Origin of the sequence: Streptosporangium subroseum, from assembly GCF_900188345.1 — a bacterium.
GTDB lineage: Bacteria > Actinomycetota > Actinomycetes > Streptosporangiales > Streptosporangiaceae > Streptosporangium > Streptosporangium subroseum.
This window is the reverse complement of sequence record NZ_FZOD01000072.1, coordinates 1-48409: the sequence shown is the minus strand read 5'-3', so window position 1 is coordinate 48409 and position 48409 is coordinate 1. Positions and strand designations below refer to the sequence as shown.

Here is a 48409-nt window from a genome sequence, read left to right as displayed (position 1 = left end):
GATGACCGTTCCGGTGGTGACCGGCCTCCGTTCAACCGCGACGATCGTTCCAGCGGTGGGCAGAGGCCCCCGTACAACCGCGATCGTCCCAGCGGCGGTGACCGTCCTCCGTTCAACCGCGACAACCGCGGTGGAGACCGGCCCCCGTTCAATCGTGATGACCGTCCCAGCGGTGGCCAGAGGTCTTCTGGGCCGCGTTACGGTGACCGTGATCAGTCCCGTAGCCAGTACGGCGGCACCGGTGGTGACCGGCCGGCGTTCAATCGTGATGACCGTCCCGGTGGCGGGCAGAGGCCCCCGTTCAATCGCGACAATCGTGGCGGTGACCGGCCGGCGTTCAACCGTGACGATCGTTCCAGCGGTGGCCAGAGGCCCCCGTTCAACCGTGATGACCGCGGCGGGCGTCCTTTCGGCGGACGTGACGGTGGATTCCGCGGTGAGGGCGATGGCTCTCGCACCCGCTACAGCCGGGACGAACGGCCCAGCAGCCGTGATGAGGCCCCGAGCCGAGAGCGTGAGGAGCTGCCTCCTCTCGCCCCGGACATCACCGCGGAGGAGCTCGACAAGGAGATCCGTGACGAGCTGCGTTCCCTTCCGCTCGACCTTGCCGACCTGATCTCCCGTCACCTTGTGGCGGCCGAGCGGGCCCTTGGCGACGGCAATGCGGAAGAGGCGTACGAGCACACCAAGGTAGCCCGTCGCTTCGCGGCCAGGATCGGCGTGATCCGCGAGGCCGTCGGCATCGCCGCCTACCATTCGGGACACTTCGCCGAGGCACTCAGCGATCTGCGCGCCGCCCGCCGTATGACGGGTTCCGACTCGTTCCTGCCGGTCATGGCGGACTGCGAGCGCGGTCTCGGCCGTCCCGAGCGTGCCCTCGATCTGGTCCGCTCCAAGGAGGCCGAGCACCTCGACCGCCTGGGCAAGATCGAGCTCGCCATCGTGGAGTCCGGTGCTCGCCGGGATCTTGGGCAGAAGGACGCCGCGGTCATCACCCTCCAGCGACTGCCCGAGCTGCGTGACACCCGTCCGCAGCCCTGGTCGGCCCGTCTCGCCTTCGCCTACGCCGATGCTCTGTTGGAAGCGGGTCACGAAGGTCCTGCCACCGAGTGGTTCGGTCGTGCGACGGCCTTCGATGAGGATGGCGAGACCGACGCGGCCGAGCGTTATGCGGAGCTGACCGGCACCGTGATCGAGGACCTCGAAGAAGACGAGGACGACGAGGACGGCGAGAGCGACGAGGCCGTCGACGACGAGCTCCCCGGCGAGGATGACGCCGATGAGGGTGTGGATATCGATGACGAGACGCACCTCGACGCCGACATCGACGACGTTGCCGTTCTCGACGCGCAGATCGAGGACGATGACGAGCTCGATGACGATGACTTCGACGAAGACGAGCCCGTCGTCGACAGCACCCCGGAAGACCAGGCTCTCCCCGTCGAGCAGAAGGCCGAGGAGAAGCCCGAAAGGGCCGAGGCCGGTGTCGGCCCAGCCTTCATCGAGCCCGACTTCGGCGACATCCTCAGTGATCCTGCCAATATCGACGACGATCTCGACGACGACGATGATGACGACGAGGACGAGGACGACGACCGGAGCAAGGTCGAGAAGAAGTAGTCACGCGTCCGTCTTGGGTGAATGAACCGTTCACCCAAGACGGGCAGCCGGGCCTTCTACGGCTGGACTCGATCCAGCCAGTGCAGGATTCCGGCCACGTTGGACGGAGCGCCGCTGAGCAGCTCAAACTGCTCGGCGGTGGCCTCGTCGGCTTTCAGTGCCGCGTAACGTTCTTGCGTGCGCTCCCTGACCATGGCTACCGCGTGGTCCAGGTCCATTCCCTGAGAGCGGGCCTGACGGGTCAGGTCGACCCAGATGCGTAGCTCCTCCGCGGAGCGCCCCAGGATCTCCTCCACGTCCGTGACCGGTCCGTAGTGGCTGAAGAGCAGTCGCTGCGGGCCCAGCGCCTCGAACAGGGCGATCGAGTCCAGTGCGGTCTGCAGGTCGAAGTCCGGCGGCGGCGTGGCGGGGCGTAGATCGCCCGTCTGCGGCAGGTAGACCCCGGCGGCGTCGCCGACATAGAGGTCGCCGGTGCCCGAGTCGATCAGTCCCACGTGATGCTTGGCGTGCCCGGGGGAGTAGTAGCTGCTCAGCGTGCGCCCGTTGCCGAGATCGATGGCTCCGGTGTCGCCCAGCGCGCGGATTCGCGCGGGTTCGGTGGGGGAGAGTTCGCCGAACAGGGTGTCCAGCTTGTCGCCCCAGACCATCCGGGCGCTGGACATCAACCGGGACGGGTCGGCGAGGTGCCGGGCGCCCTTCTCGTGGACCACGATCTCCGCCTCCGGGTAGAACCCGGCGATGTCGCCGACCCCGCCCGCGTGGTCCAGATGGATATGCGTCACAACGACTGTGGCGAGGTCACCCGCACCGACGCCCAGGGCGGTCAGGGCGTCGCGCACCACGGGGGCGGAAGTGGAGGTACCGGTCTCCACCAGGCAGGGGCGGTCTCCGAGAATCAGATAACCCGCCGTGATACCGGAGTATCCGGCCATCCTTGTGTCGATCTCATAGACGTCTCCGCCGAGAGCGGTGATGTTGTCCACAGGCCACCTCAGAACTGGAACCGGCGTCCCCAGAACGGCATTCGGCCATTCCGGCACAGCTCACATCGTAGAGAGTCATCCTCGATTGGCAGAGATCGAAGGAGGATTCGATGGATCGCAACGAGGTCACCCTGGTGGGCCGTCTGCCCGAAGCGGCGCACCTCAGGTTGCTGCAGAGCGGAAGCACGCTCGGCACCTGGCGATTGATCGTCCGGCGGCAGCCCCGTGGCCGCGGCGGCCGGGTGGACACCATTCCCTGCGTGTCGTTCGAGCCCGAGGTCACTGCGGCCGTGACCGACTGGTTGCCGGATGACATGATCGAAGTGGCAGGTTCGCTGCGTCGCCGCTGGTGGGGGAGCGAGGGCTCCAAAGCGTCCGGCTATGAGGTCGAGGTGAGTTCGGTGAGACGTCTCGAACGCCAGGTCACCCCGGTCCCGACCGGCGATGAGGCCGGCCCGGTTCCAACGCCGGCCCCGCCCAGGCGGGTGAGCTCGCTTCTGCGCACCGGGAGCGCCCTGGCCGAGGGCGACGGAGCGTCCACGCTCGTCGGTTCGGAGCCGGGCCGTTGCGGCCGGGGATGACGGGCCGGAGTCCGTCCCGCGATGTCTGCGAGCCACGGCCCTTGGGTGACGAATGTCCATGGCCGCTCAGTCGATTCCCGGGTGTTCGGCTGGAGAGTTCACCTGGTTTTGAGGATCCACACGTTCAGGCGGTTCCCGAGCATCCGGATTGAGAGTTCACGGGGCGTGAGGGGCCAGGCGGTCGGCGGCCCCTCACGTCATGAGGGATCAGTCCAGAGTGAGCGTACGCAGGACCAGTCCGGTGCGAGGTTTGGGGCCGAAGGAGGTGGATTTGCGTGGCACCCGTTCCCCGTGAGCCGCGACCAGGAGCACGTCGTCGACCGCCAGGGGGTTCATCAGCACCGCCGTTCCCCCGGACTCCTGCGCCAGCCGTGCCGCGGTCTTCGGGTCATGGTGCACGATCCGCACCGCCTGCTCGTCGTCGCGCATCCCCCAGACCTTGGGAAGCAGGAACTCCGCGAGGATCGAGGTGTTCAGCGCGCGCCACCCCTCCGAGCGCTCGGACGGCATGGCGTGCTCGACCTGGGCCGGATCCGGGTGGGTGAGCAGGTGCGCGGAGTCCCCGGCGGACAGCAGGTAGGCCGGTCCCGGGGCCTCCTCCAGCGCGATCAGCCCCTCGGCGAGATCCGTGTGATCGTGCACCTGCCATGAGCCCCTGGCCCTGGCCAGTGCCTCTTCGAGCGGCAGCCCGGGGATGACCCGGTGGATGGCCTTGAGGTCCGGCGGGTAGGAACTGGAGTCCACCAGGAGCGCGAGACCGAAATCCCACGGCCCTGGTTCCACGGGGCGGTCAGGCGTAATCTCGGTGCTGTCGCCGCCGGTCGCGGCGTGATGTTCACGTTGAAGGGCGAGGTAGGTGGCGTAACGGTGGTGGCCGTCCGCGATGAGGGCCTGACGGGGACGGAGGTCGGCATCGAGGGAGGCGAGTTCGCCGGAGTCGGTGATGGCCCACAGCCGGTGCCTGATCCCGTCGCGGGTCTCCGTTTCCATCAGCGGAGGACGGGAGCCGGCGACCTGATCGACGAGGCGGGTGGCGGTGCCGTCCGTGCCGTCGTAGAGCAGGAAGATGGGTTCCAGGTTGGCCTCGGTCGTGCGCATGAGGGCCAGTCGGTCGGCGACCGGCCCCGGCATCACGTTCTCGTGCGGCAGGATGATGCGCAGTTCGGGACCGGCCAGGCCGACGTCGCCGATGAGACCGCGTTGCAGGACCCCCGGGCCGGACTGTTCGTAGACATAAACCGCGGGTGTTTCGTCGGCGGCGAGAACCCCGGAGGAGAGCCAGTGATCAAGGGTTTTCCGCGCTTCGGCGTACCGGTGACGGTCGGCGCCGGGAAGGATCAGACGCACCACGTTGTTGGGATGAGCATCGAGCAGAGCTCGCACATCGGCTTCTCCGATGAGGTCGTAAGGCGGGGAAGTCACCTCGGCCAGATCGTTGACCGTGAACCGTACGCCGTGAAACGGGCGTAGCACCAGCCCATCGGGCACCGGCAGTTCAGGATTCGCCATAGGGGGCATGCTGCCATAAAGGCCTGAAACGTCTAGGGGCCGCCCCGAAGGTGCGGTGGCGCCTGGTCCGTCAGGGAATCGGTCAGATCTGTCGTCTGTCGATGAAGGAGGCCTCACATAATGGTCCAAGGACGTGGTGGTCCGTCTGATTCCCCCAGCCCTGAGACGGGCGCTCCGGTCGGGGACGTATACGAATGGTTCCAACGAGGGATGAAACTCCTGGCGGAGGGTAGCCCGGCGGCGGCTGCCGCGCTGCTGGAGCGTGCGGTCGAGGCCGAGCCGGAATCACGGAGCATCCGTGAGGCGCTGGCCCGTGCCCAGTTCAACTCGCGGCAGTACGCCGACGCCGCCGACAGCTTTCGCCGGATCATCGACGCCAATCCGACCGAGGATTATGCCTATTTCGGGCTCGGCCTCGCCCTGTGGCGGACCGGAGACATGAAGGGGGCCCAGGAGCCCCTGGCCATCGCCGTCGCCATGCGGCCCGACCACCGACACTACGTGTCGGCACTGAGAAGTGTCCGCGCCACGTTACGCGCCCGGCGGATGTGATCCGGGTGGGTGATGGAATGGGTCAGTGGACATACATGCGCTGATCTACCCGTATGACACCCTTCTCCTCGATCTAGATGGGGTGGTGTATCTCGGGCGCAACGCCGTACCAGGAGCTCCAGAGGCACTGCGCCGGGCGGCGGAGAGCGGTGTACGGCTTGCCTACGTCACCAACAACGCCTCACGTACCCCCGGCGCCATCGCCCAGCACCTGAGCGCGCTCGGCGCCCCGGCGACCCCCGATGACGTGGTCACCTCGGCCCAGGCGGCCGCACGGCTGGTGGCCGAGCGGGTCGAGCCGGGGGCGGCGGTGCTGGTGGTCGGCGGGATGGGGCTGCGCAGCGCTCTGCGTGCCCACGGCCTGCGCCCGGTCAGCACCGCGATGGACGCGCCTGTCGCGGTGGTCCAGGGCATCGCGTCCGATCTTTCGTACGGCCTGCTGGCCGAGGGCACGCTCGCCGTGCGGCAGGGCGCCCTCTTCGTGGCTGCGAACGCGGATCTGACCATGCCGACGGGTCGGGGCGAACTGCCCGGCAACGGCGCCATGACCAAGGTCATCGCCGCGGCGACCGGTGTGGAGCCGATCGTCGCGGGAAAGCCCGAGCCGCCCCTGCACCGCGAGTCGATCCTGCGGACCGGGTCGAAACGGCCGCTGGTGATCGGCGATCGGCTCGACACCGACATCGAAGGGGCGACCAACGCGGGAGTGGACAGCCTGCTGGTGCTGACCGGAGTGGCGAGCCCGCTGGACGTGCTGACCGCCGCTCCCCGGCACCGGCCCACCTACGTCGCTGATGATCTTTCGGCTCTGCGGCTGCCGTACCCGCAGGTGCGGCGTGGCGAGGGCGGATGGACCTGCGAGGGGTGGACGGCTCGCTGGGAAGAGGGCCGTCTCCGCCTTGACGGTGGGGGGAAGCCACTCGACGGGCTCCGGGCGGCCGCCGCCGCGACCTGGGAGGCCGCCGGCGACGGGCAGGCGGAGGAGGACGCGGTGAAGGCGGTGCTTGACTCCTCGCTTTCAGAGCGGGCGTTCCTTTAGGTAACGGGCACCTCAAGCGCGCGTTTCACCGTTCACGGACGAAAACGTGGTCGGCAGAGGCAGTGAAAAAGCGAGAAAGACGTGGTCGGCGAGGGGCGTGCACATGTCCCGCGCCGACCGCGTGGAGCTTCTAAAGGAGCTTGCGGAGGCGGAGAAGATCGCCGAAGCTGGCGTCGACCTTGATCCGGCCGCCGAACACGGCCCTCCCCATGTCGAGTTCGCCGTTGACCAGAGAGATGAGGTCGTCGCTGCCGATGGTCAGCTTCACATCGGCCGATTTGCCATCAGACGAAGGCAAATCGTCGAATGGGCCGAGACCGCCGTGGTGGATGCGGCCGTAGAAGGTGACGCCGAGATCGCTGATGTGGCAGCTGATACTGCGTTCGACCACGTGCCTGGCGCGGCTCTCCTGATCAACCTCGTCGTACTGCTCGCCGAGCTTGCGTAGTGCCGCCCGGCACTCGTCGACGGTCGCCATCGCGTGGCACTCCCTTCCGTTCAGGACCGGTCCGAATCCCCTGCATCTACGGACGGTAGCGTTTCACATGGGTAGGACACGTAATCCGGCACGCGGGGGTGCACCGGAAAGGGGGCGTCTGCCATGGCGTTTGAAGCATTGCGGGGGTATGTGCGAGAGGTTACCGGCCTTACGGAGATGACAACGAACAGGGCACATGCGATAGTTCGCGATTTGCTCACCTCTGGAGAAGCGGGTCTGTCCCAGATACCCGACCAGGTCGACAAGCTGGCCAGAGAGCTTGTCGCGGTGAGCAAGGCGAATCGGAGGGAGATCGAGGAGATCATCAAGGCCGAGGTGAGCAGCCTGTTCGACATGCTCGATCTGGCTCGTGCCGAGGAGGTCGACCGCCTGCGGAGCCGCGTGGCGGAGTTGGAGGCCAGGCTTGCCACCGTCGAGGCGACGAGCGACGCGGGTTCCGATACGGTCAGGGAATCTACGGGCAAGGCGGCTCGCGCGCCGCGTGCCCGTGGGACGGCCAAGACAGTGAAGAGCACCTCCGGAGGGGGCGCATGACAGACCTGCCGGAAGAGACAGGCGACGAGCGGGCGGACGCCGCGCTGGGCGGGCTCGCCCAGCTCGGGACTCTGCCCGTGTCGGCGCACGTGGGCGTGTTCGAGGAGGTGTTCACCGGGCTGGAGCAGGCGCTCGCCTCGGTGGACGACACCCCGGACCGGCACCGGTGAGCCGGCGGATCCGTCTCGACAGCGAGCTCGTGCGCCGGAGGCTGGCCCGATCCAGGGAACAGGCCGCCCAGCTCATCGAGGCCGGACGGGTCAGCGTCGGCGGTCAGCTGGCGGCGAAGCCCGCGACCCAGGTGGACACGGCCTCGGCGATCGTCGTCTCCGAAGCCGCCGAAGGGCCCGACTACGTGTCGCGGGGAGCGCACAAGCTCCTCGGCGCGCTGAAGGCCTTCGGGCCACGGGGCCTCACCGTCGCGGGGCGTCGCTGCCTGGACGCCGGAGCCTCGACCGGCGGTTTCACCGACGTGCTGCTGCGCAATGACGCGGCGCACGTGCTCGCCGTCGACGTCGGCCGCGGCCAGCTCGCGTGGTCGCTGCAGACCGACGAGAGGGTCACGGTGATGGATCAGGTCAATGTCAGGAACCTGACCCCTGACATGGTCGGCGAGCCGCCCACGCTGATCGTCGGAGACCTCTCCTTCATCTCGCTGCGCCTGGTGCTGCCCGCCCTGGCCCAGTGCGCCGCCGAGCATGCCGACTTCGCGATGCTGGTCAAGCCCCAGTTCGAGGTCGGCAAGAAGCGGGTCGGCGCCGGCGGGGTCGTCCGGGATCCCGAGCTGAGGGCGCAAGCCGTACAGGATGTGGCCGAAACCGCGCAGACGCTCGGCCTGACCGTGCGGGGCGTCACCGCGAGCCCGCTGCCGGGTCCGGCGGGGAACGTGGAGTACGTCATCTGGCTGGGCAAGGGAGAAGGCGCTCCTCCGGTTGCGGATCTCGCCGCCGAGGTCGAGCGAGCGGTAGCGGAAGGCCCCCAGTAGTCGTGGCTACCAGGAGTGGAATGTCACCATCGCCATGTCCGGTTGCCTCAGTGAGCCGCCGGCCACGGCTACATCGCTCATCCGGAAGTTCGGCACCGTTCCGCGTTTCCTCCCTCGCCTGAGGGAGAGGGTTTCCACGCTGGAGGTAATTGATGACTGCTAAGCGCACGGTGCTGGTCACCGCCCACACCGGGCGGGGGGCGGCCGTCGACAGCGCTCGAATGGTGATCGGCAGGCTTCTGAAGGCGGGCCTGGCCGTTCGCGTCCTGAAGGCCGAGGCCGAGGAGATCGCGTGCGCGGGTGTCGACGTGGTGCCCACGGGGTCGGCGGCGGTCGAGGACACGGAGATGATGATCGTGCTCGGCGGCGACGGGAGCCTTCTGCGGGCCGCCGAGCTCGCCCGTCCGGCCGGGGTGCCGCTGCTGGGCGTCAATCTGGGACACGTCGGCTTCCTGGCCGAGGCCGAGGTGGAGGATCTGGCCGACGCGGTCGACTCCGTGGTCGACGGCCGCTACGACGTCGAGGAGCGGATGACCATCGAGGTCACCGCCCGTCTCAACGGTCAGGTGCTGGCCGACACCTGGGCGCTCAACGAGGCCACCGTGGAGAAGCGCGAGCGGATGCTCGAGGTGGTCGCCGAGATCGACGGGCGGCCGCTGTCGCGCTGGGGATGCGACGGGGTGATCTGCGCCACACCGACCGGCTCGACCGCGTACGCCTTCTCCGCCGGAGGGCCGGTCGTCTGGCCCGAGGTGGAGGCGCTGCTGCTGGTCCCGATCAGTGCTCACGCGCTGTTCGCCCGGCCGCTGGTGGTCTCCCCCCGCTCCAGGCTCGCGCTGGAGGTTCAGCCGCATACGGCGGGGGCGGTGCTGTGGTGTGACGGTCGCCGCAGGTACGACCTGCCGGCCGGGGCGCGGGTCGAGGTCCGCCGGGCCGAGGTGCCCGTACGGCTGGCGCGGTTGCACGGCCTGGAGGACACCGGGGCGCCGTTCACCGACAGGCTGGTCGCCAAGTTCAACCTTCCGGTCCAGGGATGGCATGGCCGTGTGAGGCAGTAGTGTATCCGGCGATCCGCGCCTCAAGAGCGTAGGATCGTGCCCGCGCACCGCACTGATGTTCGGTGAATTCGATGTGACGGGAGGGACCAGTGCGACCTAGAGTCGAGGAGGTCCGCATCCAAGGGCTCGGCGTGATCGACGAGGCCGTCCTGGTGCTATCACCAGGATTCACCGTGGTCACGGGTGAAACAGGTGCGGGAAAGACCATGGTGGTGACCGGTCTGGGGCTGCTGTTCGGCGGCCGGGCCGACCCCGCCCGCGTTCGCCCCGGCTCGGACAAGACCACCGTCGAGGGCACACTCCTGGTCGACCCGGCGGGCCGGGTGGCCCAGCAGGTCCAGGATGTGGGCGGTGAGATCGAGAACGGCGAGCTGATCATCTCGCGCACGATCTCCGCCGAGGGGCGCAGCCGTGCCTGGCTGGGCGGGCGTACGGTCCCCGTCGGGACACTCACCTACCTGGCCGAGGATCTTGTCGCCGTGCACGGTCAGATGGACCAGCAACGGCTGCTCCAGCCCAGTCGCCAGCGCGCGGCCCTCGACCGTTACGCGGGCGAGGAGCTGGTCAAGCCGTTGCGCGCCTACGAGCAGGCCTACAAACGGCACAAGAAGATCGCAGATCAGCTGGCCGAGCTCACGACCAAGGCCAGGGAGCGGGCTCAGGAGGCCGACCAGCTCAGGTTCGGGCTCGGCGAGGTCGAGAAGGCCGACCCCAAGCCGGGTGAGGAGGCCGAGCTCCGCGAGGAGCAGGAGCGGCTCTCTCACGCCGACTCCCTCAGAAACGCGGCGGAGACGGCGCACCGGGCGCTGCTCGGCGATCCGATGTCCGGTGAGCAGGCCATGCAGGACGCCATCGCGCTGGTGGGCGAGGCGCGCACGGCCGTGGAGGCGGTGCGCGAATTCGACCCGACGCTTGGCGAGATCGCCGACCGGCTGGCCGAGGCGGGATACCTGATCTCCGACGTCGCCACCGATCTGGCCGCCTACGCCGAGTCGGTCGAGGCCGATCCGGGCAGGCTCGCGGTGGTGCAGGAGCGTCAGGCCGTGCTCACCCACGTCATTCGCAGGTATGGCGAGGACACCGGCGTGGTGCTCGCCTGGGCCGCGAAGGCCGCGCTGCGCATCGCCGAACTCGAGGGCGACGACGAGCGCATCGGCGAGCTCACCCGTGAATACGAGGAGCTCACCGTACGGCTCACCGAGCTGGCCGCCGAGCTGACCAGGATCAGGACGGCCGCCGCCGAGCGGTTCGGGCAGGCCGTCACCGAGGAGCTCACGGCGCTGGCCATGCCGCACGCCCGGGTGGTGGTCATCGTGGCCGCCGCCGCCGACTTCGCCGCGCACGGCGTCGACGAGATCGAGCTGCGCATGGCGCCGCATCCCGCCTCGCCCCTCCTGCAGCTGAACAAGGGCGCCTCCGGCGGTGAGCTGAGCCGGGTGATGCTCGCCATCGAGGTGGTGTTCGCCGGGGCGGACCCGGTGCCGACGTTCGTGTTCGACGAGGTCGACGCGGGTGTGGGCGGTAAGGCCGCGGTGGAGATCGGCCGCCGGCTGGCCCGCCTGGCCCGCACCTCCCAGGTGATAGTCGTCACCCACCTGCCCCAGGTCGCGGCCTTCGCCGACCAGCATCTGGTCGTGGAGAAGGCGGATGACGGCAGCGTGGTGCGCAGCGGAGTGGTCGCGCTCGACAAGGACAGCCGGGCGCGGGAGCTCTCACGCATGTTCGCCGGCCTTGAGGATTCGGAGCTGGGCCGGGCGCACGCGGAGGAGCTCCTCGCGATCGCGGCCGCCGACAAGGCGTGATTGGCAGGGTGTGACGGTAAGGACTATTTGGGCCGCTCTGGGGGAGCAGGATCGCTGGGGGATCTCGGTGACGAATCTGACACGCCGCCGAGTGCTTGGCTTCCCCGGTCGTTCACTCTGGCAGGATGGTCGTAATGAAGGTGCCGATTGAAGGGCTTCAACGCAAGCTCAACGGTTACCTCCGCCATAGGAAGGTCACGGACCTTCCCGGGGTGACGGCAGTGGCGAGAATCGATCGGCGGACCAAGGGGCTGACCAAGCGTCTCAGGTCGGGGGAAGTCGCGATTATCGATCACGTTGACGTTGACCGGGTGAGCGCGGAGGCGCTTGTTGCGTGCGGAGTGGCAGGCGTGGTCAACGTCGCCGCGGGTATCAGCGGCCGTTACCCCAACCTGGGCCCGCAGATCATCGTCGACGCCGGGGTGCCGTTCGTCGACAACGCCACCGCCGAGCTGTTCGAGCGGATCAAGGACGGCGATCTGGTCAGGGTGCACGAGGGCGTCATCTACCTCGACGACGAGGCGGTCGGCAAGGGCGACGTGCAGACGGTCGAATCCATCGAGGCCGCGATGATCGAGGCGCGGGCCGGGCTGACCGTCCAGATCGAGGCGTTCGCCGCGAACACGATGGAATACATCAAACGCGAGCGTGACCTCCTCATCGACGGAGTCGGCGTGCCCGACATCCGGACCGTGATGGAAGGGCGTCACGTCCTCATCGTGGTGCGTGGTTACCACTATAAGGAGGATATCGCTGCCCTTCGTCCTTATATCCGGGAATACCGCCCGATCATGATCGGGGTGGACGGAGGTGCCGACGCGCTGATGGAGGCCGGTTACATGCCGGACATCATCGTGGGCGACTTCGACTCGGTCTCCACCAAGGTGCTCCTCTCGGGCGCCGAGCTGGTCGTGCACGCCTACCGGGACGGCAGGGCGCCGGGCCTGGAGCGGGTCCAGCAACTCGGCCGCACCGCCGTGCTCTTCCCCGCGATCGGCACCAGCGAGGACATCGCCATGTTGCTCGCCGACGACAAGGGCGCCGATCTGATCGTCGCCGTCGGCACCCACGCGACCCTGGTGGAGTTTCTCGACAAGGGCCGCTCGGGGATGGCCAGCACCTTCCTCACCCGGCTGAGGGTGGGCAGCAAGCTTGTCGACGCCAAGGGCGTCAGCCGGCTCTATCGCAGCCGGATCTCCACTCCGTCCCTGCTCCTGCTCGTCGCCACCACGCTGATCACCATGGGGGTGGCGATCATCGTCTCCCCGGTGGGCAAGATCTGGCTGGACAGTGTCCGCGACGTCTGGAACGGCTTCATCTTCTGGTTGGTCGGACTCTTCTCGTGATCGATTTCCGCTATCACCTCGTCTCCATCGTTGCGATCTTTCTTGCGCTCTCGGTGGGCATCGTGCTGGGCACCACCCTGCTGAAGGAGCCGGCCATAGACGCGGCCGAGACCCTTGCCAACCAGTTGCGCGAGGGAAACACCGCGCTCCGCGACGATTTGCAGGTGTTGCAGAAGCGCGGGGCGGCCAATGACGCCGTCATCCTCGCGGACACTCCCAAACTCGTGAAGGACGAGCTCATCGGTAAGCGCGTTGTGATCGTGGAGTCCCCGGGCACCACGGCGACCATGCGCGAGGCCGTGCAGCAGGTGATCCTGGAGGCCGGGGCGACCGTGACCGGCCGGGTCGCCCTGGCCGACAGATACGTCGACGTCAGCCAGTCGGCCTTCGTCGACAAGCTGGCCACCGCGGCCAAGCCCGCAGAGATGATCTTCCCCGTCGCGGGTACGGCGTACGACAAGGCGGCCGCGGTGCTCGCCAGCGCGATTCTGACCAGTGACCCCGCGCAGGTGGGCAAGGAAGATCCGGCCGCCGCCGAGGTCCTTGACGCCTTCCAGCGTGGCGGGCTGCTCACCGTCACCGACAAACCCGCCGAACACGCGGATCTGGCCGTGCTGACCGCTCCGGCTGAGCCGTACGTGGGGGAGACCGCCGCCGAGCAGGCGAGCGCGGCCGAGCAGGCGGGTGCGATCGTGGCGATGGCCCTCGGCCTCGACGAGGCCGGTCAGGGGGCCGTGCTGGTCGGTCCGCAGAGCGCCGCCGCGGCCGGTGGGACCATCACCGCGCTCCGCGAGGACACCTCCTTCGAGGAGAGGGTCTCCACCGTCGACACCGCCGATATGCCCGCAGGCCGGGTCGTTGTGGTCTACGCTCTGCGGGAGCAACTGTCCGGACTCGCCGGTCAGTACGGCATCGGCCCCGGTGCCTCGGGCGTCGAGCCCAGTGCAACCCCGGCCCCCACGGCCACTACGGCCACCTCCGGAGGATGACCCGATGGCTCGTCGCGCTTTTTTCGGTGCCCTGGCCGGCGCCCTCCTCGGAGCGGTGGCCGCACGTGCCGCGTATACGGCTTTCACCCGAAAGCCGCCGGTCGGTGACGTGGAGACCTGGACCCGGACCAACCACCGGGGTGAGCCGATCACCCTGCTCGAAGGTCCGGCCTTCGTCGCGGGCGCCGGTGCGGCCGCCGCGGTGATCCCCGGTCTGCCCGCCAGGGTCCGGGCGGCCGTGCTGCTGGCCGTGGCCGGCAGCGGCGGTCTCGGCGCCTACGACGACCTGTACGGCGCGACGTCGTCCAAGGGCTTCAAGGGCCACCTGAGCGCCCTGGCCAAGGGCGAGGTCACCAGCGGAGCGGTGAAGATCCTCGGCATCGGGGTGACGGGCCTGGCCGCCGCCGCCCTCACCTCCCGCGGCCCTGTGGACACCGTGATCAACGGTGCGCTGGTCGCCGGCGGCGCGAACCTGGCCAATCTCTTCGACCTGCGGCCCGGCCGTGCCGTCAAGGTCGGCCTGCTCACCGGTGCGCCCGTGCTCGCGATGAGCCTCCACCGCGACGACCCGGTCTCGGCCGCCCTGGCCGCGCTCCCCATGGGCGCCGCGGCCGCGCTCCTGCCCGAGGATCTCGGGGAGCGGGCGATGCTGGGCGACGCGGGGGCCAACGCGCTGGGCGCGCTTCTCGGACTGGCGGCCACCATCACCCTGGGCCGCTCCGGACGCCTGGCCGTGCTCGGCACCGTGGTCGCGCTGACCGCCGCCTCGGAGAAAATCAGCTTCACCCGGGTCATCGCCGGTAACCCGGTGCTCAATCGCATCGACATGCTAGGCCGTCGCCCTGTGGAGCAGGCCCCCGTCAAGCGATGATCACCAAGGTCGGGCAGGGGGTCGCGGGGGCGGCACTCCTCATCGGAATCGTGACCATGGTGGCCCGAATTGTCGGATTTAGCCGCTATCTCTTCCAATCGCAGAATGTCGGCAACCTCTGCCTGAGCACCGCCTACAACACCGCCAACTACGTGCCCAACATCGTCTTCGAGCTGGTGGCGGGCGGTGCGCTGGCCGGGATGGTGGTGCCGGTGCTGGCCTCGGCCGCGTCCCGGTCCGAGACGGATCCCGAGGCCAGGGCGGAGGTCAGCCGGACGACCTCGGCGCTGCTCACCTGGGTGGTGCTCGCCCTGGTGCCGCTGACCCTGCTCATCATGGTGTTCGCCGGGCCGATCGTCGCGCTGCTCGTGGGCGACCCGAACCCGTGTGGCCTGGCCGAGGTCGTCAAGGTCGGTACAGGAATGCTCGTCGTGTTCGCCCCCCGAATGATCTTCTTCGGGCTCGCGGTGGTCCTGTACGGCGTGCTCCAGGCCCACCGGCGTTTCATGGGTCCGGCCCTGGCACCGCTGGTCTCCAGCCTGCTCATCATCGTCTCCTACCTGGTGTTCGATCAGATCGGCGACGGCGGGGCCCACGATCTGGCGGATCTCACCACTCCGGGACAGCTGGCGCTCTCGCTCGGCGCCACGATCGCCGCCGCCGCGATGGTGCTCACCGTGATCGGCCCGGTGACCGGGCTCGGCCTGCGCCTGCGGCCCTCGCTGTCCTTCCCGCCGGGCGTCGCCGCCCGGGCGCGGGGGCTCGCGACCGCCGGCATCGCGGTACTGATCGCGCAACAACTGGCGCTGATCATCGTGGTCCGTCTGGCCAATGATCTGGGCGGGAAGGGGGCGGTGGGCGTCTACACCTATGCCTGGGCGCTGTACCAGCTTCCCCTCGCGGTGCTCGTGGTGCCGATCGCCACCAGTTCCTTCCCTCTGCTGTCCACCCGGGCCACCGACGGGGACACGGCCGGCTTCGACGGCCTGACCTCCTCCACCACGCGGGTCGTTTTGCTGGTGACGGGGCTCGCGGCCGGGGTGATGGCGGCGGTCGCCGGACCCGTGTCCCGGGTTTTCCTGGAGGGCACGCCCGGTGGAGGGGCAGTGGAGGTGGCGGAGATGGCCAGGGCCGTCACGCTTTTCGCGCCCGGTCTGATCGGATACGCCCTCCTGTTTCACCTCGCTCGGGTCCTGTACGCCTGCGGAAGGGGCCGGTCGGCCGCCGCGGCCTCGGTGATCGGATGGGGGGTCGCGCTCGCAGCCCAGATCCTGCTCACCCATGTCGCCGACCGTCCGTCGGAGGTGGTGGGGCAACTGGCGCTGGGCAGCACGATCGGCATGACCGTGGGCGGCGTGCTGCTGGGTTTCGCCGTGTTCCGGGCCAGGGGGGCGACGGCGCTGTATGGGACGTGGCGCGCCCTGCTCGCCGCCGTGGCCGGTGGCGTCGCGGCCTGGGGAGCGGGGCTGGCCGTGACGACGGTCTTCAGCGAAGTGTCCAAATGGGAGTGCGTGGTGGTCGGGGTAGGTGCGGCGGTGGTCGGCGTGGCCGTGTTCGCGGCCGTGGCCGTCATGGTCGACGGACCCGACGCCCGGGTGATGCTGGGGCGGCTGCGGCGGGTGTCCCCTTCGGAAGGGAATCGGTCTGATGGCTGACCAGGGATCGCGTGTGGCGTTCGTGCTGGGGACGAGCGCGGGTGGGGTCGGGCGGCACGTGGCCATGCTGGCCGGGGGGCTGGTGCGCGGGGGACATCGCGTGGTCGTGGCCGGACCTCCGAGCACCGAGGAGGCATTCGGGTTCGGCGGTCTCGGGGCCCGGTTCGTGCCCGTGCCGATCTCCGACCGGCCTCATCCGCTCAACGACCTGCGGGCGGTGCGAGCGCTCAGGGCGTTGCGCGGGGCTCAGGCCGTACACGCCCATGGGCTGAGGGCCGGAGCCCTGGCCGCGCTCGCCCTGACCGGGACCCGGACCGGCCTGGTGGTGACCCTGCACAACGCCGCCACCGCGAGCGGTGCGATCGGCGCGATCTACGGCGTTCTCGAACGGATCGTCGCCCGCCGGGCTGACCGGGTCCTGGTGGTCTCTCCCGACCTGGGGGAGCGGATGACCGCACTGGGCGCGAGACACGTCGAGGCCGCCGTCGTCCCCGCGCCCGCGCCGGCCCTGCCGGACCGAGAGCCGCACGAGATCAGGGAGGAGCTCGGCACGGGCGACAGGGCCGTCTTCCTCACGGTGGCCAGGCTTGCCCAGCAGAAGGGCCTGGAGACCCTGCTCGACGTCGCCGCCGCCCTCGCCGCGGGCCGGCCCCCCGGAGAGCTCGCACGGCGGCTTGTGTTTCTGGTCGCGGGGGAGGGGCCGCTGCGGGAGGCGCTGCAGGGGCGGATCGACGGGGAGAACCTGCCGGTGCGGCTGCTGGGCAACCGGGACGACGTCGAGGATCTGCTCCGGGTGAGCAGAGCCCTGGTGGTGCCCAGCCGCTGGGAGGGGCAGCCGCTCAACGTGCAGGAGGCGCTGCGGGCGGGGACACCGATCATCGCCACCGCGGTGGGCGGGATCCCCGGGATGGTGGGCGACGCCGGGCTGCTGGTGCCGTACGGAGACGTCGGCGCGATGTGCGACGCGATCGGAAGGGTGCTCGCCGACGACGACCTCACCCGATCCCTGGCCGAGGCGGCCGCCAGGCGGGGCCGAGAGCTACCGGGGGAGGAGAGGGCGCTGAAGGCCGTACTGGCGGTTTACGGCGCTCTGTAGCCGGCGGTTTGAAGATTCCAACGTGTTCTCTCGCGAGCGGTATGGCAGGTGGAACAAGGGATTGCGTCGCGGAGTTGGATTAGGCGAGACCATGCCTGACGCCTATACTGGCATAGTTGAGGAGGGGAGTATCCCTTCGTGACAGTCTCGTCATCACGGTGCTGCCTCGCCCCACGAGGCCCCCGGGGCTGTCGGTCCGCACGGATGTCGCGCGGGCGGGAGAGACCTCCGGCAGTCTGTCATGCATTCCGCCGGAGGGTTGTTCATTGTGACTGTTCCTGTCTGGGCATGGTTCGCCGTCATCGGCGGCCTGCTTGTCGTCCTTGCCTTCGACCTCTGGATCGTCGATCGGGGCGAGCCTCGAGAGTTCTCCCTGAAGCAGGCCGGCTTCTGGGTTGGTTTCTATGTTGCGCTCGCCATAATTTTCGGCATCATTCTCTGGGTTTTTGACGGGCCGACTCCAGCGGGTCAGTTTTTCGCCGGTTATCTCACCGAGTACAGCCTGAGCATCGACAACCTCTTCGTCTTCTACATCATCATGACCCGCTTCGCGGTGCCGAAGATCCACCAGCACAAGGTGCTGCTGGTAGGCATCCTGATGGCTCTGGTCATGCGAGGCATCTTCATCGCCATCGGCGCCGCGGCGCTGGCGAACTTCGGCTGGCTGTTCTACGTCTTCGGCCTGTTCCTGATCTACACCGCCGTTCAGCTCGTCCGCCAGCACGGCCGTGACGAGGAAGAGGTCGCGGAGAACGCGGTCCTGCGCTGGGCCCGGCGGGTGCTGCCCCACACCGACGACTACGTGGGCTCCAAGGTCATCGTCAAGGTCAACGGCAGGCGCATGGTCACCCCGCTGCTGATCGTGATGATCGCGATCGGCACCACCGATCTGCTGTTCGCGCTCGACTCGATTCCGGCGATCTTCGGCCTGACCACCGACGCCTTCATCGTCTTCACCGCGAACGCGTTCGCCCTGATGGGCCTGCGTCAGCTCTACTTCCTCCTGGGCGGCCTGCTCCAGCGCCTGGTCTACCTGAGCTACGGTCTCGCGTTCATCCTTGGTTTTATCGGGGTTAAGCTGATTGCGGAGGCGCTGCACACCAGCGGCGTCTCGTGGGCGCCTGAAGTGCCGATCTGGATGTCGCTGTCGGTCATTGGTGTCACCATGGTGATCACCACCGTGGCCAGCCTGATCAAGGCCCGGCGTGACGTACGTGTAAGCAAGGGAAACACCACCTCCGCGAGTGCCAAACAGGGCTAGCGGATTGGCGCGTGAGACGCTTTGCTTGTCTCGTTCCGCCATATAAGGGCTGAGAGATAGGTAGCATCCTGCCCCAGCGCGGGTAGACATACCGGTCTAATGCCGCAAGACATCACAAAGGTTCCCTGTGTCCCACGATTCAGCAAGCCACCGGTCAGGCCGAATACGGCTGGCACGTGGCGTCTCCCCGTGGTTGCTTCCTACCGCGGCCGCTGCCGCTGTGACATCGCTGCTCAGCCGCCGTGACCGGCGCTGGGCGCTGGCGGCGGTCCCGCTGACCGCGCTTACCGGCGGCATGCTCTGGTTCTTCCGCGACCCCGAGCGCACGCCCGGCACCGGGCGGATCCTGTCGCCCGCGGACGGCGTGGTGCAGAGCATCGACCCATGGCCGGACGGCCGTACGAGGGTGGCCATCTTCATGAGCCCACTCGACGTGCACGTCAACCGCGCACCGCTGGCCGGTACGGTCACCTCGATGAAGCACATGCCCGGGGGGTTCCTGCCCGCCTTCAACAAGGACAGCGACACGAACGAGCGGGTCGTGTGGCATCTGGACACCGCGCTCGGCGACATCGAACTGGTCCAGATAGCCGGCGCGGTCGCGCGCCGCATCGTGCCATACGTGACCGTCGGCGCGAAGGTGGGCAGGGCGGAGCGGATCGGGCTCATCAGGCTCGGCTCGCGCGTGGACGTCTACCTTCCCCAGGGGATCGCTCCCGCGGTGTCCGTCGGCGATAAGACTGTCGCGGGGGTGACCGGTCTTGACCACGGCTGACGCCAGCTGGCCGATGGACGAGACCGACGACGAACCCCGGGGACCCGTTGGTAAGGCTTTTCGTCTCTCCGCCGCTGACTCTCTCTCGCTCGGCAACGCTCTCTGCGGCTTCCTGGCCGTCTGCATACTCGCCTGGTCGGCCATCAGCTCGCTGCAGGAGGGCAAGGGCTTCGCGGCGGACCCCCGCTTCTTCGGCACCGCCGTGGTGCTGCTGCTGATCGGTGCCATCTGCGACCTGTTCGACGGCCTGGTCGCCCGCAAGTTCCGCGCCTCGGCCATGGGCGCCGAGCTGGACAACCTGGCCGACGTGATCAGCTTCGGCTTCGCGCCCGCCTTCATGGTGGTCATCTGGGCTGGATTCAACCAGCAGATCCCGTTTCTGCTGGTCATGGTCGCGGCGGCGTCGGTGCTGCTGGCCGGGGTCATCCGGCTCGCGCGTTTCGCCTGCGTCAAGACCACGAGCGGCGACTTCATGGGTCTGCCCATTCCGATGGGCGCCATGACCGTGGTCTCCGTCGTACTGCTGTTCCCGCCGTCGATCTGGACCGTGCTGCCGATCTTCGGCGTGGCCTATCTGATGGTGAGCCGGATCGAATATCCCAAGCCGAAGGGCAACCTGGCCGCGGCCGTGCTCGCCTGGATGATGATCAACGTCGCCTGCCTGACGATCTGGGCCGCGGGCCTGGCCGGTGGCGACACTTTGATCAAGGTCGGAGCCATCATGCAGATGACCATCGTGGCCACGATTCCGTTGCGCGTCCTGATGTTCAAGCGGGAGAAGCGCAAGGAGCGTAAGGAATCCGAGAGCATCACCTGATGCCGGACGGGCCGCGTGAGCACACCCGCACCTACTTCCTCGGCAGGCTCGCCCGCGAGCTGGAGCTGAGGGGAGTCAGCGTGACGCTCAGGCAGAGCCCGCCGTCGCTGCGGGTCACCGACCCCGACGCGGCGATGTTCAGCGAGACCGTGGACTGCGTGTCGCTACCCGGGGGCTGGTTCTACCGCTGGTCCTGGGGCGACGTCTTCGAGCGGGTGGAGGATCCGTCCGGCGCGGCGGATCGGATCCTCCGGATGTTCGGTGGCCGGACGCACGGCTGACGCCTCCAGGCGCCGGCCGTGCTCGGAAAAGAGCAGGCCGTACGCGAAGGGCCGACGACCGGACGCGGAACGTGTCCGTACCCCGGGACCCGGAAGAGAGCCGGTGACCGTGCACGGGGACTCCCCGTGCACGGGAAAGAGTCACCAGCCGCGTTCGCGCCACTCGGGCAGGGACGGGCGCTCGACGCCGAGCGTGGTGTCCTTGCCGTGGCCCGGATAGACCCAGGTGTCGTCGGGCAGCCGGTCGAAGATCCGCTCCGACACATCCGTGAAGAGCTGGACGAACCGCTCGGAATCCTTGTTGGTGTTGCCGACCCCGCCGGGGAAGAGCGAGTCGCCGGTGAACAGGTGGCCGGGGTGGTACAGGGCGATCGAGCCCGGCGTGTGCCCGCGCAGGTGGATCACGTTCAGGGTGACCTCGCCGACGGTGATCTCGTCGCCGTGGTCGACCTGCAGGTCCACCGGCACCGGCAGAGCCGGGGCGTCGAGCGGATGGGCGATCACCGTGGCGCCGGTCTCCCCGGCGACCTCCTGCAGGGCCTGCCAGTGGTCGCCGTGCTGGTGGGTTGTGACGATCTTGCTGATCGGCTGTTCGCCGATGAGTGCCAGCAGTCGGTCGGCCTCGGCGGCGGCGTCGATGAGCAGGCCGTCGCCGGTCGCGGTGCACCGGAGCAGGTAGGCGTTGTTGTCGAACGGGCCGACCGCCAGCTTGGCGATCGTCAGGGCGGGCAGTTCGCGCACGTCGGCGGGGCCGCCGACCTGCACGTCACCTGTGTACGTCACGGATACTCCTCGGGCGGATTGGCGGGAAGGCGAGGGGCGCGAGCATGACCGGTCGGGGCGGGCGGCGCGGGCAGCGGCCCGTGTCGGCCGCGGCGGGCCGGTTGCTCTTGGTCCCCGTGCATCACCCTAAGCCCGGCCGGTGGCCGACGGTCGTCCGGCCGCGCTCCGCGGCTGTGGCGAGCCCTCGGCGAGTTCGCCCGCGAGTTGGAGCCGAGGGGAGCCGGCGTGACGCTGGGACGGCCGGTGGAGGCGGCTGGTCCGGCCTGGAGTGTGTCCGGGACATCCGTCTCCACACTTCGTGATCCCGTCCAAGGCCGTGTGGCAGGGTGTGTTCAGGCGCCGGTCAGGGCATATCCGGACGTTCAACGTGGGCAGTATGTGACAGTTATGCCAGGGTGTGGGGGGTGTGCCGGGCATAAACGGCGGTGTTCACGTGGTTGAAACCACGAACGCCCCGTCGCGCTCCGGGGAGGACCGTAGTCTGGAGATGGCGGGGAAATCCTGAGCCCCGACGAGGCTCCGGAAAATGTCGGACCCCATCGCTATCCTTCCCGCGACTGCTTTTGACCCTTCTACATCGACGTCGGGACTGCCGTGGCTGACCGCCTCATCGTGCGTGGCGCACGTGAACACAACCTCAAAGACGTCTCGCTGGACCTGCCGCGAGACTCTCTGATCGTCTTCACCGGACTGTCCGGTTCGGGCAAGTCCAGCCTGGCCTTCGACACTATTTTCGCCGAGGGGCAGCGTCGCTATGTCGAATCGCTGTCGGCCTACGCCAGGCAATTCCTCGGGCAGATGGACAAGCCCGACGTCGACTTCATCGAAGGGCTCTCGCCCGCGGTGTCGATCGACCAGAAGTCGACGAGCCGTAACCCTCGCTCGACCGTCGGCACGATCACCGAGGTCTACGACTACCTCCGCCTGCTCTGGGCGCGCATCGGCAAGCCGCACTGCCCGCAGTGCGGGCGCACGATCGCCAGGCAGAGCCCGGAGCAGATCGTCGACCGGGTGATGGAGCTTCCCGAGGGCACCCGCTTCCAGGTGCTCGCCCCGGTGGTCCGGGGCCGCAAGGGCGAATACACCGAGCTCTTCGGTCAGCTGCAGGCCAAGGGCTTCGCGCGGGCCCGCGTCGACGGCACGGTGGTCCGGCTGGACGAGCCGCCGACGCTGAAGAAGCAGGAGAAGCACGACATCGAGGTGATCGTCGACCGGCTCTCGGTGAAGGAGAGCGCGAGCAGCCGCCTCACCGGCTCGGTGGAGACCGCCCTGCAGCTGTCGGGCGGCACGATCACGCTGGAGTTCGTCGACCTCCCCGAGGACGACCCGAACCGCGAGCGCTTCTACTCCGAGCACCTCTACTGTCCCTACGACGACCTGTCGTTCGAGGAGCTGGAGCCCCGCTCCTTCTCCTTCAACTCGCCCTTCGGCGCCTGTCCCGAGTGCACGGGTCTGGGCGTCCGGATGGAGGTCGACCCCGACCTGATCGTGCCCGACCCGGAGAAGACCCTGAGCGAGGGCGCGATCTCCCCGTGGGCGGGGGGTCACACCAGCGATTACTTCATCCGCCTCGTCGAGGCACTCGGCCTCGCGATGGGGTTCAAGATCGACACCCCGTGGGAGCGGCTCCCCAAGAAGGCCCAGAACGCGCTGCTGCACGGGCACGACGAGCAGGTCCACGTTCGCTACAGCAACCGCTACGGCCGTCAGCGCTCCTACTACACCACCTTCGAGGGGGCGATCCCCTGGGTGCAGCGCCGCCATTCCGAGTCCGAGAGCGACGGCACGCGCGAGAAATACGAAGGCTACATGCGGGAGATCCCGTGCCCGGCCTGCAAGGGGGCCAGGCTCAAGCCGGTCTCGCTGGCCGTCACGGTGGACGACCGCTCGATCGCGGACGTCTCGGCCATGTCGATCGGTGACTGCGCGGCATTCCTGTCGAAGCTGAAGTTGTCCGACCGTGACATGCACATCGCCGAGCGGGTGGTCAAGGAGATCAACGCCCGGATGAGCTTCCTGCTCGACGTCGGCCTGGACTACCTGACCATGAACCGCGCCTCGGGCACCCTCGCCGGTGGCGAGGCTCAGCGCATCCGGCTGGCCACCCAGATCGGCTCCGGCCTGGTCGGCGTGCTCTACGTGCTCGACGAGCCGTCCATCGGCCTGCACCAGCGGGACAACCATCGCTTGCTGGAGACCCTGATCAGGCTGCGCGACATGGGCAACACGCTCATCGTGGTCGAGCACGACGAGGACACCATCGCCGCCGCCGACTGGGTGGTGGACATCGGCCCCGGCGCGGGTGAGCACGGGGGCCAGGTCGTCGTCTCCGGCACGGTGGCGGACCTGCTGGCCTCCGAGGACTCGCTGACCGGCGCCTACCTGTCCGGCCGAAAGAACATCGTCATCCCCGCCCACCGTCGCAAGCGCGACAAGAAGCGGCAGATCACGGTAAAGGGCGCCCGCGAGCACAACCTCAAGGGCGTTGACGTGGAGTTCCCCCTCGGGGTGTTCACCGCGGTCACCGGCGTGTCCGGATCCGGCAAGTCCACGCTGGTCAACGACATCCTCTACAACGCCCTGGCCAAGGAGCTGAACGGCGCGCGCACCGTTCCCGGCCGCCACTCGCGGGTCAACGGGATGGACCAGGTCGACAAGGTCGTGCACGTGGACCAGTCGCCCATCGGCCGCACGCCCCGCTCGAACCCGGCGACCTACACCGGGGTCTTCGACAAGGTGCGTGATCTGTTCGCGCAGACCACCGAGGCCAAGGTCCGCGGTTACCAGAAGGGCCGGTTCAGCTTCAACATCAAGGGCGGCCGCTGCGAGGCCTGCTCGGGAGACGGCACCCTCAAGATCGAGATGAACTTCCTGCCGGACGTTTATGTACCGTGTGAGATCTGTCACGGAGCGCGATACAACCGGGAGACCCTGGAGGTCCACTACAAGGGCAAGACGATCTCCGAGGTGCTCGACATGCCGATCGAGGAGGCCCTCGGCTTCTTCGACGCGATCCCGGCCATCAAGCGCTTCCTGAAGACGCTCAACGACGTCGGCCTGGGCTACGTCCGGCTCGGCCAGCCCGCCACGACCCTGTCCGGCGGAGAGGCCCAGCGGGTCAAGCTCGCCTCCGAGCTGCAGCGCCGCTCCACCGGCCGGACGATCTACGTGCTGGACGAGCCGACCACCGGTCTGCACTTCGAGGACATCCGGCGGCTGCTGAGCGTGCTCGGCAAGCTCGTGGACGGCGGCAACACGGTCATCGTCATCGAGCACAACCTCGACGTGATCAAGACCGCCGACTGGGTGATCGACATGGGCCCCGAGGGCGGTTCCCGGGGCGGCAGCGTGCTCGCCGTCGGCACGCCCGAGGAGGTCGCCCTGGTCGAGGAGAGTCACACCGGTCGCTTCCTGCGCAAGATTCTCGGTAGCTGAGACCGGATTCGGGACCGGGTGCCCAGGTCAATACCCTTGACCTGGGCACCCGTCCCCGACGGGGAGACCTTGCGAGAAAAGCCGCGATGAGCGGCGAAGACGGTTCCGGCCTGCCCGCACGAGGGCAGGTGACCGGCGCTGCGAGGGCCGTGGTGCCCGAGGGGCGCTCACCGGGTGCGGCGGCTGAGGCCCTGCGTGCGGCGGGCAGCCGGCGCAGACCGGGGCCCGGGGATGCGGGTCGGGTCTCCGCCGGAGACAGCGGCTGAGGCGTTAATTTTTCATAGTCACCCAACAAGCCTTGCGACAGGCTGAACCGTCATCGGGGTTTTAGCCGTACTAAATGATGATGAACCTGGGAGGGTGACCATGACAGATACAACACGTCGTGCGGTAATGCTGGGCGCTGGAGGCGTCGGGATGGCCGCTGTGCTGACCGCATGCACGGGCTACGGCGATACGTCCGCGAGCAGTGGGAATGACGGTGCCGCGGCACCTGCGACCTCGGACGCCCCCAAAGCCGACTCGGGCGCGGGAGACGCCGCGGCGGAGGGTTTCGCCAAGACCGGTGACATTCCCGAGGGCGGCGGCAAGATCTTCAAGAGCGAGAAGGTCGTGGTGACCCAGCCGAAGGCCGGGGAGTTCAAGTGCTTCACCTCCGTCTGCACTCACCAGGGATGCGACGTCGAGGCCGTCGAGGGCGGAACGATCAACTGCCCGTGTCACGGCAGCAAGTTCAACATCGCCGACGGCTCCGTGGCGAACGGCCCGGCCAGCAAGCCGCTCGCCGAGAAGCCGATCAAGGTCGACGGCGAGTCGATCAGCCTCGCCTGAGGACGGCCGTGCTACCGCCGCCGGGCTGTGATCCCGGCGGCGGTGCCGTGCGGATCTCGCGAACCGTGGTGCCGTTGGATCTCGTGAAACGAGGAAGGGATCCTGTCGGTGAAGGCCGATAGGCTTGCAGGGTGGCGAGATCTATGGGCGGCCCGGTGGGTTTCCGGCCGAAGTCGGGGTCGATCCCCGAATCGCCCGGCGTCTACCGGTTCAAGGATGCCGGTGGCCGGGTCATCTATGTGGGCAAGGCCAAAAGCCTGCGCCAGCGGCTCAACTCCTACTTCGCGGACTTCGCCGGACTGCATCCCCGCACCCAGACCATGCTCACGACCGCCGCCGCCGTCGACTGGACGGTCGTCGGCACCGAGGTCGAGGCCCTTCAGCTCGAATACTCCTGGATCAAGGAGTACGACCCGCGGTTCAACGTCAAATACCGCGACGACAAGTCCTACCCCTACCTCGCGGTCACCATGGGGGAGGAGTTTCCCCGGGTCCAGGTGTTACGTGGAGCCAAGCGCAAGGGCACCCGTTACTTCGGCCCCTACTCCCACGCCTGGGCGATCAGGGAGACGGTCGACCTGCTGCTGCGGGTGTTCCCGATCAGGAGCTGCTCGTCGGGGGTGTTCAAGCGGGCCGCGCAGATCGGCCGGCCGTGCCTGCTGGGTTACATCGACAAGTGTTCCGCGCCCTGCGTCAGCCGCGTGACCGCCGAGGAGCACAGGGCGCTGGCCGAGGACTTCAGCGACTTCATGGCGGGCAACACGGGCCGCTTCATCAAGCGGCTGGAGCGCGAGATGCGCGAGGCCGCCGTCGAGCAGGAGTACGAGAAGGCCGCCAGACTGCGCGACGACCTCCAGGCCCTGCAACGGGCGATGGAGAAGCAGGCCGTGGTGCTGGGCGACAACACCGACTGTGACGTGGTCGCGCTGGCGGAGGATCCGCTGGAGGCGGCCGTCCAGGTGTTCTACGTCCGCGGCGGGCGGATCAGGGGCCAGCGCGGATGGGTCGTCGACAAGGTCGAGGAGGCCGGGCCAGGCGAGCTGGTCGAGCATTTCCTGCTGCAGATGTACGGCGACGCGAGCGCCGAGACGCTGCCCAAGGAGGTGCTGGTGCCCGTCCCGCTGCCCGAGGTCGAGGCGGTCACGGAGCTGCTCAGTGAGCACCGCAAGGCACGGGTGGAGATCCGTGTTCCGCAGCGCGGCGACAAGAAGGCGCTGATGGAGACCGTCGAGCGCAATGCCAAGGAATCCCTCAAGCAGCACAAGCTCAAGCGCGCCAGCGACCTGACCGCGCGGAGCAAGGCGTTGCAGGAGGTCGCCGACGCGCTCGAGTTGGACCAGGTGCCACTCCGCATCGAGTGCTACGACGTCTCCCACATCCAGGGCACCAACGTGGTGGCCTCCATGGTGGTGTTCGAGGACGGCCTGGCCCGTAAGAGCGAATACCGCAGGTTCGCCGTGCGGTCCACCGAGGGTGACGTCGCCTCGATCTACGAGGTGATCTCGCGCCGGTTCAAGCGCTATCTGGAGGAGCGCTCCGCTACCGGGGAGCTCGATGCCGAGGCCGGACCCGGGCTTGACGCCGGATTCGGACCCGAGCTCGACGCGGAGGCCGGACCCGTGCTTGAGAGCGGGCCTGACGCTAAGGTCGGATCCGGGCCGAACGCCGAGGTCGGGCCCAAGGCTGACGTCGAGGCCGGAGCCGAGTTCGAGGTCCAGCCGGGCATCGACCCGGAGACCGGCCGACCACGTAAGTTCGCGTATCCACCCAACCTGGTTGTCGTGGACGGTGGGCCCGCGCAGGCGGCGGCGGCTCGGAGGGCGCTGGACGAGCTGGGCGTGGACGACGTGGCGGTCTGCGGTCTGGCCAAGCGGCTGGAGGAGGTCTGGCTTCCCGGTGAGGATCTGCCGGTGATCCTCGCCCGGTCCAGCGAGGCCCTTTACCTCCTTCAGCGGGTGCGTGACGAGGCTCATCGCTTCGCCATCACCTACCATCGTTCCAAGCGGTCGAAGAGCGTGAAGGAAAGCGCTCTGGACGAGGTTCCCGGCCTTGGTCCGGCCCGCAGGCAGGCGCTGATCAAGCATTTCGGGTCGGTAAAACGGCTGCGGGAGGCGACTGCGGCGCAGATCTGCGAGGTTCCCGGGATCGGCCCATCGACGGCCGAGACGATCGTGTCGGCCTTGAAAGGGCAGAGCACATGAGCGAAAGAGAGCCCGCGTTCGTCCTCGTCACCGGAATGTCGGGGGCAGGACGGAGCACCGCCGCGAAGGCCCTGGAAGACCTGGGCTGGTTTGTCATCGACAACCTGCCACCGGGCCTGCTGTTCGCCATGGCCGAGGAGGCCGGGCGGGTCAAGCTGGCCGCCGACAAGGTGGCCGCCGTGGTCGACGTACGCAGCCTGGCCTTCACCACCGACCTCAACGCCGCGATCGAGGAGCTGGAAGGGCGCGGCGTCGCCGTGCGAGTGGTCTTCCTCGAGGCCAGCGACGAGGAGCTGGTCCGCCGGTTCGAGAACGTCCGCCGCCCGCACCCGCTCCAGGGAGACGGCCGCCTCGTCGACGGGATCGCCCGCGAGCGCGGCATCCTGCGCGAGGTCCGGGCGAACGCCGATCTGGTCATCGACACCTCCAACCTCAACGTCCACGAGCTCCGCGGCAAGATCGTCGCCTTCTTCGGCGGCGAGGACCGGCCCGGCCTGCGCGTCAACGTGGTCTCCTTCGGCTACAAGTACGGCCTGCCCGTCGACGCGGACCTGGTCGTCGACTGCCGGTTCCTGCCCAATCCCCACTGGGTTCCCGAACTTCGCCCCATGAACGGCCTCGACGCCCCCGTACGGGAGTACGTTCTCAACCAAGCGGGTGCAAAGGAGCTCCTCGACGCCTACGACGAGGTGTTCGGCATCATCGCCTCCGGCTACACCCGCGAGGGCAAGAGCTACGCCACGCTCGCCGTCGGCTGCACCGGCGGCAAGCACCGCAGCGTCGCCATGGCCGAGCAGATCGGCGGCCGGCTGCGGGACCGGGGTGGCATGGAGGTGCAGGTGAGCCATCGGGATGTGGGCCGGGAGTGAATGAAGGTCTCAAGATCGTCGCGCTGGGTGGCGGACATGGGTTGTACGCCTCGCTGACCGCGCTTCGGAGGGTCACCTCCCGACTGACGGCGGTGGTCACCGTCGCCGACGACGGGGGATCGAGCGGGCGGCTCCGCCGAGAGCTCGGCGTGCTGCCTCCGGGAGACCTGAGGATGGCCCTGGCCGCGCTCTGCGGTGACGACGAGTGGGGACGGACCTGGAGCGAGGTCGTCCAGCACCGCTTCCGCAGCGAGGGTGACCTGCACGGGCACGCGATCGGCAACCTGCTGATCGTGGCACTGTGGGAACGGCTGGGTGACACGGTCGCGGGGCTCGACTGGGTCGGGCGACTGCTCGGCGCCCACGGAAGAGTGCTGCCGATGGCCTCCGTACCGCTCGACATCGCCGCCGAGGTGGAGCTGGACGGCCAGGTGAGCACGGTGCGCGGGCAGGTGGCCTGCGCACTCACCCCCGGCCGGGTCCGGGCCATCTCGCTGCTCCCTGAAGATCCGCCCGCCTGTCCCGAGGCGGTCCAGGCGGTCCTGGACGCCGACTGGGTGATCTTCGGTCCGGGATCCTGGTTCACCAGCGTGCTGCCCCACCTCAAGGTGCCCGAGTTGGCCGAGGCGCTGCACAGCACCCGCGCGCGCCGCCTGGTGGCGCTGAACCTGGTGCCCCAGGCAGGGGAGACGGACGGTTTCTCCCCCCAGAAACACCTGGAGGTGCTGCGGCAGCACGCCCCCGGCCTGGAGATCGACGTGGTGCTCGCCGACACCGGGGTGGCCGACGACCAGGAAGAACTCGAGAAGGCCGCGGCCGAGCTCGGCGGGCGGCTCGTCATGGCCTCCGTTGCGGACGAGGACGGTTCGCCGCGACATGATGCACAACGTCTTGCCTCCGTCCTGGACGAGATTTTCCGTGAGAAGCGTTGATCCTGGTCAGCGGTGCTCAGGAGTGCGAGAAACTTCTGTGAGCCTGATTTTTATCTCGGGCCGCATGGGGGTCTGTATGGGGGAGGACGAACGCACATGGCGATGACAGGTGTGGTGAAGGACGAGCTGAGCCGGCTGCCGGTCCTGAAGCCTTGCTGCCGTAAGGCCGAGGTGTCGACGCTCCTTCGGTTCGCGAGCGGGTTGCACCTCGTGAGCGGGCGGATTGTGATCGAGGCGGAGCTGGACACCAATGTCACGGCCCGGCGGCTCATCAAGGACATCAACGAGGTGTTCGGGCACAAGGCCGAAGTGCTCGTCCTGGCCCCTGCGGGACTGCGCAAGGGGTCGCGTTACCTGGTGCGCGTCTATCGCGACGGGGAGGCGCTGGCACGGCAGACCGGGTTGATCGACAACCACGGACGTCCGGTCCGCGGGCTGCCCCGCCAGGTCGTCGCGGGAGCAACCTGCGATGCCGAGGCCGCGTGGCGTGGGGCTTTTCTCGCGCACGGCTCCCTCACCGAGCCGGGGCGTTCGATGTCGCTGGAGGTCACCTGCCCGGGACCGGAGGCGGCGCTCGCGCTGGTCGGGTCCGCTCGGAGATTGAAGATCCACGCCAAGGCCCGCGAGGTCCGCGGTGTCGACCGGGTGGTGGTCCGTGACGGCGACGCCATCGGCGCGTTGCTGACCCGGCTGGGCGCCCACGACAGCGTGCTGGCCTGGGAGGAGCGGCGGATGCGCCGTGAGGTACGGGCGACGGCCAATCGCCTGGCCAACTTTGACGACGCCAACCTGCGCCGTTCGGCTCGTGCCGCGGTCGCCGCGGGTGCCAGGGTCCAGCGCGCCCTGGAGATTCTCGGCGAGGAGGCTCCCGAGCATCTGGTGATCGCCGGTCGTCTCCGGGTGGAGCACAAGCAGGCCTCCCTGGAGGAGCTCGGCCAGCTGGCCGACCCGCCGCTGACCAAGGACGCCATCGCCGGCCGTATACGCCGCCTGCTCGCCATGGCCGACAAGCGCGCCCAGGACATCGGCATCCCCAACACCGAGGCCAACCTCACGGTGGACATGCTGGCGCCGTAGGCGGGGATCCGTAAAAGAGTCGGTGAACGACGGAGAGCCGGTGCCCCTTCCCGAGGCGCCGGCTCTCCGCTCGTAGGGTGCACACCTGATTTTCCGATGGTTACCCGGAGGACTACGCCTGCTTCCTCGGGGCGAAGTTGTCCACGTACTCGGTCTCGTCCCGCTGCGGGAGGGACGAGGCGGCGAGGGTCTCGCGGGCGGACTTGACACGGCTGTTCACGAAGCCGAAGCCCACGTAGGCGGCGATCACCCAGAACAGGATCCAGATGGGCTGCTCCTTGAGCTGCTGGGGGAAGGGCCCGAGCACCTCGCCGACGGCCGTGCCGTAGTCGACGCCGGACGCCTGGGCCCAGCGGATGGTGTCTCCGGCGATCTGTCCGAGCACGGCGCCGGCCAGAGAGAAGAAGGCGGCCAGCGGGGGCAGCACCCGGCTCGCGGGCCTGACCGCGATCATGGCGAGCCCGACGAGGACACCGACGCCGACGGTGGCGTATCCGAGCCCGTAGCCGCTGAAGCCGAGGAAGGCGCCGTAGGCGGCGGCGCCGACGACCATGGCGACGAGGCCCGAGAGGACGCCCGGTAAGAGCCTGTTCGTTGAGTGAGGATCGTTGTCCGTCATGGCTGGTCCTTGAGGTGATGAAGGCGTTTACAGTGACGAGTCGGGCACTTTACTTGAATGGTGCGATACCTGTCCGTGGGTTAAGGAAGAACCGACCCGACCCTCCCAGTGGTCTAAACCAATTTGGGTCCGATAAGGTTTGTGGTTGAGGTTTCAGCCTGCTCTCAAGACGCCGGTCCTGTGGACCGGCGCATCGACGTACGAGGAGATCTGCACGTGAGCATCCGCGTAGGCGTCAATGGATTTGGCCGTATCGGCCGTAACTTCTGGCGTGCGGTCGCTGCCAGCGGCAAGGACATCGAGATCGTTGCCGTCAACGACCTGACCGACAACGCCACGCTCGCCCACCTGCTCAAGTACGACAGCATTCTGGGTCGCCTGCCGTACGAGGTGAAGAGCACCGCCGACGAGATCATCGTGGACGGTAAGACGATCAAGGCCTTCGCCGAGCGCGACCCCGCCAAGCTGCCCTGGGGCGACCTGGGAGTGGACGTCGTGGTGGAGTCCACGGGCTTCTTCACCGACGCCAACAAGGCCCGGGCACACGCCGAGAACGGCGCCAAGAAGGTCATCATCTCGGCTCCGGCCAAGAATGAGGACGTCACCATCGTGATGGGCGTCAACCACGACAAGTACGACCCGGCCAATCACACGATCATCTCCAACGCGTCCTGCACCACCAACTGCCTGGCGCCGATGGCCAAGGTCATCCACGACACCTTCGGTATCGAGAAGGGTCTGATGACCACGATCCACGCCTACACGCAGGACCAGAACCTGCAGGACGCCCCGCACGCCGACCTGCGCCGCGCCCGCGCCGCCGCGATCAACATCGTGCCGACCTCGACCGGTGCGGCCAAGGCCATCGGCCTGGTGCTGCCCGAGCTCAAGGGCAAGCTCGACGGCTTCGCGCTGCGCGTGCCGATCCCCACCGGCTCGGCCACCGACCTGACCGTCGAGGTCGGCCGCAACACCACGGTCGAGGAGGTCAACGCCGCGCTCAAGGCCGCGTCCGAGGGCTACCTCAAGGGCTACCTCAGCTACACCGAGGACCCGATCGTCTCCAGCGACATCGTCACCGACCCGTCGTCCTGCATCTTCGACTCCGGTCTCACCAAGGTGATCGACAACCAGGTCAAGGTCATCGGCTGGTACGACAACGAGTGGGGCTACTCCAACCGCCTCGCGGACCTCATCGAGCTGGTCGGCGCCGACCTCTGATGAAGGACATCTCCGAGTTCGACGTGGACGGTCGGCGCGTTCTCGTGCGCGCCGACCTCAACGTTCCCCTCGAAGGGGACGTCATCACCGACGACGGCCGGATCCGCGCCTCGGTGCCGGCGATCGAAGAACTTGTCGGCAAGGGCGCGCGGGTGATCGTCGTGGCGCACCTGGGACGCCCCAAGGGGCAGCCGAACCCGAAATACTCCCTCGCTCCCGTCGCCAAGCGGCTGGGTGAGCTTCTGGGCGCCGACGTCGCCTTCGCGACCGATGTCATCGGGGATTCGGCGCAGGCCGTCGTGGAGGCCCTGCAGGGCGGCCAGGTGGCACTGCTGGAGAACCTTCGCTTCGAGCCGGGCGAGGAGTCCAAGGACGACGCCGAGCGTGCGGAGTTCGCGGCGAAACTGGCCGCCTTCGGTGACGTCTACGTCGGCGACGGCTTCGGTGCGGTGCACCGCAAGCACGCCAGCGTCTACGACGTGCCGAAGCTCCTGCCGCACGCGGCGGGCCCGCTGGTCCTGGCCGAGGTCACGGTGCTGAAGAAGCTGACCGAGGATCCCCCCAGGCCGTACGTCGTGGTGCTGGGCGGCGCCAAGGTCTCCGACAAGCTCGGCGTCATCGGCAACCTGCTCACCAAGGTCGACCGCCTCCTCATCGGCGGCGGCATGGCCTACACCTTCCTCAAGGCCCAGGGCTACGAGGTCGGCAAGTCGCTGCTCCAGGAAGACCAGCTCGACCAGGTGCGCGGCTTCCTCGCCGAGGCGGCCAAGCGCGGCGTGGAGCTCGTTCTCCCGGTCGACGTGCTGGCGGCCACGCACTTCGCCGAGGACGCCGAGTACGAGGTGGTCGACGCCACCGCGATCCCGGCCGACAGGGAGGGCCTCGACATCGGCCCGCGGACCCGCGAGCTGTTCGCGAGCAGGCTGGCCGACGCCAAGACCGTGTTCTGGAACGGCCCGATGGGCGTCTTCGAATTCGAGGCGTTCTCCGGCGGAACACGCGCGGTCGCCGAGGCGTTGATCCGGTCGGAGGCGTTCACGGTCGTCGGCGGGGGAGACTCCGCCGCCGCGGTGCGACGGCTCGGTCTGCCCGAGGACGGGTTCTCCCATATCTCCACCGGTGGCGGGGCCAGTCTGGAATACCTGGAGGGCAAGACCCTGCCCGGACTCGTCGCCTTGGAGGAATAGGTGCGCAAGCCGCTCATAGCCGGTAACTGGAAGATGAACCTCAACCATCTTGAGGCCATCGCCACCACCCAGAAACTGGCGTTCGGACTGAACGACAAGGACTTCGACAGGGTCGAGGTGGCGGTGCTTCCGCCGTTCACGGATCTGCGCAGCGTGCAGACCCTGGTGGACGGCGACAAGCTGCGAATCGAGTACGGCGGGCAGGACCTGTCGCCGTACGACGGCGGCGCCTACACCGGAGACATCTCCGGGACGATGCTCGCCAAGCTCGGCTGCACCTTCGTCCTGGCCGGGCACTCGGAGCGGCGGCAGTACCACCACGAAGACGACGATCTCGTCAACGCGAAGGTGCAGGCCGCCTACCGGAACTCGCTCACGCCGATCCTGTGCGTGGGGGAGGGACTGGCGATCCGTCAGGCCGGTGGTCAGGTGGCCCACGCCGTCTCCCAGCTCGACGGGGCGCTCCGCAAGGTCACGGCCGAGCAGGCCGCGTCCATCGTGCTCGCCTATGAGCCGGTCTGGGCGATCGGTACCGGCGAGGTGGCCACTCCGGCCGACGCGCAGGAGGTCTGCGGAGCATTGCGTGTCCGACTCGCCGAGCTGTATGACAGCGAGGTGGCCGCCGCTGTCCGTATCCTTTACGGTGGGTCGGTCAAGTCTGACAACATCGCAGGCATCATGGCTCAGACTGATGTCGACGGTGCTCTGGTCGGTGGCGCGAGCCTCGACCCGGGAGAGTTCGTCAAGATCTGTCGTTTTGGCGAAATGTCTGCCTGAGTCGGCCATTCGGGGGGTGTGACTTGACAACAGGTCATACCCTCGTAGAGCAAGTTTGAATCGTCACGCCGTAGGCGTCATAACAAGGGTCGCGCCCGGACGCGGGCCGCGCGAAATAGGGAACAGGTCAACCGTGACAATCGGAATTTCCATCGCCCTCATGTTGTCGAGCTTGCTGATGATGCTGCTCGTCCTGCTCCACAAGGGCAAGGGCGGCGGTCTGTCGGACCTCTTCGGTGGCGGTTTCTCGTCGTCGTTCGGAGGGTCCTCCGTCGTGGAGCGCAACCTCGACCGACTCACGATCATCACCGGTGTGGTCTGGTTTGTCTGCATCATCGCGCTGGGCCTGCTCCTGAGGCCCTGACCCGGCTTCGACAGGCGTGACAGTGGTTCAGCCCCCCGCATCCATCCTGAGCGGCGGGGCCATCGAGCAAGGAGTTCATCCGTGGGTAGTGGCAACGCGATCCGTGGCAGCCGTGTCGGCGCCGGCCCTATGGGGGAGGCGGAGCGCGGCGAGGCGGCTCCCCGTGTAAGGGTCCCCTTCTGGTGCGCGAACATGCACGAGACGCGCCCCAGTTTCGCCAGTGACGCGGCCGTCCCGGAATTCTGGGACTGCCCCCGGTGTGGTCTCCCTGCCGGTCAGGACGAGGCCAATCCGCCCGCGCCGCCGCGCAACGAGCCGTACAAGACGCATCTCGCCTATGTGAAGGAGCGTCGTAGCGACAAGGACGGCGCGCAGATTCTGGCTGAGGCACTGGAGCGCCTGCGCTCCTCCTCGCGCCCGATCTACTAGGTACGGCCACGTCACAGGGGCCCTCGTGGAACTCGTCCACGGGGGCCTTCCGTATGTCCGTGTCCGGTCCTTCTTGATCGATCCTGGGCGACGGCGGCGTGTTCCGCGGAGGCAGGCCGGCCTCAGGCGTCGGCGATGCCGCGGCGATAGGCGTAGGTGACCGCCTGGGCGCGGTCGCGGACGCCGATCTTGGCGAAGAGATTGTTGATGTGGGTCTTGACCGTGGCCTCGCTGATGAACAGGCCGGCGGAGATCTCGGCGTTGGAGTCGCCCCGGGCGATGAGGCGCAGGACCTCGGTCTCCCGCCGGGTCAGACCGTCGGGCAGATCGCCCTCCGGCCGCCCCGGATCCCTGCCCCGACCGGATGAGGCCGGCGGGGTCATGGTCTCGAGGAGACGGCGCTGGACCGTGGGATCGAGCTGGGCGTCGCCTCTCATCACGGTGGCGATGGCCCGGGAGATCTCCTCCGCGCCGGCGCTCTTGGTGAGGAAACCCCTGGCCCCGGCCTGCAGAGCGGCGAACACCGACTCATCGTCGGAGTAGGTGGTCAGGACGACGACCTGGGTCTCCGGATACGCGGCGCGGATCCGCCTGGTGGCCTCGACGCCGTCCATCCTGGGCATCCGCAGGTCCATCAGGACCACGTCCGGCCGCTCAGCCTCGATCAGCCGCAGAGCGGCTTCGCCGTCGCCCGCCGAGCCGACCACCTCGATGCCCGGCAGCAGTCCGAGCAGCAGCGTGAGCCCCTCGCGCACGACCGTCTGGTCGTCGACCACGAGCACCCGGGCGGTCATACGGACCACCCCGGCGCGGTCCGGCCGCCGGCCATGACGGCGGCTTCCCCACGTGCCGGGTCAACCGTCACGGGCAGTCTCAGCCGGACCCGGAACCCTCCGTCCGCGTCTCCGGCCTCCAGGACTCCGCCGAGCAACTCGGCCCGCTCCGCCATTCCCACGAGTCCGTATCCTCCGCCGGGGGTCCCGGGGCCGTCACCGGCAGGGTTGGTCACCTCCAGCTCGCACGCTCCTTCTTCGAAGCTCAGCCGTACGAAGGCGGCCGCTCCCGGGGCGTGGCGGCCGACGTTGGTGAGGGCCTCCTGCGCGGTCCGGATCATCGTCAGCTCGGCCTTGGGGGTGAGGCGGCGCTCGGGGCCCGTCACGGTGAGCGCGCACGCCTGGCCGTTCGTGGAGCGGAACTCCTCGGTCAGCGTCCTGAGCGCCACGGGCAGCGGCGGGCTGTCCTCGCGCAGCGCGGACACGGCCCTGCGGGCCTCCTCCAGGCCGGTCTTGGCCAGGTCCCTGGCGCGTTCGACCCGGTCCAGAGCCTCCTCGGACCGGTCGGCCTGCAGCAGCAGGCGCGCGCCCTCCAGGTGGACGATCTGCGCGGACAGGGAGTGGGCCAGGATGTCGTGGATCTCCCTGGCGATCCGCGCCCGCTCGGCGAGTACGGCCTCCCTCTCCTCGGCGTTCCTGACCGCTCGGCGCTGCCGGATCGAGTAGAAGGCCAGGAAGACCATGCAGACGCTGAAGCCGAGGCTGAGCTCCTGGTCCCAGCGGCGGTCGGCCACGCCGACCAGCAGCAGACCGGCCAGGGAGAGCAATCCCACCGGGAGCGCACGGACCAGCGAATATCTGAGGGCCGCCACGCCGACGGAGACGAGCATGGCGACGATGGCGGGACCGCCGTCAGGGGAGACGGCGAGGAGCCCGGCCGAGGCCAGCACGGCGGCGCCGAGCCTGATCGGAATCCCCAGGAACGTGACCGGGGGGCGCGTCCCCGACGTTCTGAGCAGGGGCGCGACGGCCAGAGATCCGACGATGGTCACGCTCAGCCCCGCGACGAGGAGTCGATGCCTGATCGGGGTCGAGCCGGCCTCCTGCGCGACCTGGGCTGCCACGAATACCGCGATTATCGCGAGGCGTACGGCGACCTGGATGATCGCGGCCTTTCTGCGAATCGCGGTCATGTCAGAAAGATACCGAGAAGGCGGGATGCCCCCCGTTCCGGGCCGCTCGCCGTACGGCGAGGCCGGGGCGGGAGGGGCGGCGGACGGCGGCCGTGAGGGGGCGCGGCCGTACGGGGACGGAGGTCTGAGTCGCGATCACGCGCCGACCGGGGTGACGGGGGAGGGGGCGAGCGGCAGGGCGTGGGCGCGCCGGGCGACAAAGAGGGACTGGGTGCCGATGGTCAGACCGACGAAGACCAGGAGGGCGGTGGGGGTGAAGGCGAGGTCGAGGCCGAGGAGGGGGCCGGCGGCGAGCAGGGCGAAGCGGGTGGCGAGTGAGGCCAGCCAGCCCACCAGGGTCCAGCCGGTGGCCCGGGACCACGGCACTCCCGCCTCGTCCCGCCAGACCCGTACGGTCGCGGCGCGAACGATGCCGAAGGCCACGGCCAGCGCGGCCTCCACGACCAGCAGCGTCACGCTGAGGGCCAGGTTGTGCGGGTCGACGAGGCCCCCGGAGAGCAGGCCGATCGCGATCATGGCTACGGCGGTGTAGCGGAGGCCGTATCCGGTGGCGATCCGGGTCCTCATCTGGCGGTAGAGAACGAAGACGATCAGGACGATGGCGAGGGCTGCGGTCTGTATCGGGTCCATGCGTCAGACGGTAGAAAAACACGGGTCGGAGCGGATCGGCGCGGTGGTGGAGATTCGTTTCTCCACCCCCGGATGGAGTTCGCGGGTGCGGGACGCGCTTTCAAGGCGTCCGGCTTCGTCCGGCGAGTGGTCAGGGGCGGCCGACTCCGTTCAGCAGGTTCCTGACGAGAGCTTCGGCGAACTCGTCGGTCAGCGGCTGGTCGGGGATGAGGAGCCGGTGGTAGCAGGCGCCCCAGAGTTGGTCGACGATCACTTCGAGGTCGAGGTCCTCGCGTAGCTCGCCGCGCCGCCTGGCCCGCTCCAGGATCTCGACGGCGAGTGCTCTGCGCGGGGCCGAGTAACGCTCGCGGAAGGCGGCCATGAGCTCGGGGTCGGTCTGACCCTGTCCGATGAGCTCGGGCATGACGCGCCCGGCCTGGGTATGACTCATCAGGTGGACGAAGGCCCGCAGCTGCGCGGTGAGGTCGGCGGCGAGGTCGCCGGTGTCGGGGAAGGCCAGGGTGGGGCCGACGACGTTGAAGTAGCCGTCGAGCGCCAACGCCCCCTTGGACGGCCACCACTTGTGGAGCGTCACCCTGCTCGCACCCGCGAGAGCCGCGACCTTCTCGATGGTGAAGCCGGCCATTCCCTCCGCGAGTAGAAGCTCCCCGGCCGCTTGCAGGACCTCCCGGCGCACCTCGTCGGCCGGGCGGCGTCCACGCCCGCGGCGGACCGGCTCCGTGGGCTGGGTCACCGTCTACCTCCAGAATTTATATGGACACTGTGTTCATATTCGTGTATATGTACATAGGGTACACATATTTGCGAAGGAGCACCTCATCATGAGCACCACCACAGCTCGCGTCGCCATCGTCACCGGAGGTTCGCGCGGGATCGGACGCCAGGTCGTGAGGCGGCTCGCCGACGACGGATACGCCATCGTGGTCAACTACGCGAGCAACGACGCCGAGGGCCGAGCGGCCGCCGAGGAGGTCATCGCCAAGGGCGGGCAGGCGCTCGCCATCCGGGCCGACGTCAGCGACGAGGCGGCGATCGCCGCGCTCTTCGACGCCACCGAGGAGGCCTTCGGCGGCGTCGACGTCGTCGTCAACGCGGCCGGGGTCATGATCCCGGGCACCCCGCTCGTCGATCTCGACCTGAGCGTGCTGGACCGCGTGATGCGGGTCAACATGCGCGGGGCCTTCGTCGTGGCCCAGCAGGCCGCCCGCCGCCTGCGCCGGGGAGGCGCCCTGATCACCTTCTCGACCTCGGTCACCAAACTGGCCCACCCCGGCTACACCGCCTACAACGCATCCAAAAGTGCCGTCGAGGGAATGACCCTCATCCTGGCCCGCGAGCTGCGCGGCAGGGACGTCACGGTCAACACCGTCGCACCCGGGCCCACCGCCACCGACCTCTTCCTGGGGGCCAACACCGAGGAGGCCATCGCCAGGCTGGCGGCCCAGCCGCCGCTGGAGCGACTGGGGCAGCCCGAGGACATCGCCGAGGTCGTGGCCTTCCTCGCGGGTCCGGCCCGATGGGTCAACGGACAGGTGTTGTACTCCAACGGCGGAATCATCTGAGGGGCCGGGCATGAACAAGATCATTCTCATTACCGGTGCGTCCAGCGGGTTCGGCGCGCTCACTGCGCGCGCCCTGTCCGACGCCGGGCACACCGTCTACGCGAGCATGCGCCAGACCGGGGGCAGTGGCGCGCCCCACGTCGCCGAGGCGGCCGCCTACGCCGCCGAGCACGGCGTCGACCTGCGCGCGATCGAGCTGGACGTCCTGTCCCAGGAGTCGGCGGACGCCGCGGTCGCCGCGATCATCGCGGAGCACGGACGCATCGACGTGATCGTGCACAACGCCGGGCACATGGTGCTCGGTCCCACGGAGGCCTTCACCCCCGAGGAGATCGCCCACGTCTACGACGTCAACGTGCTGGGCACCCAGCGGGTCAACAGGGCCGCACTGCCACACCTGCGGGCCAGGGGACACGGCCTGCTGGTATGGAACTCCAGCTCCAGCGCCAGGGGCGGCACCCCGCCCTACCTCGGGCCCTACTTCGCGGCCAAGGCCGCGATGGACTCGCTCGCGGTCGGTTACGCCGCGGAGCTGGCCCGTTTCGGCATCGAGACCTCCATCGTCGTGCCCGGCGCGTTCACCTCGGGGACCAACCACTTCGCACACGCCGGACACCCGGCGGACAAGGAGACGGCCGGCGCCTACGAGGAGCACTACGCGGGACTGCTCGACCAGGTGGGACAGCGCCTGGCCGCGCTCGCCCCGCCTGACGCCGACGTCTCGGAGGTGGCCGAGGAGATCGTGCGGATCGTGGACCTGCCCCATGGCAAGAGGCCGTTCCGCGTCCACATCGACCCGGCCGACGACGGTGCCGAGGTGGTCAACGCCGTCGGCGACCGGATCCGCGCCGAGTTCTACCGCAGGATCGGGATGGAAGATCTGCTCAGCCCCCGGTAGGAGACGGTAGCCGCCCAGCCGGGCGCCCGCCGGTCGGCTCCGGCCGTTGACGCCGCCCGGCCCATGGTGATCGGGCGGAGCCGGACGGACGTCGGCCTGGCCCGGACCTCCGCGTTACGTGTATCGGTTACCTGTATAAGGTATTTCTTACTCATGCCAGCAAAAAGCTCCGCGGATCCCGAGAGCCGTTCGTTCACGGCCTCGGCCCGTCGCGCCCAGATCGTGGCGGCTACGATCGAGACGATCGCCGAGCTCGGCTACCGGCAGGCGTCGTTCGCGCGGATCGCGGAGCGGGCAGGGCTGTCCAGCACACGGTTGATCTCGTACCACTTCGCCGGAAAGAACGATCTGATACGCGCGGTGCTCGCCGACGTGTATACCGTGATGGGCCAGTTCATGGCGGAGCGCATGCGGGATCAACCGGATGCGAGGAGCACCCTGCGCGCCTACATCCGGGCGCTGGTCGAGTTCATCTCGGCCCACGGGACGCAGATGCAGGTGTTGATGGCGATCTTCCTCGACTTCCGCGACCAGGACGACAGCCGCTCCTACGATTCGGACACCGAGCGCGACGTGCTCGGGCACGTGCAGGACATCCTGCGAGCCGGACAGCGCAGTGGCGAGTTCCGTGCTTTCGACACCTATGTGATGGCCACGACCATCCAGCGAGCCATCGACGCGCTGCCTTTCCTGCTGCAGACCCGCTCAGACCTCGATCTTGATGCCTACGGTGAAGAACTCGTGACCCTGTTCGACCTCGCCACCCGGAAGCAGACGTAAGCGGCGGTCACGGACCTGCCCGGGGAGCCTGCCGGATGACCTGCGGCGCCTGGCCGGTGTGAAAGTTTCAGGGTCCCCGGCTTGGGGCGTCGGCGGTATCGCGGGCCGACGTGCGTGGGCGGGCGTCTGTTCGGAGCGGGCGGAGTGGAGAGGGTTGACGCTGGTAAACGCTCTCCGTACGGTGCAGTCAGTCCACTACATGCATCGTAATTCCATGTTAAGAAACATGGTGGGCCGATGTTACCGAACGTCACGGGGCCGATGGTGCTCGCGGGTCCCGGTTCGACCGCCGCTCCCGCCGCTCCCGCCGCACTCGACAGCCGGTACGCCCCCGCCCGGCGGCAGCGGGAGAGCGCTCGACCTGGTGAACCGCGCTGCGCGAACCTCCGGCCACGGAGCCGGCCGGACGGCCTCCGCCGGTGGTTCCTTCTGACCCTGGCTGCCCTGGCCTGTCTTCCACCGGCCCGGTCCCGCCTGGCCACGAGCTGAGTCCGGCCCGCCCCCCTCCAGGCCGGGGAACGGTATACCAAATCAAGATCAGGATGTGATGACATGAAACGTCCGGCCCGGGGGCTGATCGTGACGTGCGTGTTCGCCGTCGCCACTCTGGGAGCCCTGCGACCCGCGGTCGCCATGGCGGGTCCTTCGGCAGACGCGGCCGTCGCTCAAGGCTCCGGGGGCGCGGCCGCCGTTCAGGGCTCCGGTGGTCCGGCGTCCGGGGCCGCCGGCGCCTCGCTCGCGGACTATCCGGGGCCGGGCCGTGTCACCGGGGACGTCCTGGTCCACGACCCCTCGATGGTGAAGACCCCCGCCGGCGGCTACATCCTGGTCCACACCGCGGACGGCCTCGGCATCAAGACGTCCACCGACCGGACGGCCTTCCGCAACGCCGGAGTCGTCTGGCCGAACGGGGCGCCCTGGACCACCGCCTACACCGGCGGAAGCCGCAACCTGTGGGCACCCGACATCTCCTACCGCAACGGCCGGTACTACCTGTACTACTCGGCCTCCAGCTTCGGGTCGTCCCATTCGGCGATCTTCCTGGCCACGAGCACGACCGGAGCCTCGGGATCCTGGACGAACCAGGGAATGATCATCGAGACCACCTCCGGCAGCGGTTACAACGCCATCGACCCCAACCTCGTCGTCGACGCCCAGAACGTGTGGTGGCTGTCCTTCGGCTCCTTCTGGTCCGGCATCAAGATGATCCGGCTTGACCCCGCGACGGGCAGAAGGTCGGCCTCCGACACCACCATCCGCGCTCTGGCGCAGCGGACCACCGCCTCGGGCGCGGTCGAGGCGCCCTTCATCTACCGCCATGGCGGCTACTACTACCTGTTCGTCTCCTTCGACCTGTGCTGCAGGGGTGCTCAGAGCACCTACCGCACCATGGTCGGCCGTTCGGCGTCGATCACGGGCCCCTTTGTCGACCGGAACGGAACCCGGATGACATCGGGCGGGGGGACGGAGATCCTCGCGGGCCATGGCGGCATCCACGGTCCCGGACACAACGCCGTACTGTCCGATTCCGATGGTGACGTCCTCGTCTATCACTACTACGCCGACAACGGCTCAGCCCGGCTCGGCATCAATCTGCTCGGCTGGGACTCCAGTGGCTGGCCGTATGTCTACTGAGAACTGACACGACGGTCGTCGGTCTCGTGGTCACCGAGGCGCGGGCCGGTTCTCCGGTTTCACGCCGGTGGGGAGGGCCCGGGGGCGGCGCGATCGTGCTTTTGATGAAACCCCTCGAAGGGGAACGGCCGCCGTCTTTGTCGTGCGAGACGGCGGCCATACGTCATTCGGGGGCTTCCTGCTCTCCGAGGCCGACGGGGAAGACGTCGAAGTGGACGATGACGCGGGCGGTGTCCGGCGTCTTCTCGTCTCGATCCCTGGCCCTCTCATGGTGCGCGTCCAGGACCTGGGAGACCTCCCGCGTCAGGTCGGCGAGTTCCTCCCGGGTGAGGCGCAGCGCCATGTGCTTGTGAGCTCCGGCCTCGAGCCACGGCCGGGGGGTGGCTCGTGACTCCTCCATCCAGCGGGTGAGCTCGGCGCCTCGCTGGCGGATCATATCCGCGAGCAGGGACTCGGCGGCCTCTGCCGTCTCAGGATCGCGACGGAACCGGTCGACGTCCAGGTCGAAAGCGCGGCTGCGCCACCAGCGCTCCTTGCCCTTGCCGCGCCCCGGAATGTCCTCGATGAGCCCGTGCCGGGCGAGCTGACGCAGGTGGTAGCTCGTCGAGCCCGTGTTCTCGCCGATCTGGGCGGCGAGCTGGGTCGCCGTCGCGGGACCGTGGTGATCGAGAAGCCCCACCAGGCGGAGACGTACGGGATGGGCGAGCCCCTTGAGCGCTGAGGCTTCGAGATTGTTGGTCTTGTCATTCATCTTGTGCAGCCGTATCTTTGCAAAGGAATATTTGCACACTTTCCTTTACACGATACCGGAGGCGTCGCAATGGGACGATCGTTTCGTTGGTTGTGGACGGCCTCGGGCCTGTCCAACATCGGGGACGGCGTCGCGGTCGTCGGCGTGGCACTCATCGCGGTGACCCTGACACGCTCGCCGCTGCTGATCTCGCTGGTCAGCGCGGCGGCGGCGCTGCCGTGGCTGCTGCTGACGCTGCACGCGGGCGCGCTCGCCGACCGGTACGACCGGCGGCGGATCATGGTCATGGCCAACTGGACGCGTGCGGGCGTGCTGACCGCGGTGACCCTGACCGCGTGGCTGGGGGTGTTGAACCTGCCGGTGCTGGTGGCCGGAGCATTTCTGATCGGCATCGCCGAGGTCTTCGCCGACACCTCAGCACAGTCCGTGCTGCCGATGGCGGTACCGCGTGACCGGCTCGCCAGCGCCAACGGCAAGCTCATCGCGGTGCAGACGGTCGGCAACAACTTCCTCGGGGCACCGCTGGCCGGGCTTCTCATCGGATTCGGCGCCGCCGCCACGCTGGGGGTGCCCGCCCTGCTCTACGCGGTGGCGGGACTCGCCCTGCTTGGCATGCGCGGACGCTTCCGCGTCGAGAACCCGTCCACGCGACCTCTGCGCGCCGACATCGTCGACGGCCTGCGTTACCTGTGGGGCCATCGGGTCCTGCGAGCGCTCTCCGTCTTCGCGGGTGTGCTCAACTTCGCGAACGCGGCCTACTTCGCGGTCTTCGTCCTGTGGGTCGTCGGCGAGGACTCACGGGTGGGGCTCTCGCCCAGCGGCTATGGCGTTCTCGCGGCGACGCTGGCCTTCGGGGCGGTGGCGGGCTCCCTGCTGGCCGAACGTCTGGCCCGGCGCGCCGGTCAGGTGCGGGTGCTGATCACCGCCGATCTGGCCAACAGCCTTCTGCTGCTCGTGCCCGTTCTTGTCCCCACCGTCGCCGCCATCGGTGTCACCGCGGTGCTCCTCGGCGCGACCAACGCCGCCTCCAACGTCCTCCTGGTCTCGCTGAGGCAGCGGCTCGTCCCGGAGGAACTGCTCGGCCGCGTCCACGCGACCAACAGGTTGATCGCCATGGGGGCCACACCCCTGGGGGCGGCGTCCGGAGGGCTCCTCGGCGCGGTTGCCGGGCTGCCCGCCGTGTTCTGCGCCGCCGCCGCCCTCTGCGTCGTCGCCGTCGTCGTCGTCTCCCGGCCTGTCACGACACGCTCGGTGTCCGCCGCGGAGGCCGCGGCCCAGCCCACGACGGACTCGACCTCGACGCCGATCCTGACCTCGGCCCCTGCCCCTGCTCCTGCTCCGATCCTGACCTCGGCTTCGGCCCTGACCCCGACCTCGGACACGGAGCGGGGCTGAACTCGGCTGACCGAACCGGATGTGGATACGGGAGCCGCTCTCGGGCCGGAGTTCCCAACGGTGGGATCCCGCCCCTCCCCTGAACCTATGACGGGTACGGCCGCCCTTTTCCACAGGGAGGCCGTACCCGTCGACGCTGTCCACAGGAGGCTTCTCCCATCGAAATCGCTCCTCCGAACGTGGCTATTTTTGCCATCCGGACGAGAGGAGCGGGGATGGGTAAGAAGCGCAGACGATCCTCACGGCGCAGACCGGCGAGGCGTCGCGTCCTCGGTGTGGCGTTGCTGATGGACGAGCTGGATCTCGAAACGATGCGCGAGTACGACTCGTTCGAGTTCAGCGACTACGACACTTATCTCGCCACGTGTGAGCGGGAAATGCGGATCATGCGCAGAGCCGGACGTGTCGTGGCCGAGACGTTCGATCCCGTTGAATATCGTGAGTTCTGCCGGGAGATGGAGCTGGAAGCCGATGATCCCGGCAGCCGGGCTCGATACGCCGCTCTGGTGTGCGAGGAGGGTGATCCGCTTCCCTATCGGGGCGAACCCATCGAGGAGTTCGTGGCCGCGCTCGCCGGCCGGGAAAGGCTCCGGGCGATGTCCTTCCGAATCGAAGCACTCCTGCTGGACGTCCCGGTTGGACGTGTCATGGAGGCAGAGGACTACGCGACCGACATTTTCCTGTGGTTACTGAGCCGGGGAGGAGCCGGCCTGCATGTATTCACCTGTCATGTGGGAGGCGAAGAAGGCGACCCCTTGGAGATTGTGGCCGAGGTCGAGATCCGTCGGAACGAGATGATGCTGCACGGGGAAGCGCCGTTGGTGCTCAGCCAGATGCTCACACTCGCGCGTGCCACCGGGACACCCGGCAGTCTGATCATGCGATCCATGACCCGACGGATCGACCCGGCCACCGGATGGCCCGTCAAAATCGTTCGCGGCTGGTTCATCGGGAACGGTGAGATTTCTCCGCTGAGCGGTAAGGAGATTCGCACGGCGTCCTGCACCGACCAACGGACCGGAGACGCGTTGCCCCCGGAGCCCGCTGTCGAGTATGTCGACGCTCCCCATTATCGACCGTGACGGCCGTGACCACCGACGGCTCTCACCGGCGTCACCATCAACTCGGCCACCGGCCACCGGCCACCGGCCACCGGCGGATCTGCGGGCCAGGGGAAGGGAGGGACGGTGGACTGCCGCCGTTGGTTGTGCTGCTTCTCCTATCCGTTCCTCCCTTATCCGTGCGTCTATCCCGCCAGTCTCAGTGTCCAGCGGCGGGAGGGGTGGGTATCGCAGTTGTATTGGAGCGCGGTGACGTTGTTGTCGGTGCTCACCCCTCCGGCGATGGTCAGGCACTTTCGGGTCTGTGCATTTCGTATTTGGTAGAGGCCGGTGCCGGTTACGTCGGTCAGCGTCCAGCGGCGGGAGCGGTGATTGTCGCAGTTGTACTGAAGGGCGGTGACGTTGTTGTCGGTGCTCACCCCTCCGGCGATGGTCAGGCACTTTCGGGTCTGTACGTTTCGTATTTGGTAGAGGCCGGTGCCGGTTACGTCGGTCAATGTCCAGCGGCGGGAGGGGTGGGTATCGCAGTTGTATTGGAGCGCGGTGACGTTGTTGTCGGTGCTCACCCCTCCGGCGATGGTCAGGCACTTGCCGGTCTGCACGTTTGCCAGCATGAATGCGCGGGGAAGCGCGGCACGCGGGCGGTGTGCGGTGTCCTCCGAGGGTGAGGCCTTGCCCGCGTCTGTCGCCGCGTAAGCCCCGGCCGGAGAGAGGACACCGGGCGTGCCCGCCGTGATGACGGCGGAAGCTACTGCAAGGCTGAGCACGTGACGAATGGAGCGGTTCATGCGGTTCTCCTTCTGTTCGTCCCCGGCTTTCTGTACTGCTCCGAGGCTTATGCCTGAATAAAATGACCGAATGAAATGAGTGTGGTTCTCTGCATATTAGCGATTCGTCCGGATTTGGTTTATTTCATGATGCCGAGAAGCTGATGGTGGCTAGTTTAATTCACCAAATGGAGCCACTCCTGGAAATCGACGATATTGGCTTTATCTGATCTCGAGGGGGAGGTCGCCATTCATGATCCGGTCGTTTTGTCCTGGATTTTTCGCGATCCTGATGTAATCCACGTGAGAAACGTGAGCCTTCGCGCGGGGCCGGGGCGTCGAGAGAAGGGCATGCCAAACCGCCCGCCGTGTTCACGCGCCGCGAGGGGAGAGGCGCCCAGCTGAGGCGGTCACGCCGCTCCTCGGTCAGGTGGCGGGCGCGGTGGCCTCATGGTCGACGGTCGACCTCATGCCGGGTTACCTCTGAGACGGAGATCGCGGGGGAGGCGGGTGTTCGTTTCGGCGGCTCCGAGGATCATTCCCGTGGGGCCGTTCAGAACGGATCATTCCTGTGGGAAGGCGTCAGGGCGGATCATTCCCGCGAGGGTCGTCCGGGGCGGATCATTCCCGCGGGGGTGGTCCGGGGCGGATCACTCCTGCGGGGAGTCGTCCAGGGCGAAGGTCAGGTAGCGGTCGGCGGAGCGGCGGACGGCTTCGGCGCCGTCGGTGTGCACGACCCTCTTCCACCAGCCGCCGTAGACGCGTTCGAAGGAGTACGGCTCCAGAAGGGACAGGGCGCGGCGGACCGTCCGAGGGCGTTCGGGGATGAGGTTCGGGTAGCTGTACATGAAGCTGACCCAGCGGCGGTCCTGCACCACCTGGAGGATGTCGCCGGAGAACAGGGCGCCCCGGCCCTCCTCGCCGTCGCGCCAGTGCATCACCTGGCCGCCGTCGAAGTGCACGCCCGCGTTGATCAGCGTCAGTCCCTCGAGGATCTCGTGAGTGTCGCCCTCCCAGAACACGACGGACTCGTCGGGGCGGGCCACCCACTCGCGGTCGGCCGCGTGAATGTGGATCGGGGCGTCGAAGGCGTGCGCCCACTCGACCATCGAGCCGTAGAAGTGCGGGTGGCTGATCGCGATGGCGTCGATCCCGCCGAGCTCCCTGACCTCCTTGATCACGTCATCGTCGAGGTGGGTGACCATGTCCCCAGCACGTTGCCCGCGGGCGTGCGGACCAGCAGCGCGCGCTGCCCGATGGCCGTGGCGGGGTCGGTGCCGACCCCGACCACACCGGCGCCCTCTTCGGCGATCTTCATTCTGTGCCCGGTCCGGCGCAGCTCGTCAAGGGAGGTCCACCGCTGGCCCTCCCACCCGACATATTGCCGCTCGTCATCGCAGATTGGGCAGTTCTCCCGTGGGGCGTCGTACTGGACGCCGCAGGTGACGCAGATGGGCAGATCGTTCACGGCGTTCTCCGTCGGTCATAGGGCGGTCGGCGTGGCTCGGCGCGGTGGGCGTCCCGAGGTGGGCCTCACGGGGGAGGGACCACCCGAGACGGTCCGGGTTTCGCGGGAGCGATGCTACTGGTCGGTGAGCAGCGCGTGGCCGGTGCGGAGCAGGCTTCGCAACTCGTCGCGGGAGGCGATCCCGAGCCGGGGAAAGGCCTTGTACAGATGGTTCCCCACGGTCCGCGGGCTGATGCCGAGCCGGGTGGCGATCTCACGATTACTGGCTCCGCCCGCGGCCAGCCGTATGACGCGCAGTTGCTGCGGGGGCAGCCCGGGCGGTTTCCGGCCGGTGACGTAACCGGCCGTTCCGACGACGACGAACGGGGCCCGCGTGTGAGACGCGGGCCCCGTTCGTTCATGCCTGGTAGACCTGCTCCCCATCGACGAAGGTCATGGCGACTTTCGCCTGCCAGATGTCGGCGGCGGGCTCGGTGAACGGGTCGCGGTCCAGGACGACCAGGTCGGCGCGGTTGCCG

The 48409-nt window shown here is 68.3% G+C and carries 50 protein-coding genes and 1 pseudogene; 35 read left to right on the top strand and 16 right to left on the bottom strand.

Features of this window, described 5'->3' with window-relative positions:
* Positions 1-756 (bottom strand): hypothetical protein (locus CHC08_RS50130; protein ID WP_179282501.1); only part of this gene is annotated, 756 nt, incomplete at its 3' end.
* Here CHC08_RS50130 and CHC08_RS40670 point away from each other — a divergent pair.
* Positions 721-1620 (top strand): hypothetical protein, encoded by a 900-nt coding sequence (locus tag CHC08_RS40670; RefSeq protein ID WP_179282500.1) that lies wholly within the window; start codon positions 721-723, stop codon positions 1618-1620. The genes CHC08_RS50130 and CHC08_RS40670 overlap by 36 nt on opposite strands.
* A 56-nt stretch (positions 1621-1676) precedes the next feature.
* On the opposite strand, the gene CHC08_RS40665 is transcribed toward CHC08_RS40670, so the two are convergent.
* Positions 1677-2603: an MBL fold metallo-hydrolase gene (locus tag CHC08_RS40665; protein WP_089212723.1), complete on the bottom strand. Its 927-nt coding sequence runs from the start codon at positions 2601-2603 to the stop codon at positions 1677-1679.
* A gap of 110 nt (positions 2604-2713) precedes the next feature.
* Between CHC08_RS40665 and CHC08_RS40660 the strand changes: the two genes are divergently transcribed.
* Positions 2714-3184: a single-stranded DNA-binding protein gene (locus tag CHC08_RS40660; protein WP_089212722.1), complete on the top strand. Its 471-nt coding sequence runs from the start codon at positions 2714-2716 to the stop codon at positions 3182-3184.
* Between the two features lie 207 nt (positions 3185-3391).
* On the opposite strand, the gene CHC08_RS40655 is transcribed toward CHC08_RS40660, so the two are convergent.
* Positions 3392-4693 carry a DUF1015 family protein gene (locus CHC08_RS40655; RefSeq protein ID WP_245878875.1) on the bottom strand — a complete coding sequence of 434 codons (1302 nt, stop codon included), beginning with the start codon at positions 4691-4693 and terminating at the stop codon, positions 3392-3394.
* 120 nt (positions 4694-4813) lie between these two features.
* Between CHC08_RS40655 and CHC08_RS40650 the strand changes: the two genes are divergently transcribed.
* Together CHC08_RS40650 and CHC08_RS40645 are read left to right on the top strand one after the other, a co-directional pair.
* A complete protein-coding gene (locus CHC08_RS40650; RefSeq protein ID WP_089212720.1) occupies positions 4814-5245 on the top strand; it encodes a tetratricopeptide repeat protein in 432 nt (143 codons plus the stop codon).
* A gap of 25 nt (positions 5246-5270) precedes the next feature.
* Positions 5271-6284 (top strand): HAD-IIA family hydrolase, encoded by a 1014-nt coding sequence (locus tag CHC08_RS40645; RefSeq protein WP_089212719.1) that lies wholly within the window; start codon positions 5271-5273, stop codon positions 6282-6284.
* Between the two features lie 130 nt (positions 6285-6414).
* On the opposite strand, the gene CHC08_RS40640 is transcribed toward CHC08_RS40645, so the two are convergent.
* Positions 6415-6762, bottom strand: coding sequence for an SCP2 sterol-binding domain-containing protein (locus CHC08_RS40640; RefSeq protein WP_089212718.1), 348 nt, complete (start codon positions 6760-6762; stop codon positions 6415-6417).
* A gap of 213 nt (positions 6763-6975) precedes the next feature.
* Between CHC08_RS40640 and CHC08_RS40635 the strand changes: the two genes are divergently transcribed.
* The 14 genes from CHC08_RS40635 to CHC08_RS40575 all read left to right on the top strand — a co-directional run bounded on the left by CHC08_RS40635 (position 6976) and on the right by CHC08_RS40575 (position 20253).
* On the top strand, positions 6976-7317 hold the full coding sequence (locus CHC08_RS40635) for a coiled-coil domain-containing protein (protein ID WP_143653554.1): 342 nt from the start codon (positions 6976-6978) through the stop codon (positions 7315-7317).
* Positions 7314-7487 (top strand): hypothetical protein, encoded by a 174-nt coding sequence (locus CHC08_RS50125; RefSeq protein WP_179282499.1) that lies wholly within the window; start codon positions 7314-7316, stop codon positions 7485-7487. Before CHC08_RS40635 ends, CHC08_RS50125 begins: the two co-directional genes overlap by 4 nt.
* Complete coding sequence (locus CHC08_RS40630; RefSeq protein WP_089212716.1) at positions 7484-8302, top strand: TlyA family RNA methyltransferase; 819 nt, start codon at positions 7484-7486, stop codon at positions 8300-8302. The genes CHC08_RS50125 and CHC08_RS40630 overlap by 4 nt, the downstream gene beginning before the upstream one ends.
* Positions 8303-8454: 152 nt before the next feature.
* Positions 8455-9360 carry an NAD kinase gene (locus CHC08_RS40625; protein ID WP_089212715.1) on the top strand — a complete coding sequence of 302 codons (906 nt, stop codon included), beginning with the start codon at positions 8455-8457 and terminating at the stop codon, positions 9358-9360.
* Positions 9361-9449: 89 nt separating this feature from the next.
* Entirely contained in the window at positions 9450-11162 is a 1713-nt protein-coding gene (gene recN / locus CHC08_RS40620) for a DNA repair protein RecN (RefSeq protein ID WP_089212714.1), read from the top strand.
* A gap of 134 nt (positions 11163-11296) precedes the next feature.
* The gene (steA, locus tag CHC08_RS40615) at positions 11297-12508 is read left to right on the top strand and encodes a putative cytokinetic ring protein SteA (protein ID WP_089212713.1); all 1212 of its coding nucleotides are present in this window, start codon (positions 11297-11299) and stop codon (positions 12506-12508) included.
* Positions 12505-13497, top strand: coding sequence for a copper transporter (locus tag CHC08_RS40610; protein ID WP_089212712.1), 993 nt, complete (start codon positions 12505-12507; stop codon positions 13495-13497). The genes steA and CHC08_RS40610 overlap by 4 nt, the downstream gene beginning before the upstream one ends.
* Positions 13498-13501: 4 nt before the next feature.
* The gene (locus tag CHC08_RS40605; protein WP_089212711.1) at positions 13502-14368 is read left to right on the top strand and encodes a hypothetical protein; all 867 of its coding nucleotides are present in this window, start codon (positions 13502-13504) and stop codon (positions 14366-14368) included.
* Complete coding sequence (murJ, locus tag CHC08_RS40600; protein WP_089212710.1) at positions 14365-16023, top strand: murein biosynthesis integral membrane protein MurJ; 1659 nt, start codon at positions 14365-14367, stop codon at positions 16021-16023. The genes CHC08_RS40605 and murJ overlap by 4 nt, the downstream gene beginning before the upstream one ends.
* Positions 16016-17119 (top strand): glycosyltransferase family 4 protein, encoded by a 1104-nt coding sequence (locus tag CHC08_RS40595; RefSeq protein WP_089212709.1) that lies wholly within the window; start codon positions 16016-16018, stop codon positions 17117-17119. Before murJ ends, CHC08_RS40595 begins: the two co-directional genes overlap by 8 nt.
* 241 nt (positions 17120-17360) lie before the next feature.
* Positions 17361-18380 (top strand): TerC family protein, encoded by a 1020-nt coding sequence (locus tag CHC08_RS40590; protein ID WP_089212708.1) that lies wholly within the window; start codon positions 17361-17363, stop codon positions 18378-18380.
* A gap of 127 nt (positions 18381-18507) precedes the next feature.
* The gene (locus CHC08_RS40585) at positions 18508-19155 is read left to right on the top strand and encodes a phosphatidylserine decarboxylase (RefSeq protein WP_089212707.1); all 648 of its coding nucleotides are present in this window, start codon (positions 18508-18510) and stop codon (positions 19153-19155) included.
* A complete protein-coding gene (pssA, locus tag CHC08_RS40580; RefSeq protein ID WP_089212706.1) occupies positions 19142-19972 on the top strand; it encodes a CDP-diacylglycerol--serine O-phosphatidyltransferase in 831 nt (276 codons plus the stop codon). Before CHC08_RS40585 ends, pssA begins: the two co-directional genes overlap by 14 nt.
* Entirely contained in the window at positions 19972-20253 is a 282-nt protein-coding gene (locus tag CHC08_RS40575) for a hypothetical protein (RefSeq protein ID WP_089212705.1), read from the top strand. The genes pssA and CHC08_RS40575 overlap by 1 nt, the downstream gene beginning before the upstream one ends.
* Positions 20254-20394: 141 nt before the next feature.
* Here the strand turns inward: CHC08_RS40575 and CHC08_RS40570 are convergent, their stop codons facing one another.
* On the bottom strand, positions 20395-21036 hold the full coding sequence (locus CHC08_RS40570; RefSeq protein WP_089212704.1) for an MBL fold metallo-hydrolase: 642 nt from the start codon (positions 21034-21036) through the stop codon (positions 20395-20397).
* A gap of 594 nt (positions 21037-21630) precedes the next feature.
* Between CHC08_RS40570 and uvrA the strand changes: the two genes are divergently transcribed.
* From uvrA to whiA, 6 genes and pseudogenes are all read left to right on the top strand, one after another.
* Positions 21631-24471, top strand: a complete 2841-nt coding sequence (uvrA, locus tag CHC08_RS40565) for an excinuclease ABC subunit UvrA (RefSeq protein WP_089212703.1) — start codon at positions 21631-21633, stop codon at positions 24469-24471.
* Between the two features lie 417 nt (positions 24472-24888).
* Positions 24889-25302: a Rieske (2Fe-2S) protein gene (locus CHC08_RS40560; protein WP_245878873.1), complete on the top strand. Its 414-nt coding sequence runs from the start codon at positions 24889-24891 to the stop codon at positions 25300-25302.
* Between the two features lie 143 nt (positions 25303-25445).
* Positions 25446-27485: pseudogene (gene uvrC / locus CHC08_RS40555) on the top strand (excinuclease ABC subunit UvrC); the annotation flags it as partial.
* Between the two features lie 14 nt (positions 27486-27499).
* Positions 27500-28372 carry an RNase adapter RapZ gene (gene rapZ, locus CHC08_RS40550; RefSeq protein WP_089212701.1) on the top strand — a complete coding sequence of 291 codons (873 nt, stop codon included), beginning with the start codon at positions 27500-27502 and terminating at the stop codon, positions 28370-28372.
* A gap of 14 nt (positions 28373-28386) precedes the next feature.
* Positions 28387-29304, top strand: a complete 918-nt coding sequence (locus tag CHC08_RS40545; RefSeq protein ID WP_089212729.1) for a gluconeogenesis factor YvcK family protein — start codon at positions 28387-28389, stop codon at positions 29302-29304.
* A gap of 96 nt (positions 29305-29400) precedes the next feature.
* Positions 29401-30381, top strand: a complete 981-nt coding sequence (gene whiA, locus CHC08_RS40540) for a DNA-binding protein WhiA (RefSeq protein WP_089212700.1) — start codon at positions 29401-29403, stop codon at positions 30379-30381.
* A gap of 112 nt (positions 30382-30493) precedes the next feature.
* Here the strand turns inward: whiA and CHC08_RS40535 are convergent, their stop codons facing one another.
* Complete coding sequence (locus CHC08_RS40535; RefSeq protein ID WP_089212699.1) at positions 30494-31000, bottom strand: hypothetical protein; 507 nt, start codon at positions 30998-31000, stop codon at positions 30494-30496.
* A gap of 216 nt (positions 31001-31216) precedes the next feature.
* Between CHC08_RS40535 and gap the strand changes: the two genes are divergently transcribed.
* From gap to CHC08_RS40510, 5 genes are all read left to right on the top strand, one after another.
* Entirely contained in the window at positions 31217-32221 is a 1005-nt protein-coding gene (gene gap / locus CHC08_RS40530; protein WP_089212728.1) for a type I glyceraldehyde-3-phosphate dehydrogenase, read from the top strand.
* Positions 32221-33408, top strand: a complete 1188-nt coding sequence (locus CHC08_RS40525) for a phosphoglycerate kinase (protein ID WP_089212698.1) — start codon at positions 32221-32223, stop codon at positions 33406-33408. The genes gap and CHC08_RS40525 overlap by 1 nt, the downstream gene beginning before the upstream one ends.
* Positions 33409-34185 carry a triose-phosphate isomerase gene (gene tpiA, locus CHC08_RS40520; RefSeq protein WP_275937241.1) on the top strand — a complete coding sequence of 259 codons (777 nt, stop codon included), beginning with the start codon at positions 33409-33411 and terminating at the stop codon, positions 34183-34185.
* 133 nt (positions 34186-34318) lie between these two features.
* On the top strand, positions 34319-34549 hold the full coding sequence (gene secG, locus CHC08_RS40515) for a preprotein translocase subunit SecG (protein WP_089212697.1): 231 nt from the start codon (positions 34319-34321) through the stop codon (positions 34547-34549).
* A gap of 81 nt (positions 34550-34630) precedes the next feature.
* Positions 34631-34978, top strand: coding sequence for an RNA polymerase-binding protein RbpA (locus CHC08_RS40510; protein WP_012892502.1), 348 nt, complete (start codon positions 34631-34633; stop codon positions 34976-34978).
* Between the two features lie 122 nt (positions 34979-35100).
* On the opposite strand, the gene CHC08_RS40505 is transcribed toward CHC08_RS40510, so the two are convergent.
* From CHC08_RS40505 to CHC08_RS40490, 4 genes are all read right to left on the bottom strand, one after another.
* Positions 35101-35772 (bottom strand): response regulator transcription factor, encoded by a 672-nt coding sequence (locus CHC08_RS40505; protein WP_089212696.1) that lies wholly within the window; start codon positions 35770-35772, stop codon positions 35101-35103.
* Entirely contained in the window at positions 35769-36944 is a 1176-nt protein-coding gene (locus CHC08_RS40500) for a sensor histidine kinase (protein ID WP_089212695.1), read from the bottom strand. Before CHC08_RS40500 ends, CHC08_RS40505 begins: the two co-directional genes overlap by 4 nt.
* Positions 36945-37079: 135 nt before the next feature.
* A complete protein-coding gene (locus CHC08_RS40495; protein WP_089212694.1) occupies positions 37080-37574 on the bottom strand; it encodes a hypothetical protein in 495 nt (164 codons plus the stop codon).
* 130 nt (positions 37575-37704) lie between these two features.
* Entirely contained in the window at positions 37705-38307 is a 603-nt protein-coding gene (locus CHC08_RS40490) for a TetR-like C-terminal domain-containing protein (RefSeq protein ID WP_089212693.1), read from the bottom strand.
* Between the two features lie 88 nt (positions 38308-38395).
* Here CHC08_RS40490 and CHC08_RS40485 point away from each other — a divergent pair, with 88 nt between their 5' ends.
* The 4 genes from CHC08_RS40485 (at position 38396) to CHC08_RS40470 (ending at position 42449) form a co-directional block, all read left to right on the top strand.
* A complete protein-coding gene (locus CHC08_RS40485; RefSeq protein WP_089212692.1) occupies positions 38396-39136 on the top strand; it encodes an SDR family oxidoreductase in 741 nt (246 codons plus the stop codon).
* A 10-nt stretch (positions 39137-39146) separates the two neighbouring features.
* Entirely contained in the window at positions 39147-40034 is an 888-nt protein-coding gene (locus CHC08_RS40480) for an SDR family oxidoreductase (protein ID WP_089212691.1), read from the top strand.
* A gap of 153 nt (positions 40035-40187) precedes the next feature.
* Positions 40188-40814 carry a TetR/AcrR family transcriptional regulator gene (locus tag CHC08_RS40475; protein ID WP_218825726.1) on the top strand — a complete coding sequence of 209 codons (627 nt, stop codon included), beginning with the start codon at positions 40188-40190 and terminating at the stop codon, positions 40812-40814.
* Between the two features lie 552 nt (positions 40815-41366).
* Entirely contained in the window at positions 41367-42449 is a 1083-nt protein-coding gene (locus CHC08_RS40470; RefSeq protein ID WP_245878872.1) for an arabinan endo-1,5-alpha-L-arabinosidase, read from the top strand.
* Between the two features lie 163 nt (positions 42450-42612).
* On the opposite strand, the gene CHC08_RS40465 is transcribed toward CHC08_RS40470, so the two are convergent.
* Positions 42613-43200, bottom strand: a complete 588-nt coding sequence (locus CHC08_RS40465) for a winged helix-turn-helix domain-containing protein (RefSeq protein ID WP_089212690.1) — start codon at positions 43198-43200, stop codon at positions 42613-42615.
* A gap of 69 nt (positions 43201-43269) precedes the next feature.
* On the opposite strand from CHC08_RS40465, the gene CHC08_RS40460 reads away from it, so the two are divergent.
* Complete coding sequence (locus tag CHC08_RS40460; RefSeq protein ID WP_089212689.1) at positions 43270-44595, top strand: MFS transporter; 1326 nt, start codon at positions 43270-43272, stop codon at positions 44593-44595.
* A 275-nt stretch (positions 44596-44870) separates the two neighbouring features.
* Positions 44871-45677, top strand: coding sequence for a hypothetical protein (locus tag CHC08_RS40455; protein ID WP_089212688.1), 807 nt, complete (start codon positions 44871-44873; stop codon positions 45675-45677).
* Between the two features lie 164 nt (positions 45678-45841).
* Here the strand turns inward: CHC08_RS40455 and CHC08_RS40450 are convergent, their stop codons facing one another.
* The 5 genes from CHC08_RS40450 to CHC08_RS48895 all read right to left on the bottom strand — a co-directional run bounded on the left by CHC08_RS40450 (position 45842) and on the right by CHC08_RS48895 (position 48384).
* On the bottom strand, positions 45842-46444 hold the full coding sequence (locus CHC08_RS40450; RefSeq protein WP_218825725.1) for an RICIN domain-containing protein: 603 nt from the start codon (positions 46442-46444) through the stop codon (positions 45842-45844).
* 629 nt (positions 46445-47073) lie between these two features.
* The gene (locus CHC08_RS40445; RefSeq protein ID WP_218825724.1) at positions 47074-47628 is read right to left on the bottom strand and encodes an MBL fold metallo-hydrolase; all 555 of its coding nucleotides are present in this window, start codon (positions 47626-47628) and stop codon (positions 47074-47076) included.
* A complete protein-coding gene (locus tag CHC08_RS50980) occupies positions 47601-47891 on the bottom strand; it encodes a hypothetical protein (RefSeq protein ID WP_218825723.1) in 291 nt (96 codons plus the stop codon). The genes CHC08_RS40445 and CHC08_RS50980 overlap by 28 nt, the downstream gene beginning before the upstream one ends.
* 114 nt (positions 47892-48005) lie before the next feature.
* Positions 48006-48314 carry a helix-turn-helix domain-containing protein gene (locus CHC08_RS52820; RefSeq protein ID WP_089212687.1) on the bottom strand — a complete coding sequence of 103 codons (309 nt, stop codon included), beginning with the start codon at positions 48312-48314 and terminating at the stop codon, positions 48006-48008.
* Positions 48289-48384 carry a hypothetical protein gene (locus CHC08_RS48895; RefSeq protein WP_245878876.1) on the bottom strand — a complete coding sequence of 32 codons (96 nt, stop codon included), beginning with the start codon at positions 48382-48384 and terminating at the stop codon, positions 48289-48291. The genes CHC08_RS52820 and CHC08_RS48895 overlap by 26 nt, the downstream gene beginning before the upstream one ends.
* Positions 48385-48409: the final 25 nt, after the last annotated feature.

Coding starts and splice junctions, on each gene's coding strand:
- CHC08_RS40535 (WP_089212699.1), bottom strand. CDS start 31,000: ATGACGGACAACGATCCTCACTCAACGAACAGGCTCTTACCGGGCGTC.
- CHC08_RS40605 (WP_089212711.1), top strand. CDS start 13,502: ATGGCTCGTCGCGCTTTTTTCGGTGCCCTGGCCGGCGCCCTCCTCGGA.
- CHC08_RS40525 (WP_089212698.1), top strand. CDS start 32,221: ATGAAGGACATCTCCGAGTTCGACGTGGACGGTCGGCGCGTTCTCGTG.
- CHC08_RS40595 (WP_089212709.1), top strand. CDS start 16,016: ATGGCTGACCAGGGATCGCGTGTGGCGTTCGTGCTGGGGACGAGCGCG.
- CHC08_RS40590 (WP_089212708.1), top strand. CDS start 17,361: ATGCATTCCGCCGGAGGGTTGTTCATTGTGACTGTTCCTGTCTGGGCA.
- rapZ (WP_089212701.1), top strand. CDS start 27,500: ATGAGCGAAAGAGAGCCCGCGTTCGTCCTCGTCACCGGAATGTCGGGG.
- CHC08_RS40445 (WP_218825724.1), bottom strand. CDS start 47,628: ATGGTCACCCACCTCGACGATGACGTGATCAAGGAGGTCAGGGAGCTC.
- CHC08_RS40575 (WP_089212705.1), top strand. CDS start 19,972: ATGCCGGACGGGCCGCGTGAGCACACCCGCACCTACTTCCTCGGCAGG.
- CHC08_RS40465 (WP_089212690.1), bottom strand. CDS start 43,200: ATGAATGACAAGACCAACAATCTCGAAGCCTCAGCGCTCAAGGGGCTC.
- CHC08_RS50125 (WP_179282499.1), top strand. CDS start 7,314: ATGACAGACCTGCCGGAAGAGACAGGCGACGAGCGGGCGGACGCCGCG.
- CHC08_RS40650 (WP_089212720.1), top strand. CDS start 4,814: ATGGTCCAAGGACGTGGTGGTCCGTCTGATTCCCCCAGCCCTGAGACG.
- CHC08_RS40625 (WP_089212715.1), top strand. CDS start 8,455: ATGACTGCTAAGCGCACGGTGCTGGTCACCGCCCACACCGGGCGGGGG.
- CHC08_RS40450 (WP_218825725.1), bottom strand. CDS start 46,444: ATGAACCGCTCCATTCGTCACGTGCTCAGCCTTGCAGTAGCTTCCGCC.
- CHC08_RS40470 (WP_245878872.1), top strand. CDS start 41,367: ATGAAACGTCCGGCCCGGGGGCTGATCGTGACGTGCGTGTTCGCCGTC.
- whiA (WP_089212700.1), top strand. CDS start 29,401: ATGGCGATGACAGGTGTGGTGAAGGACGAGCTGAGCCGGCTGCCGGTC.
- CHC08_RS40560 (WP_245878873.1), top strand. CDS start 24,889: ATGGCCGCTGTGCTGACCGCATGCACGGGCTACGGCGATACGTCCGCG.
- CHC08_RS40660 (WP_089212722.1), top strand. CDS start 2,714: ATGGATCGCAACGAGGTCACCCTGGTGGGCCGTCTGCCCGAAGCGGCG.
- CHC08_RS40495 (WP_089212694.1), bottom strand. CDS start 37,574: ATGGACCCGATACAGACCGCAGCCCTCGCCATCGTCCTGATCGTCTTC.
- CHC08_RS40655 (WP_245878875.1), bottom strand. CDS start 4,693: ATGGCGAATCCTGAACTGCCGGTGCCCGATGGGCTGGTGCTACGCCCG.
- steA (WP_089212713.1), top strand. CDS start 11,297: ATGAAGGTGCCGATTGAAGGGCTTCAACGCAAGCTCAACGGTTACCTC.
- CHC08_RS40475 (WP_218825726.1), top strand. CDS start 40,188: ATGCCAGCAAAAAGCTCCGCGGATCCCGAGAGCCGTTCGTTCACGGCC.
- CHC08_RS40460 (WP_089212689.1), top strand. CDS start 43,270: ATGGGACGATCGTTTCGTTGGTTGTGGACGGCCTCGGGCCTGTCCAAC.
- murJ (WP_089212710.1), top strand. CDS start 14,365: ATGATCACCAAGGTCGGGCAGGGGGTCGCGGGGGCGGCACTCCTCATC.
- CHC08_RS40505 (WP_089212696.1), bottom strand. CDS start 35,772: ATGACCGCCCGGGTGCTCGTGGTCGACGACCAGACGGTCGTGCGCGAG.
- CHC08_RS52820 (WP_089212687.1), bottom strand. CDS start 48,314: ATGGGGAGCAGGTCTACCAGGCATGAACGAACGGGGCCCGCGTCTCAC.
- CHC08_RS40500 (WP_089212695.1), bottom strand. CDS start 36,944: ATGACCGCGATTCGCAGAAAGGCCGCGATCATCCAGGTCGCCGTACGC.
- CHC08_RS40485 (WP_089212692.1), top strand. CDS start 38,396: ATGAGCACCACCACAGCTCGCGTCGCCATCGTCACCGGAGGTTCGCGC.
- CHC08_RS40480 (WP_089212691.1), top strand. CDS start 39,147: ATGAACAAGATCATTCTCATTACCGGTGCGTCCAGCGGGTTCGGCGCG.
- CHC08_RS40640 (WP_089212718.1), bottom strand. CDS start 6,762: ATGGCGACCGTCGACGAGTGCCGGGCGGCACTACGCAAGCTCGGCGAG.